A 56,396-nucleotide genomic window follows, 5' to 3' on the forward strand; every position below is an offset into this window, starting at 1 on the left:
CCCAGCGGCCCACCGCCTCGGTCTCCTCCGGGGAGTACACCGCGCCGGTGGGGTTGGAGGGGGAGACGAACAGCAGGACCTTGGTGCGCTCGGTGCGCACGCTCTCCAGCTGCTCCACGGAGACCTTGTAGCCGGACTCCGGCCCGGCGAAGATCTCCACCGGCACGCCGCCGGCCAACCGGATCGCCTCCGGGTAGGTGGTCCAGAAGGGGGTGGGGACGATCACCTCGTCACCGGGGTCCAGCAGCGTGGCGAAGGTGTTGTAGACGGCCTGCTTGCCGCCGTTGGTGACCAGCACCTGTGATGCCTCGACCTCCAGGCCCCCGTCCCGCAGGGTCTTGGCGGCGATCGCCTCGCGCAGCTCCGGCAGTCCCGCGGCGGGGGAGTAGCGGTGGTTCTTGGGGTCGTGTGCGGCGGCGACAGCGGCCTCCACGATGTAGTCCGGGGTGGGGAAGTCGGGTTCGCCGGCCCCGAAGCCGATCACCGGCCGGCCGGCGGCCTTCAGGGCCTTGGCCTTCGCGTCCACCGCCAGGGTGGCGGACTCGGCGATCGAGCCGATGCGCTGGGAGATGCGACGCTGGGGAGTCTGGGACATGACGGTCCTTCCGGATCAGGGCCGCCGAGCGACGGCCGAGAAGCTCAGTGCTCTCCAGCGTAGTCCTCGCGCCCGGGCCCAGACCGCACGAGACCGGTTCGACGCACTGCGCCAGATGGAGTAGTCTTGATCCCTGGTGTTGTGAAGCACCATCATCGGCTGTGCCCCCTCCGGACCCATTGACGGGGACGAAGGTGTGGAGGCGGTCGAAGGGTAGTGGCGCAATTGGTAGCGCAGCGGTCTCCAAAACCGCAGGTTGCAGGTTCGAGTCCTGTCTGCCCTGCGCAGGGTGGACCCGGAGAGGTCCGGATCCACCGGCAGGAACAGTTGGGCGTCAGTAGGACGCTCAATCCGGCACCCACCTAGTGAGGTTCATGTGACCGAAGCCACCGCGGACCATCGGGGGGACACCCCCGGCGAGCCCCGCAGCCGTGGATTCTTCGGCCGGATCGGCCTGTTCCTCCGTCAGGTGGTGGACGAACTCAAGAAGGTCGTCACCCCCACGCGTGAGGAGCTGGTTAAGCTGACCGGTGTGGTGCTCGCGTTCGTGATCCTGATGATGCTGTTGGTCACCGGTCTGGACTGGGTCTTCGGCCAGATGGCCACCTTCACCTTCGGTGAGGGCACCCCCCAGTAACGGGTCCTGACCGACCCGGCCAGCAGGACGGTCCGCCGGGATGCCCTGCCGGAACATCGTCGACCGCGTGTAGAAAGCAGGAACCCGTGTCCGAGCAGGAACTCGAACAGCAGAACGTCCCGGAGACCGAGGGCGCCGACCTGGAGCAGCAGGTCGCCGACACCGAGGTGGCCGAGGACTCCGCTGTGCCCGCAGAGTCCGCCGAGACTGCCGAGACTGCCGACGCCGAGTCGGTCGAGTCCACCGAGGCCGACACCGCTGAGACCGACGACGTCGAGTCCGCAGAGTCCCCTGCGACCGAGACCGCAGAGGCCCAGGACGCCGAGACCGAGCAGTCTGCAGAGGCCGCAGCGTCAGAGTCCGCCGAGGAGCCCGAGGTCGACCCGGCCGAGGAGCTCAAGGCCCGACTGCGCCGCCAGCCCGGCGACTGGTACGTCATCCACACCTACGCCGGCTACGAGAAGCGGGTGAAGACCAACCTGGAGACGCGTATCCAGACCCAGGACATGGAGGACTTCATCTACGAGATCGACGTCCCCATGGAGGAGGTCGTCGAGATCCGCAACACCACCCGCAAGGTGGTCAACCGGGTGCGCATCCCCGGCTACGTGCTGGTCCGCATGGACCTGACCGACGCCTCCTGGGGCGTTGTGCGGCACACCCCGGGTGTCACCGGCTTCGTCGGCAACGCCCACGATCCGTTCCCGCTCTCGCTGGACGAGGTCTACTCCATGCTGGCCCCCTCCGTCATCCAGGAGGCCACCAAGACGGCCCAGTCGGAGGGCCGCCCGGTTCCGGCCAGCGCCCAGGACGCACCCCAGCAGATCGCCGTGGACTTCGAGGTCGGCGAGTCGGTCACCGTCAACGACGGTCCGTTCGAGACTCTCCCGGCCACGATCTCCGAGATCAAGCCCGAGTCCCAGCAGATGGTCGTGCTGGTCACCATCTTCGAGCGCGAGACCCCGGTCACGCTCTCCTTCAACCAGGTCACCAAGATCCGCTGATCCTGACCTGCTGAACCCAGTCTTCGTCCGTGCCGGGGAGCTTTGCCCCGGTGCCGGACGGACCGGCCGCCGCGCCACGGCGGCCACACCCCCGGAGGCACGCTCCGTGTCCCGGGGACCGCTAGTGAAAAGGACCCAACATGGCCCCCAAGAAGAAGGTCTCCGGTCTGATCAAGCTGCAGATCCAGGCAGGCGCCGCCAACCCGGCACCTCCGATCGGCCCCGCGCTCGGTCAGCACGGCGTGAACATCATGGAGTTCTGCAAGGCGTACAACGCCGCCACGGAATCCCAGCGCGGCAACGTCGTGCCGGTGGAGATCACCGTCTACGAGGATCGCTCCTTCACCTTCATCACCAAGACGCCTCCGGCTGCAGAGCTGATCAAGAAGGCCGCCGGTGTGAAGAAGGGCTCCGCCACCCCGCACACGGACAAGGTCGGCAAGCTGACCCAGGCCCAGTGCGAGGAGATCGCCTCCACCAAGATGGAGGACCTCAACGCCAACGACGTCAAGGCCGCGGCCAAGATCATCGCCGGCACCGCCCGCTCCATGGGCATCACGGTCGAGGGCTGACCCTCACCATCCGCCTCATCTGAGGCACCCCCTAAGTTCCCGACGACGGCCGGCGGCTTCCAGCCTCCCCGTACGTCACAGTGGCAGGGCCGCGCGCGGCCCGCAGACCACGACTGCACAAGGAGAACACGCAGATGGCACAGCGCAGCAAAGCATACAAGGCCGCTCAGGCCGCCATTGAGGACCGCCTGTACGGTCCGGCCGAGGCGATCGCCCTGGCCAAGGAGACCAACCCCTCCAAGACCGACGCCACCGTGGAGGTCGCCTTCCGCCTGGGCGTCGACCCCCGCAAGGCCGACCAGATGGTGCGCGGCACCGTCAACCTGCCCAACGGCACCGGCAAGACCGCTCGCGTGGTCGTCTTCGCCACCGGTGACAAGGCCGCAGCCGCTGAGGCCGCCGGTGCTGACTTCGTCGGCTCCGACGACCTGATCGCCAAGATCGCTGACGGCTGGGTGGACTTCGACGCCGCCGTGGCCTCCCCGGAGCTCATGGGCAAGGTCGGACGTCTGGGCAAGGTCCTGGGCCCGCGCAATCTGATGCCGAACCCCAAGACCGGCACCGTGACCCCGGACGTGGCCAAGGCCGTGACCGACATCAAGGGCGGCAAGATCGACTTCCGCGTCGACAAGCACGCCAACCTGCACTTCATCATCGGCAAGACCAGCTTCGACGCACAGAAGCTGATCGAGAACTACGCCGCCGCTCTGGAGGAGGTGCTGCGCCTGAAGCCGTCCTCGTCCAAGGGCCGGTACATCTCCAAGGCCACCGTCTCCACCACCTTCGGCCCGGGCATCCCCGTGGATCCGAACGTGACCAAGGTCGAGGCTGAGGCCTGATCGTTCCACTCGATCTGAGCTGATCGCATCCAGCGGCCGGTCGTCTCCTCTGGGAGGCGGCCGGCCGCTGTGCTGTCTGCATCGGAGCGCAACCGGGCCCGGGTGTGCCGTGATGTGCTCGGGCCCCAACTGCGGTTGAATGTCCCCATGACCGATCAGCAGGGCAGCAGCATCCCCTCCTCCGAGTCCGGCGTCGCAGCGGGCGAGCGGCAGTCGGACTCCTGGTGGGAGTTCTCCGCGTCCTCCGACCCGTCCTGGGTCGGCGGCGAGGCCCCGCTGCAGGTGACCGGTCGCACGCTGCGCGAAGCGCAGGGAGGTGCACCCCACGGTGACTCTGTGGAGGTGCGCCTGGCCTGGCTGGAGCTGCCGGAGCGCCTGGAGCAGCATCGGCTCCCCATGCCCCCGGCCACGGCTGACTTCCTCCAGGTGGCCCAGCTGGGCAATATGATCACCTCCCTGTTCTGGGGGAACAACGACTTCTATGAGTCTCCGGCCGAGAAGCTGGCCGGAGCCCAGCCCCGAGCCGACCTGATCACGCGGTACGTCATCGCCCTGATGCAGAACGCGGACTCCTCGGACTTCGATGCCGACGGACGGATCATCGGGTACGGCGTGCTGAGACTGCCGCAGGACGCGGGCGCCGTGACCGCTCAGGCCTGGGTGGGAGTGCATCCGGGGTTCCGCCGGCACGGTGTGGGAACGGCCTTGGCGGCCGCTGTGGAGGAGGCCGCCCGGGAGGCCGGCCGCACCGTGATCCAGTCCTGGACCGACCACCAGCTCCTGGATCCGGAGGCGGTCGGGTCCAGGCCCGTCTACGTCCGCGGACACGAAGCACAGGACGAGGACTCGCCCGCCGCCGCACCGATGCCCCAGGGCGGGGGGCCGGAATCCGTGGACACCGGCGCCCCGGCGCTGGAGCTGGACCCCACTCGTGCGGATGCCTCCTTCGCTCGGGCCTGCGGATTCGCCGCTGCGCAGCTGGAGCTGGTCTCGGTCCTGGACCTCTCCACAGCTCTCGGTGCTGCGCAGCAGGTGGCCGCTCGCCCCGACCCGGCAGGATCCACCGCCCTGGACCAGTACGAGCTGATCGGCTGGACGGGGGCCTGCCCCGAGGAGCACGCGGAGGCCTTCGCGCAGCTGTGGGGCCGGATGAGCCAGGATGCTCCCTCCGGGGAGATGACCGTGGACCCGGAGCAGTGGGACGTGGATCGGCTGCGTCGGATGGAGGCCGCCCGCGAGGCCGAAGGACTCGTGGTGATCACCGCCGCTGCGCTGCACCGGCCCACGGGCCGGATCGTGGGGCACTCCGACATCGAGAGCTATGAGTATCTGCCGCAGGCCGCGTTCCAGGCCAACACCCTGGTGCATCCGGATCACCGGGGACACCGGCTCTCCCTGCTGCTCAAGGCACGCAACATCCCGCAGCTGCTGCAGATCCGGCCGGAGGCTGAGCGCCTCTACACCTGGAACGCCACGGAGAACGCCTCGATCCTGCGAGCGAACAGCCGGCTGGGATTCGTCCCCGCCGCGCTGATGGCCGCCTGGGAGAAGTCCGTCTGACCACGGGCCCGCCGATTTGGCAGACGTCGGCCGGGACGAGTACGATGAGTCCACCACAGACCGCCGGTCGTTGACGTCCTGTGCCCACTTGGCGGTGAGCACACTCGGGACCCAACCGTAAAGATCTCCACACGGAGACGGCCTGCGCAGGTGAACTGAGCCACGCACTCCTGAACCACAGGATCCGACATGCATCACGCATGAGGTGAGATCCGTCGTCGGGAACCTGCCACGCCCCGTGCACCTGCACGGGGCGTCTTTCGTGTCAGGGGTCCACCGGCCTCAAGCAATGGAAGGAGTGCCATGGCGACGTCCGAGAAGACAGCCGCAGTGGCGGAGCTGACGGAACTGTTCCGCACCTCCACCGCAGCCGTCCTGACGGAATACCGTGGTCTCACCGTGGCCGAGCTCAAGCAGCTCCGGCGCGCACTCGGTGAGAACGCCCACTACGCCGTGGTGAAGAACACGCTCTCTGAGATCGCGGCCAAGGAAGCCGGCATCGACGCCTTCGCAGGCAAGATGTCCGGACCCTCCGCGATCGCCTTCGTCTCCGGTGACCCGGTGGACGCGGCCAAGGCGATGCGTGACTTTGCCAAGGATCACGAGGCCCTGATCGTCAAGGGTGGCTACATGGATGGCCAGTACCTGGACGACGCGGCCGTCAAGAAGCTCGCGGATCTTGAATCCCGTGAGGTCCTGCTGGCCAAGCTGGCTGGCGCCATGAAGGGCAACCTGTACAAGGCTGCCTACATGTTCCAGGCCCCGCTGTCCCAGGCCGTCCGCACCGTGGACGCCCTGCGTGCGAAGGTCGAGGAGCAGGGTGGCGCTGCGGCTCCGGCTGCAGAGAACACCGAGGCAGCCGCAGAGGCCGCCGCCGAGTGACCCGCCTCCGGGGTCACTCCCGGGAGCACCCGGCTGTCCGCGACACCATGCGGAACGGCCACCAAGATCCGCCGCCCACCGGCAGTGACGCAGTGAAGACTGCACGCCGGTGAGCGAATCACCACACACTGTGAAGGAGCCATCATGGCCAAGCTGTCCACTGAAGAACTTCTCGAGGCTTTCTCCGAGCTGTCCCTGATCGAGCTGTCCGAGTTCGTCAAGGCCTTCGAGGAGAAGTTCGAGGTCACCGCTGCCGCTCCCGTCGCCGCCGCTGCCGCTCCGGCCGCCGGTGGTGCCGGCGCCGAGGCCGCCGCTGAGGAGAAGGACGAGTTCGACGTCGTTCTCGAGGCTGCCGGCGACAAGAAGATCGGCGTCATCAAGGAGGTGCGCGCCCTGACCTCCCTCGGACTGAAGGAGGCCAAGGAGCTCGTCGACGGCGCCCCCAAGCCCGTGCTCGAGGGTGTCAACAAGGAGACCGCCGAGAAGGCCAAGGAGCAGCTCGAGGGCGCCGGCGCCACCGTCACCCTGAAGTGATGACTGCGGCCTGAGCCGCACTCAGCTCTCTGTGACGACCCCGTCTCAGCCACCGTTCGGTGGTCGAGGCGGGGTCGTCTGCGTCTCGGCCTCGGCCCTGCGTCCAGGCAACGTCCAGCCGGCAGTCCTAAGGTCACAGTTTGATCACGAAGCCGACCAGGAGGATCTGCCGGGCATGACCGCCACCCTGACCCAGCCGCGCCGCATCGAGGCGGCGCCGCAGGTGCGCCCTGCGTCCGGCCCTGCCGGAGTGGGGACGCCCTCAGGCGGCCGGGCGCGCCTGGCCCTGCTGGACGTGCTGCGGCTGGTGGCCGCAGTGTCCGTGGTCCTGTTCCACTGGACGGCGTGGCATCACGGCAACTGGGGACGCCATGGCGCCCCGGCGGCCGAGGCCTGGCCCGAGCTCAGCCAGTGGAGCTCCGTCGGAGCCTTGGGCGTGCAGCTGTTCTTCATCATCTCCGGGTTCGTGATCCTGCTCTCCTGCTACGGCAGGGCGCCGGCCCGATTCATCGGATCCCGCATCGGCAGGCTCTACCCGGCCTACTGGGTGGCCGTGCTGGCGGTGGTCGTGCTGCTGTTCGTCCTGTGGCCCGAGCTGGGGGTGAACCGCAGCCCGTCGGAGATCCTGCCCAACCTGACGATGTTCCAGGGCGGGATGGACGGGGTGGGCCATCTGGACGGCGTCTACTGGACGCTGTGGGTGGAGATGAAGTTCTACCTGTGGATCCTGGCGTTCATGCTGGTGGGCATGACCCGAGCGCGCGTGCTCGTCTTCGCAGCGCTGTGGCCCGTGGCCGGCACGGTGCTGCACACCGTCCTGTCCGGCGCCGGACAGAACGTGGCCTGGGTCCAGGTCATGCTGTTCCCCGAGTACTCGGCACTGTTCGCGGGGGGCATGGTGCTGTTCCTGATCCACCGTTTCGGTCACACCTGGACCCGGTGGGGAGTGCTGGCGGTGAACGTGGTCCTGGGCTCGGCCTGGTCCGCGCACATCCAGCGCAGAGAGACCGCAGAGCTCACCGGCTATGACTACCCGCTTCCACTGTTCTGGGCGATCGTCGCCGGGCTGTTCGGGGTGGTGGCCCTGCTGACCCTGACGCGCCTGTCCCGTGTCCAGGTGCCCGGCGCGGCACTGGCCGGATCCCTGACCTACCCGGTCTACCTGGTCCACCAGCTGTGGGGATGGTGGCTGATCATGCTGCTCTCACCGCTGCTGCCGAAGGAGGCCGTGCTGATCTTGACGCTGGGGGCCGTGCTGCTGGCGGCATGGCGCATCCACCGCAGGGTGGAGACCCCGCTGGGACCGCGCCTGCAGCGCACGGTGACGGCCGTCGTCGGGAATCTGCCCGTGGTGGGGCCGTGGCTGGCCCGGCCCCGGGGAGACCGGTCGGCGGCCCACCGTGCCGTCCCGCAGCGCTACCGACTGTCCGTGGAGCCTGCAGCACTGCGCGGATCACCGGTGGTGACCACGATTCCGCCGCACCGGATTCCGATGCGGTGAGCGGGTCCTGCTCCCGCTGGTGGGACGCTGGCGGGCCAGAGTAGCGAGGCCGGCGGGGGAGTGGGGCAGGACACGCCGGGGTCAGTGGACGGATGGAGACCTCCGGGTTATGATGGATCTTTGCGTCTCCCCTAAGTCCACCCCTGAGGTCTCCTCCGGCATGCCCGGTGGACGTCAGCGTGGACCGGGCAACGGACTGGCCTTCATATAGCGGTGGGCCCCGTGGAATGCAGCGACTCCCGGACCCTGATGGTCCCACGGAGCGCCGGGGGAGCGAACGGAAGCACTCAAGGCCTGTGGAAGGAACCCCTTTGGTCGCCTCGAGCACCTCACACGAAACCGCTAACAACCCCGGGGCCGTCTCGCCCCGCTCCGGCGCCAGTGCCGGCCGGATCAGCTTCGCCAAGATCCACGAGCCACTGGACGTCCCGGACCTGCTGGCCCTTCAGACCGAGTCCTTCGACCGGCTGATCGGCAATGAGCGTTGGGCCGCCCGGGTGGCGCATGCCCAGGAGATCGGTGACGACTCCGTGGCCGTGTCCTCCGGCCTGGCCGACATCTTCGAGGAGATCTCCCCGATCGAGGACTTCCAGGGCACCATGTCCCTGTCCTTCACCGAGCCGGAGTTCGCCGACCCCAAGATGCCGGTGGACGAGTGCAAGGAGCGCGACACCACCTACGCGGCTCCGCTGTACGTCAAGGCCGAGTTCATGAACAACAACACCGGCGAGATCAAGCAGCAGACGGTGTTCATGGGCGACTTCCCGCTGATGACGGAGAAGGGCACCTTCGTGGTCAACGGCACCGAGCGTGTCGTGGTCTCCCAGCTGGTCCGCTCCCCGGGCGCCTACTTCGAGAGCACCCCGGACAAGACCAGTGACAAGGACATCTTCACTGCGAAGATCATCCCCTCCCGCGGTGCCTGGTTCGAGCTGGAGGTCGACAAGCGCGATCAGGTCGGCGTGCGTCTGGACCGCAAGCGCAAGCAGCCGGTCACCGTGCTGCTCAAGGCCATGGGCTGGACCGAGTCCCGCATCCTCGAGGAGTTCGGCGAGTACGACTCGATCCGGGCGACCCTGGAGAAGGATCCCACGGCTGACCAGAACGAGGCGCTGCTGGACATCTACCGCAAGCTGCGCCCGGGCGAGCCTGCCGCTGTGGATGCCGCGCAGGCCCTGCTGAACAACCTGTACTTCACCCCGAAGCGCTACGACCTGGCGAAGGTGGGCCGCTACAAGCTCAACCGCAAGCTGGGCGTGGACGCACCCCTGGGCGATCCCGCCTCCTCGGTGCTGACCGAGGACGACGTGGTGCAGATGGTGCGCTTCATCTGCGCCCTGCACGCCGGTGAGAAGACCATCAAGGGCGTCCGTCACGGCGAGGCCGTGGACGTGCGTGTCGAGGTCGACGACATCGACCACTTCGGCAACCGTCGCATCCGCGCCGTGGGCGAGCTGATCGAGAACCAGATCCGCACCGGCCTGTCCCGCATGGAGCGCGTCGTGCGTGAGCGGATGACCACTCAGGACGTCGAGGCGATCACCCCGCAGACCCTGATCAACATCCGCCCCGTGGTGGCCTCGATCAAGGAGTTCTTCGGAACCTCCCAGCTCTCGCAGTTCATGGATCAGAACAACCCGCTGGCGGGCCTGACCCACAAGCGTCGCCTCTCCGCGCTGGGCCCGGGCGGTCTGTCCCGTGACCGTGCCGGCATGGAAGTGCGAGACGTGCACCCCTCGCACTACGGCCGCATGTGCCCCATCGAGACCCCGGAAGGCCCGAACATCGGCCTGATCGGCTCGCTGGCCTCCTACGGTCGGATCAACAACTTCGGCTTCATCGAGACCCCGTACCGCAAGGTCGTGGACGGCAAGGTCACCGACCAGGTCGACTACCTGACCGCCGATGACGAGCTCGAGGCCCAGATCGCCCAGGCCAACGCTCCGCTGAACGATGACGGCACCTTCCAGGAGGAGCTCGTGCTCTGCCGTCAGCGTGGCGGTGGCGGTGAGCCGGTGCTGTCCTCCGTGGACGACATCGACTACATGGACGTCTCCCCGCGCCAGATGGTCTCCGCGGCCACGGCGCTGATTCCGTTCCTCGAGCATGACGATGCCAACCGCGCCCTCATGGGTGCGAACATGCAGCGTCAGGCCGTGCCGCTGCTCCAGTCCGAGGCTCCCTTGGTGGGCACCGGCATGGAGAAGTACGTGGCCGTGGACGCCGGTGACTCCATCACCGCGGACAAGCCCGGCGTGGTCACCGAGGTCGCCGCCGACCTGGTCACCGTGATGAACGACGACGGCACCACTCAGCACTACCCGATCATGAAGTTCGCGCGCTCCAACCAGGGCAACGCGTACAACCAGCGGGTGCGTGTCTCCGAGGGCGACCGCGTGGAGAAGCTGAGCATCATCGCCGACGGCCCGTCCACCGACCACGGCGAGCTGGCACTGGGCAAGAACCTGCTCGTGGCCTTCATGCCCTGGGAGGGCCTGAACTACGAGGACGCGATCATCCTCTCCCAGCGCATGGTCTCCGAGGACGTCCTGACCTCGATCCACATCGAGGAGCACGAGGTCGACGCCCGCGACACCAAGCTGGGCGCCGAGGAGATCACGCGGGACATCCCCAACGTCTCGGACGAGGTCCTGGCGCAGCTCGACGAGCGCGGCATCATCCACATCGGTGCCGAGGTCGAGGCCGGGGACATCCTGGTCGGACGCGTCACCCCCAAGGGTGAGACCGAGCTGACCCCGGAGGAGCGCCTGCTGCGCGCCATCTTCGGCGAGAAGTCCCGTGAGGTCCGCGACACCTCCCTGAAGGTGCCGCACGGCGAGTCCGGCACCGTGATCGGTGTGCGCATCTTCGACCGCGACGAGGACGACGACCTGCCCCCGGGTGTGAACCAGCTGGTGCGCGTCTACGTGGCCCAGAAGCGCAAGATCACCGACGGCGACAAGATGGCTGGCCGCCACGGCAACAAGGGCGTCATCTCCAAGATCCTGCCGGTCGAGGACATGCCGTTCCTGGCCGACGGCACCCCGGTGGACATCATCCTGAACCCGCTGGGCGTTCCGGGTCGTATGAACCTGGGACAGGTCATGGAGCTGCACCTGGGCTGGGCCGCATCCCGCGGCTGGACCATCGAGGGTGAGCCCGAGTGGCTGGCCAAGCTGCCGAACTTCCCCCGCGAGTCCGGTCCGGTCAACGTCGCCACCCCGGTGTTCGACGGTGCTGAGGCCTACGAGATCGAAGGTCTGCTCGGCCACGTCAACCCCACCCGTGACGGCGACCGCCTGATGGGGACCGACGGCAAGGCCCAGCTGTTCGACGGCCGCTCCGGCGAGCCGTTCCCGGACCCGGTCTCGGTCGGCTACATGTACATGCTGAAGCTGCACCACCTGGTGGACGACAAGATCCACGCCCGCTCCACCGGACCGTACTCGATGATCACCCAGCAGCCGCTGGGCGGCAAGGCACAGTTCGGCGGACAGCGCTTCGGCGAGATGGAGGTCTGGGCCCTGGAGGCGTACGGCGCCGCCTACACCCTGCAGGAGCTGCTGACCATCAAGTCCGATGACATCCACGGACGCGTGAAGGTCTACGAGGCGATCGTCAAGGGCGAGAACATCCCCGAGCCGGGCGTCCCCGAGTCCTTCAAGGTGCTCATCAAGGAGATGCAGTCCCTCTGCCTGAACGTGGAGGTCCTGTCCCAGGAGGGCCAGACCATCGAAATGCGTGACTCGGACGATGACGTCTTCCGGGCCGCCGAGGAGCTGGGCATCGACCTGTCCCACGCCGAGCCGAGCTCGGTCGAGGAAGTCTGATCCCGCTCCCCGCCCCCCAGACGTCATCCATCTTCACAACATCAGGAGTTCAACGGACCATGTCCACTGAAAACTCGTTCGGCCTCATGCGTATCGGCCTGGCGACCGCGGAGGAGATCCGCGGTTGGTCGTACGGCGAGGTCAAGAAGCCGGAAACCATCAACTACCGCACCCTGAAGCCCGAGAAGGACGGACTCTTCTGCGAGAAGATCTTCGGCCCCACCCGGGACTGGGAGTGCTACTGCGGCAAGTACAAGCGCGTGCGCTTCAAGGGCATCATCTGTGAGCGCTGCGGCGTCGAGGTGACCCGTTCCAAGGTGCGCCGTGAGCGGATGGGCCACATCGAGCTGGCCGCACCCGTGACCCACATCTGGTACTTCAAGGGCGTCCCCTCGCGCTTGGGCTACCTGCTGGATCTGGCCCCGAAGGACCTGGAGAAGGTCATCTATTTCGCGGCCTACATGATCACCAAGGTCGACGACGAGGCCCGTCACGCCGACCTGCCCAATCTGCAGGCCGAGCACGATCAGGAGACCCGTCACCTCTCCGACCAGCGTGATGCGGACATCGCCGCTGTCGCCGGTGACCTGGAGAAGGACCTGGCCAAGCTGGAGTCTGAGGGCGCCAAGGCGGCCGAGAAGAAGAAGGCCCGCGACGCCGCGGACAAGACCATGGCGCAGATCCGCAAGCGTGCCGACGCCGAGCTGGATCGCATGGAGCAGATCTGGGACCGCTTCAAGAACCTCAAGGTCGCCGACCTGGAGGGTGATGAGGGTCTGTTCCGCGCCATGCGCGACAAGTACGGCCAGTACTTCGAGGGATCGATGGGCGCCGAGGCGATCAAGCAGCGCCTGGACACCTTCGACCTGCAGGCCGAGGCAGAGATGCTGCGCGAGACCATCAAGACCGGCAAGGGCCAGCGCAAGACCCGCGCCCTGAAGCGTCTGAAGGTCGTCAACGCCTTCCTGACCACGGACAACTCGCCGCTGGGCATGGTCCTGGACGCCGTCCCGGTGATCCCGCCGGAGCTGCGCCCGATGGTCCAGCTCGACGGTGGCCGGTTCGCCACCTCGGACCTGAACGACCTCTACCGTCGCGTGATCAACCGCAACAACCGTCTGAAGCGTCTGCTGGACCTGGGTGCCCCCGAGATCATCGTGAACAACGAGAAGCGCATGCTCCAGGAGGCTGTGGACTCCCTGTTCGACAACGGACGTCGTGGACGCCCCGTCACCGGACCGGGCAACCGCCCGCTGAAGTCGCTCTCGGACATGCTCAAGGGCAAGCAGGGACGGTTCCGTCAGAACCTGCTCGGCAAGCGCGTGGACTACTCGGGCCGTTCGGTCATCGTGGTCGGTCCTCAGCTGAAGCTGCACCAGTGCGGTCTGCCCAAGCAGATGGCTCTGGAGCTGTTCAAGCCCTTCGTGATGAAGCGCCTGGTGGATCTGAACCACGCACAGAACATCAAGTCCGCCAAGCGGATGGTCGAGCGCTTCCGTCCTCAGGTCTGGGATGTGCTGGAAGAGGTCATCACCGAGCATCCGGTGCTGCTCAACCGTGCACCCACCCTGCACCGTCTGGGCATCCAGGCCTTCGAGCCGCAGCTGGTGGAGGGCAAGGCCCTGCAGCTGCACCCGCTGGTCTGCTCGGCGTTCAACGCTGACTTCGACGGTGACCAGATGGCCGTGCACCTGCCGCTGAGCCCCGAGGCCCAGGCCGAGGCGCGTCTGCTGATGCTCTCCAGCCACAACATCCTCAAGCCCTCTGACGGCCGCGCTGTGGCCGTTCCGGCTCAGGACATGATCATCGGCCTGAACCACCTGACCACGGTGCGCGAGGACGAGAAGGGCGCGGGACAGCAGTACTCGACCGTCGCGGAGGCCATCATGGCCTTCGACGCCGGTGAGCTGCACCTGAACGCCCCGGCCAAGATCGGTGTGGACGGCTTCGTTCCGTCGGACTCCCACCCGGCCCCTGAGGGCTGGGAGCCGGGTCAGACGATCCTGCTGGACACCACGCTGGGCAAGGTGCTCTTCAACGAGCTGCTGCCCGAGGACTACCCGTGGCTGGACGCCGAGGCGACCAAGGGCTCCCTGGGCCAGCTGGTCAACGACCTGGCCGAGCGCTACCCGATGGTCCAGACCGCCGCGACCCTGGACAACCTCAAGGATGCGGGCTTCCACTGGGGAACCTGGTCCGGTGTCACCGTGGCCATCTCGGACATCACCTCCGACATGGACAAGGAGTCCATCATGGAGGGCTACGAGGAGCAGGCTCGCAAGGTCCAGGCCCAGTACGACAAGGGTCTGATCGCCGACGACGAGCGCCGCTCGGAGCTGATCGACATCTGGAACAAGGCCACCGACGAGGTCGCCGAGGCCATGCGTGCCGGTCTGCCCCGCCTGAACACCATCAACCGCATGGTGTCCTCCGGAGCGCGAGGCAACTGGCTGCAGGTGCGTCAGATCGCCGGCATCCGCGGCCTGGTGGCCAACCCGAAGGGTGAGATCATCCCGCGTCCGATCAAGTCCTCCTACCGCGAGGGCCTGACCGTGCTCGAGTACTTCATCGCGACCCACGGTGCCCGTAAGGGCCTGGCGGACACCGCGCTGAAGACCGCCAACTCGGGTTACCTGACCCGTCGACTGGTGGATGTGTCCCAGGACGTCATCGTCCGCGAGGAGGACTGCGGCACCGAGCGTGGCCTGACCGAGGTCATCGCCGTGGTGAACCACAACGGCGAGCTGGTGCGCCATGAGACCGTGGAGAACTCCTCGTTCGCCCGGACCCTGGCCGTGGACGTCACCTCCGAGGACGGCACCGTCCTGGGTCAGGCCGGCGAGGCCATCGGCGACGTCGCGATCGACGCCTTCATCGAGGCCGGCGTCACCGAGGTCAAGGTGCGCTCCGTGCTCACCTGTGAGTCCGCCGTCGGGACCTGTGCCAAGTGCTACGGCCGTTCCATGGCCACCGGCCAGCTGGTGGACATCGGCGAGGCCGTGGGCATCATCGCCGCACAGTCCATCGGTGAGCCCGGCACGCAGCTGACCATGCGTACCTTCCACACCGGCGGTGTGGCCTCTGCTGATGACATCACGCAGGGTCTGCCCCGCATCCAGGAGCTCTTCGAGGCCCGTACCCCCAAGGGTGTGGCTCCGATCTCCGAGGTCGCTGGCCGCGTGACCATCGAGGACGGGGAGAAGCAGCTGCGGCTGATCCTCACCCCAGACGACGGCTCGGAGGAGATCGCCTACCCGGTGCTGCGCCGTGCGCGTCTGCTGGTGTCCGACGGCGAGCATGTGGAGGTCGGCACGCAGCTGGTCTCCGGCGCCGTGGATCCCAAGCAGGTGCTGCGCGTGCTCGGTCCGCGTGCTGCGCAGAAGTTCCTGGTCCAGGAGGTCCAGGACGTGTACCAGTCGCAGGGTGTGGGCATCCACGACAAGCACGTGGAGGTCATCGTGCGGCAGATGCTGCGCCGGATCACCGTCATCGAGTCCGGCGACACCGACCTGCTGCCCGGCGAGCTGACCGACCGTGGACGCTTCACCGCCGCCAACCGCAAGGCCGTCTCCGAGGGCCGTCAGCCGGCGTCCGGTCGTGACGAGCTGATGGGCATCACCAAGGCCTCGCTGGCCACGGACTCGTGGCTCTCCGCCGCGTCCTTCCAGGAGACCACCCGGGTGCTGACCCAGGCGGCCATGGAGGGCAAGTCGGATCCGCTGCTGGGTCTGAAGGAGAACGTGATCATCGGCAAGCTGATCCCGGCCGGCACCGGCCTGGACCGCTACACCAAGGTCACGGTCGATCCCACCGAGGAGGCCAAAGCCAACCTGTTCACCGGGCCCGCCGGCTACGCGGACTTCGACTACCCGGGGCTGGACCAGTCCCTGACGCCGGAGTTCCACGCCGTGAGCCTGGACGAGTACGGCATGGGCGGAGACTTCCGCGGCTGATCACCTCGGCTGAGCGCTGAGACAGACGACGACACCCTCTGAGTTTCGACTCGGGGGGTGTCGCCGTGTGTCAGGACGGATCCGTGATGGGATGTGCGGACAGAGGATGCATGTCGGCCGAGGCATGCTGGAAGGACGACGAGGTGGCTGGACAGAATCGGTGGAGCATCTCCCGGGCAGCGGTGGTGATCACGGCACTCACCGCGATATCGACGCTGCTGGGATTCGTTCGGGACGTCGTCATCGCGAGCGTGTTCGGTGCCGGCCCAGAGTTGGATGCCTTCCTGGTGGCCCAGGGCCTGATGACGTTGCTCCTGGGTCTGATCGCCACGGCCGTCGCGAAGTCGGTCACCCCGACTGTGGCTCGAGAGGTTGCGGAGGAGCGCACGGACCCTGGACGATGTGTCGGGCACCGCAGCTTCGACACGGCGTTGACCGTGACCCTGGTCGTCCTCGGGGTGAGTGCGATGCTCCTCGGCCTGTTGGCAGGTCCGGTCACCTCAGTGATCGCACCGGGTTTCTCGGATGACCAGGCACAGCTGACCGCCGGGCTCACTCGGGTGATGCTGGTGGCGACCGTGCTGATCGCCGGCACCAACCTCATCGCAGCGCTGGTCCAGGCGCATGGACGATTCGTCTGGTCGGCACTGGAGGGCGTCCCGTTCAATCTTGCGATGATCACGGCAGCCGCGCTCTTCGGTCCGGACCATGGAGTGAAGGCGCTGGCCGTGGGCTTCGTGGTCGGCTCCGCACTCCGTCTGCTGATGCAGCTTCCCCCGGTCCGACGACTCAGGATCGGTCTGCGGGCCCGCCTGGATCTCCGGGACCAGGGGTTCCAGGAGATCGCTCGTCTGGTGCCGGCGATGCTGGTCGGGACGGCCATCGTCAACGTCAACACGATGGTCGACCGCGCTGTGGGTTCCACGGTGGGGGACGGGGCGATCACGGCCTTGTCCTTCGGCTGGCGGTTGATCCATCTCCCAGAGACGCTCATCATCACCGCGCTGCTGGTTCCTCTCTACCCGGCCTTGGGGGCCGCCGTCCGAGCCCAGGATGAGCTCCGCCGTCTGGTGGGCCGAGGACTGGACGTCTCACTCACGGTGCTCACGCCCGTGGCGATCGTGCTGGCGGTGACGGCAGTGCCTCTGGTCACTCTGGTCTTCGGCCGGGGTGCATTCGACGGGCATGCCGTCATGCTGACAGCCACCGCCCTCGCCTGGTACGCACCGGGACTGGTGGCCTTGGGCTGCCGGGCCATCGTGGTGAAGGCCTCATACTCGATCGGGGATCCGAGTGCGCCGATGGTCGTGGCTGTCGTGGCCATGGTCGTCAACGTGGTCGGTGACATCGTCTTGGCACCGATCATGGGGGTGGCGGGGATCGCCTTGGCGACCACAGCATCTCTGGTACTGGCCGCAGTCGTGAATCTGATGCTGCTGCACCGTCGCCACCAGGCGGTCGACATCCGGGCGGTCGGGGGACTGGTGTCCCGCACTGCGGCCCTGGCACTGGTCTCGGGGACGGCCGGGGTCCTCCTGGCGGCATGGACACAGGGGATGGCTCCGGCGGCAGCCATCCTTCTGACGGCCGGTGTGGTGTCCGTCGTCTTCTATGGGGGAGTGATCCTCCTGCGGGGACCGGAACGAGCCGTCCTGAGCGACGTCTGGCGCATAGCACGTCGTCGACGTTGAGCTCAGGGTGATCAGCGGATCCCTGGCCGGAGGCGTTCTCCGACCAGCCGCAAGGTCGGGCCCAGGTCAGTCCAGTCCCAGACGCTGTGCCGTGCGGTCGCGGCCCAGCGCACCGTGTCCGCGGCGTCGCGCAGCAGCCCGCCGCGGCGCTCGACCCAGGCGCGACGGAGATCGGCCGCTGCCCACGAGTACCGATGTCCTGAACGTCCGTCCGCGAGGGTTTCGCTGGAGTGGCCCAGCGTGCGTTGTGCCCAGGAATGGGCGATCCCCGGACGAGCGGTCTCAGCCAGCGCCATCGATCCATAGAATCGCCCGTTGAGGTCGATCAGGTGTGCCGTGCCGCTGGCATCCTGGAGGAACTGAAGCTCGACCAGACCCTCCCACCCCAGGCGCTCAAGCAGTCGCTCTGCGCGAGCGGCGAGCTGGTCGTCGACGGGGACTGTCTCGGCACGTGCTGACACTCCGGTGGGGGTAGGCCAGATCCTAGGGCTGACCTGCTGGACACGGCCGTCCAGTCGACCGTCGTAGAAGAGTCCGATCAGAGCCATCAGCCGACCGTCCACGGGGGCCTGGAGGATGGGTTCGATGCCGTGGGACCGGAGGTGCTCCATGCGTTCCTGAGCGCTCCGGGTGTCCGGGAACCTCCGGGCTTCGATGCGCAGTGGGTGACTCTGGCCCGGTTGCCAGTGCGAGCGTGACTTCACCACGACCGGCCCGTCCCACGACGCGATGACGTCCGCTGTGGCCGGCTCGGTCCGGGGCACATCGAGCCCGACGGCCGATGCTGCGCGGGAGAGGCTGACCTTGTCCAGGGCGGCCACGACGGCATCCCAGGACGGGTGGGCGATCTGGGCATCGAGGTGATCACGGTACAGGGACAGGGCGGCCATCCAATCGTCACCGGCACCGAAGACGACGTCGTAGTTGCCTTCGCTCACTGCCGACCTCACACCGTCGATGAAGGCCAGGCCGTCCCCTCGGGGGCGTTCCACCGCATGGGCCCGGGTGCAGGCCGAGGTCGAGGCGAGCATTCCACGCCCCCCGGGGGTCCCGACGCCTACGGTCCAGCCGGCGCGATGCAGGGCTCGAACTGCGGCCAAGGATCCGCGGTCACGTCCCGTACTGACGACGAGGACTCGGCCTGTCGGTGTGTCGGGCCGGGGCGAAGAAGACGTCGAGGCTGCAGGTCCGCTGGTCATTGCTTCATCGTAGTGACGCGAGATGATGGGTACATGAGAGGCGAGGGCCGTGCAGAGGGCGTGAGGGAGGGACCCGGTTTTCGGGTGGGGGCACATGCTGTTAGACTCAGATCAATTGTTTTGTGTGTGGCACTAGGGACACGGTCCGGGTTGCGGGGTTCTTGCGCAACGAATGCCACACTTTAGCACGCCTACGGTCGTTCACGCCGAACCCCCATGGGTGCGAAGAAACGACCACCAGCAGTCCAGTGCGCGGGACAGACCCGTGAACACGTGCAGATCATGCCTGAGGGCGGACATCGCGCGGGGCTGAGAACATCACCAACGGAAGAGACCAAGAGTGCCTACGATTCAGCAGCTGGTCCGCAAGGGCCGCTCACCGAAGGTCGTCAAGACCAAGGCTCCTGCTCTGCAGGGGAACCCCATGCGTCGTGGCGTGTGCACCCGCGTGTACACCACCACCCCGAAGAAGCCGAACTCCGCTCTGCGCAAGGTCGCCCGTGTCCGCCTGAACGGCGGCATCGAGGTCACCGCGTATATCCCGGGTGAGGGACACAACCTGCAGGAGCACTCGATCGTGCTCGTGCGCGGCGGTCGTGTGAAGGACCTGCCCGGTGTCCGCTACAAGATCGTGCGCGGCGCACTGGACACCCAGGGTGTCAAGGGCCGCGGCCAGGCCCGCAGCCGCTACGGCGCGAAGAAGGAGAAGAAGTAATGCCTCGTAAGGGTCCCGCGCCGAAGCGCCCCCTCGTCGTCGACCCGGTCTACGGGTCACCGCTCGTCACTCAGCTCATCAACAAGGTGCTGATCGACGGCAAGAAGTCCACCGCAGAGCGCATCGTCTACGGTGCCCTCGAGGGTGCCCGCCAGAAGACCGGTTCGGATCCGGTGGCCACGCTCAAGAAGGCCATGGACAACGTGAAGCCGGCCCTCGAGGTCCGCTCCCGTCGCGTCGGCGGCGCCACCTACCAGGTCCCCGTCGAGGTCAAGCCCGGCCGCTCCACCGCCCTGGCCCTCCGCTGGCTGGTGGGCTACTCCAAGGCGCGCCGCGAGAAGACCATGACCGAGCGTCTGATGAACGAGATCCTGGACGCCTCCAACGGTCTGGGCGCTGCGGTCAAGAAGCGCGAGGACACCCACAAGATGGCCGAGTCCAACAAGGCCTTCGCCCACTACCGCTGGTGACGCTGATCGTCCGGGGCCGCGCTCGCGCTGCCGGCCCCGGACGAGGTCAACCACACCGGTCCTGAACGGACCGACGTCAGGGCTCCGCAAGGGGCCACCACCCCTCCAGGACCCACACCACCCAAACCAAGGGAGACACCGTGGCACAGGACGTGCTTACCGACCTCAAGAAGGTCCGCAACATCGGCATCATGGCGCACATCGATGCGGGCAAGACCACCACTACCGAGCGCATCCTGTTCTACACGGGTGTCAACCACAAGCTGGGCGAGACCCACGACGGCGCCTCCACCACTGACTGGATGGAGCAGGAGAAGGAACGCGGCATCACCATCACCTCCGCCGCGGTGACCTGCTTCTGGAACAACAACCAGATCAACATCATCGACACCCCGGGCCACGTGGACTTCACCGTCGAGGTGGAGCGCTCCCTGCGCGTGCTCGACGGCGCTGTCGCCGTGTTCGACGGCAAGGAGGGCGTGGAGCCCCAGTCGGAGACCGTGTGGCGTCAGGCGGACAAGTACAACGTCCCCCGCATCTGCTTCGTCAACAAGATGGACAAGCTGGGCGCTGACTTCTACTTCACCGTGGACACCATCATCAACCGTCTGGGCGCCAAGCCCCTGGTAATGCAGCTGCCGATCGGTGCCGAGAGCGACTTCATCGGTGTCGTGGACCTGCTGTCCATGAAGGCCTTCGTCTGGGAGGGCGACGCCAAGGGCGACGTCACCATGGGCGCCAAGTACGAGATCCGCGACATCCCCGCCGATCTGCAGGAGAAGGCTGAGGAGTACCGCTCCCAGCTGGTCGAGGCCGTGGCCGAGACCTCCGAGGAGCTGATGGAGAAGTACCTCGAGGGCGAGGAGCTCACCGTCGAGGAGATCCAGGCCGGAGTGCGTCAGCTGACCATCAACGCCGAGGCCTACCCGGTGTTCTGCGGCTCGGCCTTCAAGAACCGCGGTGTGCAGCCGATGCTGGACGCCGTGGTCGCCTACCTGCCGAACCCGATGGATGCCGGTGAGGTCCACGGCCACGACGTGAACGACGAGGAGAAGGAGCTCACCCGCGAGCCCTCCAAGGACGCTCCGTTCTCGGCCCTTGCCTTCAAGATCGCCGCTCACCCCTTCTTCGGTCAGCTGACCTTCGTGCGTGCCTACTCCGGCACCCTGAAGCCGGGCGACCAGGTGCTGAACTCCACCAAGGGCAAGAAGGAGCGCATCGGCAAGCTGTTCCAGATGCACGCCAACAAGGAGAACCCGGTCGAGGAGGTCGTGGCAGGGCACATCTACGCCGTGATCGGCCTGAAGGACACCACCACCGGTGACACCCTGTGCTCCATCGCAGACCCGATCATCCTGGAGTCCATGTCCTTCCCGGACCCGGTGATCTCCGTGGCGATCGAGCCGAACTCCAAGAACGACCAGGAGAAGCTCTCCACCGCCATCCAGAAGCTCTCCGCTGAGGACCCCACGTTCACCGTGAACCTCAATGAGGAGACCGGTCAGACCGAGATCGGCGGCATGGGGGAGCTGCACCTGGACATCCTGGTGGACCGCATGCGCCGCGAGTTCAAGGTCGAGGCCAACGTGGGCAAGCCCCAGGTCGCCTACCGCGAGACCATCAAGAAGGCTGTGGAGAAGGTCGACTTCACCCACAAGAAGCAGACCGGCGGTTCCGGCCAGTTCGCCAAGGTGCAGATGAACTTCGAGCCCCTGGACACGGCCGAGGGCGAGACCTACGAGTTCGTCAACGCCGTCACCGGTGGCCGCATCCCGCGCGAGTACATCCCCTCGGTGGACGCCGGCATCCAGGACGCCATGCAGTTCGGCATCCTGGCCGGCTACCCGATGGTGGGCGTGAAGGCCACCCTCGTGGACGGCGCCTACCACGATGTCGACTCCTCTGAGATGGCGTTCAAGATCGCCGGCTCTCAGGTCTTCAAGGAGGGCGTGCGCAAGGCCAACCCTGTGCTGCTCGAGCCGCTGATGGCCGTCGAGGTCCGTACTCCGGAGGAGTACATGGGCGAGGTCATCGGTGACCTGAACTCCCGTCGTGGACAGATCCAGTCCATGGAGGACGCCGCCGGCGTCAAGGTCGTCAAGGCCCTGGTCCCGCTGTCGGAGATGTTCGGCTACATCGGTGACCTGCGCTCCCGCACCCAGGGACGCGCTGTGTACTCGATGACGTTCCACTCGTACGCTGAGGTTCCCAAGGCTGTGGCGGACGAGATCATCCAGAAGAACCGCGGAGAGTGATCTGCCGCCCACGCGGCAGCTGATCTCGAAGCACAACAGACATGTCCGTCACGGGTGGCACTGCACCACGTGGTGCCACCCGGAACGGACACGGTGGACCGGCCGCATCCCGGAGGTCGATCCACCTGCAGGACGGAAGGTCTGGTCCGCCCCTTCAGGCGGCCCGGCTGGCCTGAACCAGGACCGGTCCTGACCGAATCCGGGGATTTCATCAACAGCACATCTGACCAGTAGACTTTCCCAAGTTGTCAGCACGCCACCCGCGGCTGAGAAGTCTTCTGAGATGAACAGTTCTAGGAGGAACCTGTGTCGAAGGCAAAGTTCGAGCGGTCCAAGCCGCACGTCAACGTCGGTACCATCGGCCACGTCGACCACGGCAAGACCACGCTGACCGCCGCTATCTCGAAGGTCCTGTACGACAAGTACCCGGACCTGAACGAGCAGCGCGACTTCGCGACCATTGACTCTGCTCCTGAGGAGCGTCAGCGCGGCATCACCATCAACATCTCCCACGTGGAGTACCAGACCGAGAAGCGTCACTACGCACACGTGGACGCCCCCGGTCACGCTGACTACATCAAGAACATGATCACCGGTGCGGCCCAGATGGACGGCGCCATCCTCGTGGTCGCCGCCACCGACGGCCCCATGGCCCAGACCCGCGAGCACGTGCTCCTGGCCCGCCAGGTCGGCGTGCCGGCACTGCTGGTGGCCCTGAACAAGTCGGACATGGTCGAGGACGAGGAGCTCCTGGAGCTCGTCGAGATGGAGGTCCGCGAGCTGCTGTCCTCCCAGGAGTTCGACGGTGACGAGGCTCCGGTCATCCGCACCTCGGGCCTGAAGGCTCTCGAGGGCGACGCCCAGTGGGTCAAGTCCGTCGAGGACCTGATGGACGCTGTGGACTCCTACATCCCGGATCCGGTCCGCGACAAGGACAAGCCGTTCCTGATGCCGATCGAGGACGTCTTCACCATCACCGGCCGCGGCACCGTGGTCACCGGTCGTGCCGAGCGTGGCACCCTGGCGATCAACTCCGAGGTCGAGATCGTGGGCATCCGCCCCGTGCAGAAGACCACCGTCACCGGCATCGAGATGTTCCACAAGCAGCTCGACGAGGCATGGGCCGGCGAGAACTGTGGCCTGCTGCTGCGCGGTCTGAAGCGTGACGACGTCGAGCGCGGCCAGGTCGTCGTGGCCCCGGGCTCGATCACCCCGCACACCGACTTCGAGGCGAACGTCTACATCCTGTCCAAGGACGAGGGTGGCCGTCACAACCCGTTCTACTCGAACTACCGTCCGCAGTTCTACTTCCGCACCACCGACGTCACCGGCGTCATCACGCTGCCCGAGGGCACCGAGATGGTCATGCCCGGCGACACCACCGAGATGACGGTCGAGCTGATCCAGCCGATCGCCATGGAGGAGGGCCTCGGCTTCGCCATCCGTGAGGGTGGCCGCACCGTGGGCTCCGGCCGCGTCACCAAGATCACCAAGTGATCTGACGGCGGTCTGACACCGTCATAGACAGGACCCCCGCAGCTTCGGCTGCGGGGGTCCTGTCGTCTGTGGACAACTCCTGGGCCCTGTCCCCTCACCAGTAGGCTGGGGGAGCGGACCGGCCCTGGTCGGCGGAGGGGGAGTCCATGGACATCGTCGTCGCGCTGCTGATCGGCGCTCTCGTGGGGTGGCTGATCGGCCGCCGCCGCGCGGCAGCCACGGGGAGCCGGCAGGCCGATCTCGCCCGGGCCTGGCAGGAAGGGTACGACGCCGGCTCCCTCGTCTCCCAGCGTGATGTCACGCTGGCTCAGGAGCAGCAGGGCAGGTCGGGTGGCACGCCTGAGCGGTCACCGGAGCAGCTGCACGCCCCCGGGTCCTGGCCGACCCCACCGAAGCGGTCCCCGTCCGCCGGCGTCTGGTCGCCATCGCCTCCGGCAGATCAGCTCAGCCCAGCAGGGCAGTTGCCCACGGCATCACCGGGAACGTCCCAGCCCGCGCCGCCGGCGTGGCGGCCGGCCACGGATGAGGAACTGGCACAGGAGCGTCGTCGCCGGGACCACCGCAATGTGAACATCACCCTGTACGCCGCCTGCCTGATCCTGGTCGCGGCGGCGTCACTGTTCATCGGCACTGCCCTTCCTGCTTCGGCGAGGATGATCGGACTGGCCGCGGTGACCGGGCTGTTCTATGTGGGGGGTCTGATCGTGCACACCACCAGCCGCAGGGTCCGCCCCGCAGCCGCGGCGTTCACCGGAACCGGTCTCGCACTGGTGCCGATCTCCGGGTTGGCCCTGGACCTGCTCGTCCTGCACCGCCCCGCGCTCTCCTGGTTCATCACCTCTGCTGTCGGCACGGTGCTGATGGTGGTGGCCGCCGCCAGACTGCGCAGCAGGGTCGTGGCCTATCTGGCGGTGCCGTTCCTGCTCTCCACGGTGATCGCCTCCGGAGCCGCCGTGCAGCAGGGGATGGTGTGGGGGCTCACTGCATCGATCGCTCTGGCCACCGTGATGGCCTGGCTCACCGCAGACGAGGCGCGTGTGCGCTGGCTGCCCGAGGAGTTCCGCCGGGCCCTGGGCGATCTGCACCACTGGGTCACCCCGGGCGTGGTGCTGCTGGCCATGGTCGTCGGATCCTGGCTGGAGCCGTTGCACTTCGTGGTGCTGCTGCTGGCCGCTGGCGGCTACTACGTGACCGTGGCGGTGCTGGGGCGCTCAGCCCGTCGCCTGTATGCGGCCTACGGCGCCCGCCTGTGCATCACCGCCGCCGTGGTGGCCTTCGTCTGGATGCTGGACGCCTCGGTGCAGGTGATGGCAGGGGCCCTGGCCATCGCCCTGGGAGTCCAGGTCCTGGTCACCACCCTGGCCCTCTGGCGGGACCGCCGATCTCCAGGGTCGCTGATGCGTGCCGGATTCCTCCCCGCCCACACCGGTGCCCGGGCCGATCAGCTTGCTGGCCTGGGACTGCTGTGGATCCTGGCGCTGGTCGCTCAGGTCACGCTGCAGGACGGTGTGGCGGTGCCGGTCAGTCTGACGTGGGCCCTGCTCGTCCTGCTGACCGCACTGGCCGCGGTCCTGGGGCTGCTGCGGCCGACGACCATCGGTGAGTCTGTCGGATGGCAGGCTGCCTCTGCGGTCGCTCTGGTCCCGGGTGTCCTGTTCCCCGTGGCGCAGGGCCCATGGAGGCTGATCACCGTGGTCGCCGTGGCGGCCTCCCTCCAGCTCCTGTGGGCCGTCCTGCTGCGCCGGTCGGGTCCGAGGACCAGGATCGACGTGAAGCTGGCACCGGACCTGACCGCGGTCCTGGTCCTGATCCTGGTCGGGCTGCTCGTGGACCGCTGGGACGGGACCGGTCCGCAGTCGTGGCCGACCGTCGTCGTGGCGGTGCTGTCCGTGGCCTGGGCCACCGTCCGTGCCTTCCGACCAGGTGAGCCCGAGGACGCCCTTGAGGCCGGCGTGTGGTCAGCGTTCATCCTCGTCGGGCTCGGGGCCACGGTGTTCGCCGTCGCCGAGACGAGGGACTCGTCCGTGGTCCAGACGCTCGTGCTCGTCCTGATGCTGGTGGCCGGTGCCGGGGCCCTGTGGTGGCTGCGGGGGCGTGGGCCAACGGCGGTGGAGGGAACGGCACGCCGGAGCGAGCCGCGTCTATCCGCGCCGCTGGGACTGGTGCTGGGCACGACCTGCTCGGTGATGCTGACCGGCTGGGCGATCTTCGCCGTGAAGGGCTTCGCTGGGCTGGAGGTGACCTCCTTGGTGGTCGTCTCCTGCTGGCTCACACTGCTGGGGCTGCTGAGCACCGGTCGGCTGGGGGAGTCGATCAGGATGACGACGATGATCGCCGGCCAGGCAGTGCTGGCGGTCGCCGTCGCCGCGCTGGTGGACCTGCTCGGTGCCGACGCGGCGGCGTCCCGCGGCGCCGCTGCCCTCACGCTGGCCGGTGGGCTGATGCTCCGGCACCTGCTGCGGCATCGCGGAGCGGTGCTCGGCGGCGGAGCGTGGTCCGCGGTGGTCGTCACCGGAGCGCTGGCGGCGCTGTGGGCGATCGAGGCCGTGGACACCCACGACCGGGCAGCACTGACCGTGATCGCCCTGAGCCTGGGGATGGCCGGTGGTGTGCTCGGCCGGGCCCGTGGAGGTCACTGGGCGCTGTTGACTGCGGTGGTGGTGGGAGTGGCCGGGCTGTCCGACCTGATGCTCCTGCGCCAGGGCGGATGGCTGCCTGAGCCGTTGTTCTCGGCGGGGGCCGCTGCAGCCGTCTTCCTGCTGCTCGTGCTGAAGCTGACCGTGGACGAGGCGCGGCAGGACAGCCGGACCAGTCGACTGTTCCGGCCCGTGGCCTCAGCGGTGCTCTGGTCGGTGGCCCTGCTCTGTGCCCTGGTGCCCGAGACGCAGTGGGCGATCCTGGTGGTCGGGGCAGCAGTGGCGGCGTTGGTCTGCTACGTGCTGGCGCGCAGTCGGAGCGTGGCGCTGCTGGTGCTCGGGACGGTGCTCGCGGTTCCGTCCGCGGTGGCGCTGGTGCTGGCGTGGGGGAGAGCGGAGGCCATCGGATCGCTGGAGGATCGATGGTGGGCAGCGGCGGTGGGTGTGATCACGCTCGGTGTGCTCTGTGGATGGGCGATGCTGGACCGCCGCCGGACGGAGTCGACGGTGCTGTGGGACCGCGCAGCCGTGCTCGAGTACGGGGGACTGGCGGTCCTGCTGGCCGGTGGACTGGTGTCTGCGGCATCACCTGATGTCGCCGTCATGATGACCGGCTGTGCACTGACGGCGCTGGGTCTCTGGATCCCGGTGCTGTGGTGGACGAGGGACGCCGACCCGTTCCCCACGTCCTGGCGCCGACATGCCCTGGACGGTGCCGTGCTGGCCACCGTGATGCTGGGCCTGTACGCCTGGTGGCAGGCGGCTGAGGTCGAGCGCGTCCTTCAGGCCAGCTGGTGGAGCATGCAGCTGGTGGCGCTGACGCTGGCCAGCCTGGCAGGGGGCCATCTGCGCGATCGGGTCACAGCGGCTGTGCGGCGGCGCCGGGCCACCCTCTGGGGCGGCGCGGCGGCCACCGTGATGACGGCGGCGAGTGCACTGGTTCTGGTGGACGGATCCACGCTGATGCAGCTGGTGAGTCTGCTGCTCTTCGCCGCACTGATGGTGGTGGGACTGACCACGCGGACTGCCCTGTTCACCTGGTGGGGAGCTGCCGGGGTCACGCTCGCCGTCCTCTGGTTCCTGCGTGGCTACACGGTGCTGTGGCTCACGTTGCTGGGGGTGGTGCTGATCGGCCTGGCCGTCCGCCAGCTGATGCGCGGCGCGCGGGAGGACTGGAAGGAGCCGAGTCCCACGGACCAGGTGGATCCGCTGGAGCACCGGTAGGCTGGGGGCATGGAGATCGTCATCGCCCTGGTCGTGATCGCCGCCGTCGTGGTCCTGGTGGTCCGTGGCCGCCGCACCTTCAGCTCAGAGATCGAACGCGCCAAGCGCATCCGCAGGGCGAACGAGAACGGTCGATGACCGCCATCGTCGAGCGCTCCAGCGGCACCGTCCTGCCCGGTCCACGCGCTCTGTACCGCGTCTTCGCCACGGCGGAGATGATCACCTGGGCCCTGCTGATCACGGCCATGGTGCTCAAGTACAGCGGGGTGACCGAGGCGCTGATGCCGGTGTTCGGCGGCCTGCACGGCTTCGTCTTCCTCAGCTACTGCGTCATCACGGTGGGCGTGTGGATCAACCAGCGGTGGAGCCCCGCCGCCGGTCTGCTCGCACTGGGATCGGCGGTCGTGCCCTTCGCCACCGTGCCGTTCGAGCGGCACCTGCATCGCCGGGGGGAGCCGGACCGGACCTGGCGCCTGGCGGACGGCCGCAGTGAACCGCGAGGCTTCTGGGAGTCACTCGAGGCCTGGGTCCTGCGCCATGTGGCGCTGGCAACGGTCCTGGCGATGGCCGTCGTCGGGGTGGTCTTCGCCCTCCTGCTGATCGCCGGTCCGCCGTGGGAATGGTTCGCCTGAGCCGCGCTGGATCCCTCCGGCAGGTGTGACCTGCGCCCGGTTGGCGCGAGGGCCGCGGATCTGACATACTAGACAAGTTGCTCAAGTGCCTGGGCGTGCCGTGCGTCCACCGGAGTCGATGATCCATCGGCCGACTGGACCGGAGTCTCAGGACCAAATTCAACACCCTCCCCACCGTAGGACCGTGACCTTCACTGCGAAGCAGTGCGCGACACGCCCGACTGCGTGGGTCGAAGCCCCGGCAGGGCGAGGAACCCGGTTCCACCGGATTCGGCCTGCACGGGTGGATGAACAAGGCGCGACGCCGGCCCCGGCCGGGACTGCGCACACAGGGACAGGTACGGACAACAAGTACGAAAGAGGCATGACGCCATGGCGGGACAGAAAATCCGCATCCGGCTGAAGTCGTATGACCACGAGGTCATTGACGTTTCGGCCCGGAAGATCGTCGATACGGTCACGCGCGCAGGCGCAACGGTAGTGGGCCCCGTGCCGCTGCCGACGGAGAAGAACGTGTACTGCGTGATCCGCTCTCCCCACAAGTACAAGGACAGCCGCGAGCATTTCGAGATGCGCACCCACAAGCGGCTCATCGACATCATCGATCCGACGCCGAAGGCCGTCGATTCGCTCATGCGTCTCGATCTGCCCGCCGACGTCAACATCGAGATCAAGCTCTGAGAGGGAGGTGCTGAGAGACTATGACCATCACCCGTAATGTCAAGGGACTGCTGGGCACGAAGCTCGGCATGACCCAGGTGTGGGATGACGAGAACAAGCTCATCCCCGTCACCGTCGTGCAGGCCGACGCCAACGTCGTCACCCAGCTGCTGACCGAGGATGTGGACGGCTACACCGCCGTGCAGATCGCCTACGGCCAGATCGACCCCCGCAAGGTCACCAAGCCGCTCGCCGGCCACTTCGAGAAGGCCGGGGTCACCCCGCGTCGTCACGTGGTCGAGCTGCGCACCGCAGACGCCGCCGAGTACAGCCTCGGACAGGACCTGACCGTGGAGCTCTTCGAGGCCGGCCAGAAGGTCGACGTCGTGGGCAACACCAAGGGCAAGGGCTTCGCCGGTGCCATGAAGCGCCACGGCTTCGCCGGTGTGGGCGCGTCCCACGGCCAGCACAAGAACCACCGTAAGCCCGGCTCGGTCGGCGGTGCCTCCACCCCCGGTCGCGTCTTCAAGGGCCAGCGGATGCCCGGTCGGATGGGCAACGTCCGTCAGACCACCCAGAACCTGACCCTCCACGCCATCGACGTGGAGAAGAACCTGCTGCTGATCAAGGGCGCAGTGCCCGGCCCCAAGGGCCAGGTCGTGCTCGTCCGCACCGCAGTGAAGGGAGCATGAGCCAGATGGCAACCCCCTCGAACACCGCTGTGAAGACCGTCAAGGTCGACCTGCCCGCCGAGATCTTCGATGTCCAGGCCAACGTGCCGCTGATGCACCAGGTCGTGGTGGCCCAGCTGGCCGCCGCTCGCCAGGGCACCCACAAGGTCAAGCGTCGCGGAGAGGTCTCCGGCGCCGGCCGCAAGCCGTTCAAGCAGAAGGGCACCGGCCGCGCTCGTCAGGGCTCGATCCGCGCTCCTCAGATGACCGGCGGCGGCGTCGTCCACGGCCCCGAGCCGCGTGACTACTCCCAGCGCACCCCCAAGAAGATGAAGGCCGCCGCACTGCGCGGTGCCCTGTCTGACCGGGCTCGCCACGGCCGCGTGCACGTGATCGAGCAGCTGGTCTCCGGGACCCCGTCCACCAAGGCAGCCAAGGCCGTCTTCGCTGAGCTGGGTCAGGGCCGCAGGAACTTCCTGATGGTCATCGACCGCTCCGACGACGCCGCAGCGCTCAGCGCCCGCAACCTGCCGTCGGTGCACACCCTGTACGTCGACCAGCTGAACACGTACGACGTGCTGGTCAGTGAAGACGTGGTCTTCACCTCCGTGGCCTACGACGCCTTCGTGTCGGCCGCCACGAAGAAGGACCAGAAGGAGGATGCCCAGTGAGCGGCAGCATCAACAAGGATCCCCGTGACGTGGTCATCGCACCGGTCGTCTCGGAGAAGAGCTACGGACTGATCGACGAGGGCAAGTACACCTTCCTCGTGGACCCCCGCTCGAACAAGGCTGAGATCAAGCTGGCGGTGGAGCGCATCTTCTCCGTCAAGGTGGCCTCGGTCAACACCATCAACCGTGCCGGGAAGCGCAAGCGCACCCGCTTCGGCTGGGGGGCTCGCAAGAACACCAAGCGCGCCATCATCACGCTGAAGGATGGCACGATCGACATCTTCGGAGGTCCGCTCGCCTGAGGCGACGCGGAGACCACTTAATCGAGGAATAGGTAATGGCAATCCGTAAATACAAGCCGACCACCCCGGGCCTGCGTGGCTCGTCCGTGGCCGACTTCGCAGAAATCACCCGGTCCACCCCGGAGAAGTCGCTGCTGCGCCCGCTGTCCAAGACCGGCGGCCGCAACAACTCCGGCAAGATCACCACCCGTCACAAGGGTGGTGGACACAAGCGTCAGTACCGTCTGATCGACTTCCGTCGCCACGACAAGGATGGTGTGCCCGCCACGGTGGCGCACATCGAGTACGACCCCAACCGCACCGCCCGCATTGCGCTGCTCCACTACGTGGACGGCACCAAGCGCTACATCCTGGCTCCGGCCAAGCTGCAGCAGGGCGATGCCGTCGAGGCCGGCGCCAATGCTGACATCAAGCCCGGCAACAACCTGCCGCTGCGCAACATCCCCCTGGGCACCGTGATCCACGCTGTGGAGCTGCGTCCCGGCGGCGGTGCCAAGCTGGCACGCTCTGCTGGTGCCTCCGTCCAGCTGGTGGCCCGTGAGGGTCGCTACGCTCAGCTGCGTCTGCCCTCGGGCGAGATCCGCAACGTGGACGTGCGCTGCCGCGCCACCATCGGCGAGGTCGGCAACGCCGAGCAGTCGAACATCAACTGGGGCAAGGCCGGCCGCATGCGGTGGAAGGGCGTCCGCCCGACCGTCCGCGGTGTCGTGATGAACCCCGTCGACCACCCGCACGGCGGTGGTGAGGGCAAGACCTCCGGTGGTCGCCACCCGGTCAACCCCAACGGCAAGCCCGAGGGCCGCACCCGCCGCCCGAACAAGGAAAGCGACAAGCTCATCGTGCGCCGTCGCCGTACCGGCAAGAACAAGCGATAGGAGCCTGGAGACATGCCACGCAGCCTGAAGAAGGGCCCCTTCGTTGATCAGCACCTGTACCTGAAGGTCGTCGCTGAGAACGAAAAGGGCACCAAGAACGTCATCAAGACCTGGTCCCGCCGGTCCATGATCATCCCCGACATGCTGGGCCACACCATTGCGGTGCACGACGGTCGCAAGCACATCCCGGTGTTCGTCACCGAGTCGATGGTCGGGCACAAGCTGGGCGAGTTCGCCCCGACGCGGACCTACCGCGGCCATGTGAAGGACGACAAGAAGGGCAAGCGTCGCTGACCAGCGCGCTGCACTTCGACAGATTCGAAAGAAGGAAAGCAATGGAAGCCAAGGCAGTTGCGCGCCACCTGCGCGTCACGCCGATGAAGGCCCGGCGCGTCGTCGACCTGGTCCGTGGCAAGCAGACCGGTGAGGCACTGGCCATCCTGAAGTTCGCCCAGCAGGGCGCTTCGGAGCCGGTGTACAAGCTCGTCGCCTCCGCGGTGGCCAACGCACGGGTCAAGGCAGACCGTGAAGGGGTCGCCTTCAACGAGGACGCGCTGTTCATCAGCGAGGCCTACGTGGACGAGGGACCGACCATGAAGCGGTTCCAGCCGCGAGCCCAGGGCCGCGCGTTCCGCATCAACAAGCGCACCAGCCACGTCACCGTGGTCGTTGCAACCGAGGACAAGAAGGAGGCGAAGAAGTAAATGGGTCAGAAAGTCAACCCCCACGGATTCCGCCTCGGCATCACGACCGACCACGTCTCGCACTGGTTCGCCGACTCCAACAAGGAGGGCCAGCGGTACAAGGACTTCCTCAAGGAGGACGTCAAGATCCGCGAGCTGATGACCGACGGCATGGAGCGCGCAGGCATCTCCAAGGTCGAGATCGAGCGCACCCGTGACCGCGTCCGCGTGGACATCCACACCGCTCGTCCGGGCATCGTCATCGGTCGCCGTGGCGCCGAAGCCGATCGCATTCGCGGCGAGCTGGAGAAGCTCACCGGCAAGCAGATCCAGCTGAACATCCTCGAGGTCAAGAACCCCGAGGTCGACGCTCAGCTGGTCGCCCAGGGTGTCGCCGAGCAGCTCACCTCTCGTGTGGCCTTCCGCCGCGCGATGAAGAAGGCCATGCAGTCGGCCATGCGTGCAGGTGCCGAAGGCATCCGCATCCAGTGCGCCGGCCGTCTGGGCGGTGCCGAGATGTCCCGTTCGGAGTTCTACCGCGAGGGTCGCGTGCCGCTGCACACCCTGCGTGCGAACATCGACTTCGGCAAGTTCGAGGCCAAGACCACCTTCGGCCGCATCGGCGTGAAGGTCTGGATCTACAAGGGCGACCTGACCGCCAAGGAGCTTGCCGCCAAGGAGGCCGCTGCACCGTCCGGCCGTGGACGTGGTGGAGACCGCCGCGGTCCCGGCGGCGGCGAGCGTCGTCGTCGCAATGACCGTGCCGAGCGTGCTCCGCGCGAGCAGGGCGCCGGCGGTCAGCAGTCCGGTGCCGCCCAGGAGCAGCCTGCCGGCGCCCCTGAAGGAGGCAACGCCTGATGTTGATCCCACGTCGAGTCAAGTACCGCAAGCAGCACCACCCGAAGCGCTCCGGCAACGCCTCCGGCGGCACCGCAGTGACCTTCGGTGAGTGGGGCATCCAGGCGATGACCCCGGCCTATGTGACCAACCGTCAGATCGAGGCCGCTCGTATCGCCATGACCCGCTACATCAAGCGTGGCGGCAAGGTGTGGATCAACATCTACCCCGACCGTCCGCTGACGAAGAAGCCGGCCGAGACCCGCATGGGTTCCGGTAAGGGTTCTCCCGAGTGGTGGGTGGCCAATGTCAAGCCGGGACGCGTCATGTTCGAGCTGTCCGGTGTCTCCGAAGAGGTCGCCCGCGAGGCCCTGCGCCTGGCGATCCACAAGCTGCCGATGAAGGCACGTATCGTCCGCCGAGAGGGTGGTGAGTGATCATGGCCACCGGTTCCAAGGAACTGAACGTCGAGGCCCTGGACGGCTTTGACAACGTCCGCCTGGCCGAGGAGCTCAAGCGCTCCAAGGAGGAGCTGTTCAACCTCCGCTTCCAGTCGGCCACCGGTCAGCTGGACAACCATGGCCGGCTGAAGACCGTCAAGCGCGACATCGCCCGGATCTACACGATCCTGCGCGAGCGTGAGCTGGGCATCCGCGAGGATGTGGCTCCGGTCGAGGAGGCCCCCGCGGCCACCACCAAGAAGAAGAAGGCTGAGGAGGCGAAGTGACCGAGTCCGTGAACACCGAGGCCACCCAGGCTGAGCAGAAGAGCACCGAGCGCGGGTACCGCAAGTCGCTGCGCGGCATCGTCGTCTCCGACAAGATGGACAAGACCATCGTCGTCGAGGTCGAGGACCGCAAGAAGCACGCGCTGTACGGCAAGGTGCTGCGCACCACCAAGCGGATCAAGGCCCACGACGAGGAGAACACCGCCGGCATCGGCGACCGTGTTCGCATCGCCGAGACCCGTCCGCTGTCCGCCACCAAGAACTGGCGCCTGGTGGAGATCGTCGAGAAGGCGAAGTGATCCCCTCTCTCGGGATCCACCGACCGGTTCGCTGAGTCCGGTTCTCGAGAGCACCACGTAGGCCCCGGCCGCTGATCCTCTGGATTGGCGGACCGGGGCCTTCGTGCGTTAGACTGAATGGTCTGTGCGCCCTTGTTGGCGGGACTATCCACCCCGCGGGCCAAGGGTTTCGCGCAGACTCCCGACCAGCAGCCTCGGCCTTGCCCTGCGGACTGTCGATCTGGAAGCGCCGTCACCCGTCTGAATGGGGGAGTCGGAAGGCACCAGAGCGACAGGATCGCCACCAGGGGCAGGGGTAAGCAGCCCGGGATGACCACATATCCGTTCCGCAAGGCTCGCCCGGCTACGGGGGAGAACCAGCGCGACGATGAGGAGTATCGAGTGATTCAGCAGGAGTCGCGGCTGAAGGTCGCCGACAACACCGGTGCCAAGGAGATCCTGGCCATCCGTGTTCTCGGCGGTTCAGGACGCCGCTACGCAGGCATCGGCGACGTGATCGTCGCCACCGTCAAGGACGCCATCCCCGGCGGCAACGTCAAGAAGGGCGATGTCGTCAAGGCCGTCATCGTGCGCACCCGCAAGGAGCGCCGTCGTCCGGATGGTTCCTACATCAAGTTCGACGAGAACGCAGCCGTCATCCTCAAGACTGACGGCGAACCGCGCGGCACCCGCATCTTCGGCCCCGTGGGCCGTGAGCTGCGCGACAAGCGCTTCATGAAGATCGTGTCGCTGGCACCGGAGGTGATCTGACCACATGGCAAAGATCAAGAAGGACGATCTCGTCCAGGTCATCGCCGGCAAGGACAAGGGCAAGCAGGGCAAGGTCCTGCGCGTGTTCCCGTCCGCTGACCGCGTGCTCGTGGAAGGCGTGAACCGCGTCTCCAAGCACCTGCGTGCCGGCCAGAACAACAACGGCTCCACCGAGGGTGGCATCCAGGTCGTCGAGGCTCCGGTGCACATCTCCAACGTGGCCGTCGTCGACCCCGAGACCAAGAAGCCGACCCGTGTGGGCTACCGCTTCGAGACCGTGGAGAAGAACGGCGAGAGCAAGACCGTCAAGGTCCGCTTCGCCAAGGCCTCCGGAAAGGAGCTGTGATGACTGAGGTGCAGACCGAGCAGACCGCAGCCCCCAAGGTCACCCCGCGCCTGAAGACGAAGTACCGCGAGGAGATCCGCGCCTCCCTCCAGGAGGAGTTCACCTACGGCAACGTCATGCAGGTCCCCGGCCTGGTCAAGGTCGTGGTGAACATGGGTGTGGGCGAGGCCGCCAAGGACTCGAAGATCATCGACGGCGCCATCGCCGACCTGACCCTGATCACCGGCCAGAAGCCGCAGGTGACCAAGGCCCGCAAGTCGATCGCCCAGTTCAAGCTCCGTGAGGGCATGCCCATCGGTGCGCACACCACCCTGCGTGGTGACCGCATGTGGGAGTTCCTGGATCGTCTGGTCACGCTGGCGCTTCCGCGCATCCGTGACTTCCGCGGCCTGAGCCCGAAGCAGTTCGACGGCAACGGCAACTACACCTTCGGCCTGTCCGAGCAGTCGGTCTTCCACGAGATCGACCAGGACAAGATCGACCGTGTGCGCGGCATGGACATCACTGTGGTGACCACCGCCAAGAACGACGACGAAGGCCGGGCTCTGCTCAAGGCCCTCGGCTTCCCGTTCAAGACTGACCAGTAACTCCTCTACGCTGCAGGTCCCTCTCCCGCCGGCTCCGGCAGGGGATCGGGAAACCGCATCGAGAAAGGGCCAGGAGCCCACATGACCATGACCGATCCCGTCGCAGACATGCTGACCCGTCTGCGCAACGCCAACTCGGCCTACCACGACACCGTGGAGATGCCCTCTTCGAAGCTGAAGACGCGCGTGGCCGACATCCTCAAGTCCGAGGGCTACATCGCTGACTGGAAGGAGGAGGACGCTGAGGTGGGCAAGAAGCTCGTCATCGAGCTGAAGTTCGGCCCCCAGCGTGAGCGCGCCATCGCCGGTCTGCGCCGCATCTCCAAGCCGGGTCTGCGCGTGTACGCCAAGTCCACCAACCTGCCGCACGTGCTGGGCGGACTGGGCATTGCGATCCTGTCCACCTCCTCCGGTCTGCTGACCGACCGGCAGGCCGCCAAGAAGGGTGTGGGTGGGGAAGTCCTCGCCTACGTCTGGTAACGGCGACTCGGAAGAAAGGTAGAAAACATGTCACGTATTGGACGTCTTCCGATCACCGTGCCCGCTGGCGTCGATGTCACCATCGACGGCGCAACCGTCTCCGTCAAGGGCCCCAAGGGCCAGCTGACCCACGAGGTGGCGCAGCCCATCGCCGTGGCTCTCGAGGACGGCACGCTCACCGTGTCCCGTCCTGATGACGAGCGTGAGTCCCGGTCTCTGCACGGCCTGACCCGCACCCTGATCAGCAACATGATCCTGGGGGTGACCGACGGCTACGAGAAGCAGCTGGAGGTCGTGGGCACCGGCTACCGTGTGCAGGCCAAGGGCCAGGACCTGGAGTTCGCTCTGGGTTACTCCCATCCCGTTCCGGTGAAGTGCCCCGAGGGCATCACCTTCAAGGTCGAGGGCAACAAGGTCACCGTCTCCGGAATCGACAAGCAGCAGGTCGGAGAGATCGCTGCGAACATCCGCAAGCTGCGTCGTCCTGACCCGTACAAGGGCAAGGGCGTTCGCTACGCCGGCGAGCAGATCCGCCGCAAGGCCGGAAAGGCAGGTAAGTGATGTCCACGCTGAAAGTGAAGGGCAAGGGCAAGTTCGCTGCCCGCACCCGCCGGCACCTGCGTGTGCGCAAGCGCATCAACGGGTCTGCTGTCCGTCCCCGTCTGGTGGTCAACCGCTCTGCACGGCACATGTTCGTGCAGCTGGTGGACGACACCCGCGGTGTGACGCTGGCATCGGCCTCCACCATGGAGGCGGATGTGCGCGCACTCGAGGGTGACAAGACCGCCAAGGCCACCAAGGTCGGCGAGCTGATCGCTGAGCGTGCCAAGGCAGCCGGCATCGAGGCCGTGGTCTTCGACCGCGGCGGCAACAAGTACCACGGTCGCGTGGCCGCCGTCGCCGACGGCGCCCGGGAAGGTGGGCTGAAGCTGTGAGCGAGACCCCGAACAACGAGAAGAGCACTGTGACGGATTCTGTGACTGAGACCGCACCGAAGGCTGAGACCGCCGCGTCCGAGACCTCTGCCGGTTCGGCCAGCCAGACCACCGATCGTGGTGGCCGTGGTGGCCGCGACGACCGCGGTGGCCGTGGTGGCCGCGACGATCGTGGTGGACGTGGCCGCGATGACCGCGGCCGTGGTGGACGTGACGAGGACAAGGACAAGTTCCTCGAGCGCGTCGTCGCCATCAACCGTGTGTCCAAGGTCGTCAAGGGCGGGCGCCGGTTCTCCTTCACCGCACTGGTGGTCGTCGGAGACGGCGACGGCATGGTTGGTGTCGGCTACGGCAAGGCCAAGGAGGTCCCCGCCGCGATCTCCAAGGGCGTGGAGGAGGCCAAGAAGTCTCTGTTCCGCGTGCCGCGCGTCGGCTCGACCATCCCGCACCTGGTGCAGGGCGAGGACGCTGCTGGCGTCGTGCTCCTGCGTCCTGCTGCACCGGGTACCGGCGTGATCGCCGGTGGTCCGGTCCGCGCCGTGCTGGACTGCGCCGGCATCCACGATGTGCTGTCCAAGTCCATGGGCTCCGTGAACGCGATCAACATCGTGCGCGGCACCATCGACGCCCTGAAGCGCCTCGAGGAGCCGGCCGCTGTGGCCGCCCGTCGTGGCAAGTCCCTCGACGAGGTCGCCCCCCATGCGATGCTTCGCACCATGGAGGAAGACCGCGCCAAGAAGAGTGCAGAGAAGGCAGGTGTGTCGAATGGCTGAGATCGCTCGTCAGACCACCCGTAAGAACGTCGCCGTCTCGGACGCCACCCTGGAGATCACCCAGGTCAAGTCCCTGGTCGGCGCCAAGAAGAACCACCGGGACACCGTGCGTTCGCTGGGCCTGAAGCGGATCGGTCACACCGTGACCCGCCAGGCCGACAACGTGACGGTGGGCATGGTCAACACCGTGCCTCACCTGGTCAAGGTTGAGGAGATCACCAATGGCTGACAAGGCTGACAAGGCACAGGCCGCAGATCAGGCCGAGGGCGTCTCGGCGCTCCGCGTCCACGATCTGCGTCCGGCCCCGGGGTCCAAGACCGCCAAGACCCGTGTGGGTCGTGGCCACGGATCCAAGGGCAAGACCGCAGGCCGCGGCACCAAGGGCACCAAGGCCCGTTACCAGGTGCGTGCAGGCTTCGAAGGCGGCCAGCTGCCGCTGCAGATGCGTCTGCCGAAGCTGCGCGGCTTCAAGAACCCGTTCCGCGTGGAGTACCAGGTCGTGAACCTGGACAAGCTGAACGAGACCTTCACCCAGGGCGGCGACGTCACCGTCGACGACCTGGTGGCCCGCGGACTGGTCCGCAAGAACCAGCCGGTCAAGGTCCTGGGCACCGGTGAGATCACCGTCGCCCTGAACGTGAAGGCCAACGCCTTCTCGGCCTCGGCTCAGGAGAAGATCTCGGCAGCCGGCGGCTCCACCGAGACTGTCTGATCCACAGTGACATCGGCCCCCGTGCCGCAGTCCGTTCGCGGACCTGCGGCACGGGGGCCGATTCGCTTCCGGTAGACTCACCCAGTGGCCCGCGGCCGTGACCCGGGACACCCCTTCATCCATCCCTCCAGGAGGACGTTTGTTCAGCGCGATAGCCCGTGTCTTCCGGACACCCGATCTGCAGCGCAAGATCTGGTTCACCCTCGGCATTGTGGCCATCTACCGACTGGGAGCATTCGTCCCCGCTCCAGGTGTGGACTACGGCAATGTGCAGATGTGTCTGGCCCAGGGCAACACCAGCGGCGGACTCTATTCGTTCGTGAACATGTTCTCGGGCGGGGCCATGCTCCAGGTCTCGGTCTTCGCCTTGGGCATCATGCCGTACATCACGGCCTCGATCATCGTGCAGCTGCTGCGGGTGGTCATCCCGCACTTCGAGGCGCTGCACCGTGAAGGCGCTCAGGGCCAGGCCAAGATGACCCAGTACACGCGCTACCTGACCATCGCGTTGGGCGTGCTCAACGCCACCACCCTGGTCTCCCTGGCTCGGACCGGCGCCCTGCTGAACTGCAACCTGCCGATCGTCCCGAACGACTCCCTGTGGACCATCCTGCTGATGATCATCACCCTCACCGCAGGCACTGGCCTGATCATGTGGCTGGGCGAGCAGATCACCGAGCGGGGCGTGGGCAACGGCATGTCGCTGTTGATCTTCGTCTCCATCGCCGCCGGGTTCCCCGCCGGCATGGCCCAGATCTTCACGACCCAGGGGTGGCGCACCGCCTTCATCGTCCTGCTGGTCGGCATCCTGACGATCGCCCTCGTGGTGTTCGTGGAGGAGTCGCAACGGCGTGTGCCGGTGCAGTACGCCAAGCGTCAGATCGGGCGGCGCACGGTCGGCGGCACCACGACCTACATCCCCATCAAGGTCAACATGGCCGGCGTCATCCCGGTCATCTTCGCCTCCTCGATCCTCATGCTTCCGGGCATCCTGATCCAGTTCAACACTCCTCAGGACGGCACGCCACCGCCGGACTGGGTCGTCTTCCTCTCGCAGTACTTCGGCGACGGAGCGCATCCCGTCTACATGGCCGCGTACTTCCTGATGACCATCTTCTTCACCTACTTCTACGTCACGATCACCTTCAACCCAGAGGAGATCAGCGACAACATGAAGAAGTACGGCGGCTTCATCCCCGGCGTCCGCGCAGGCCGGCCGACCGAGCAGTACCTGCAGTATGTGATCAGCCGCATCACCTTCGTGGGCGCGCTCTACCTGGGCATGCTGGCCATGATCCCACTGGTGGCCTTCGTGCTGATCAACGCCAACCAGAACTTCCCGTTCGGCGGCACCTCGATCCTGATCATGGTGGGCGTGGCCCTGCAGACCCTCAAGCAGATCAACGCCCAGATGGAGCAACGCAACTATGAGGGGCTTCTGCGCTAGTCCAGGTAGCCTCAGCAACAGACCTCGTCCCACCCCGTGGCACCGGCAGGATCGCGCCGGATCCGAGAGTAAGGAGCAACTATGACCCGCATGCTGATGATGGGCCCTCCCGGGTCCGGCAAGGGCACCCAGGCCTCCCGTATCGCCGACAAGCTGGGCATCGTGGCCATCTCGACCGGCGACATCTTCCGGTACAACGTCAAGGAGATGACACCCCTGGGCCGTGAGGCCAAGCAGTACATGGACAACGGTGACTTCGTTCCCGACGACGTCACCAACAGGATGGTGGCCGACCGCCTCTCCCAGCCCGACGCCGAGGGCGGCTTCCTGCTGGACGGCTATCCGCGCACCGCAGGGCAGGTCGAGGCGCTGGACCAGATGCTCAAGGACGCCGGCCAGGAGCTCTCCGTGGTCGTGGAGCTGACGGTTCCGGACGAGGAGCTGGTCACTCGTCTGCTCAAGCGTGCTGAGACCGAGGGACGCGCGGACGACACCCAGGACGTCATCCAGCACCGCCTGGACCTGTACCACGAGCAGACCGCAGCCGTCATCGAGTCCTACGCCCCGCGCGGCATCGTGGCCAGCGTGGACGGCACCGGCCAGATCGACGACGTCACCGAGCGACTGCTCCAGGCCGTCTACGGTGTGCGTGAGCGCACCGGCAGCCTGAAGGTCGTGAACCCGGACGCCCCTCAGGCCTGATCGACCCCATGGCATTCTCCCGGCAGCAGCTCGAGTTCAAGACCGTGCCCCAGATGCAGCTCATGCACCAGGCCGGGCTGATCCTGAGCCGAGCCCTCGACGCCGCTGTGGAGGCTGCAGTCCCCGGGGTGACCACCGCTGACGTCGACGCGGTGTTCGCCCAGGTGCTCCAGGAGGCCGGTGCCACGCCGAACTTCCTCGGGTACTACGGCTACCCGGCCACCATCTGCGCATCGGTGAACGAGGAGGTCGTGCACGGCATCCCCGGTGACCGGGTCCTGCAGGTGGGAGACGTGCTGAAGATCGACGGTGGCTGCATCGTCGAGGGCTGGCACTCCGACTCCGCGCGCACCGTGATCCTGGGATCCTCGGCGGAGGGCACGGCTGATCCCGAGGACGAGCGTCTCAGCGAGATCACCCGCCAGGCCCTGTGGCATGGCATCGCAGCCTTCGCCACCGCCAAGCACGTCGGGGAGATCGGCGATGCCATCGACGACTTCGTCTCCTCCCAGCCGGGAGCCCCGCTGGGAATCCTGCAGGACTACGTCGGCCACGGCATCGGCTCGGCCATGCACCTGCCGCCGGACGTGCTGAACTACCGCACCGGCCACCGCGGGCCCAAGGTGCGCTCCGGGCTCTGCCTGGCCATCGAGCCGATGCTGGTGCGTGGCGGACTGGCGACCGAGGTCCTGGACGATGAGTGGACCGTGGTCACCCGTGATGGAGCCCGGGCCAGCCAGTGGGAGCACTCCGTGGCTCGCCATGACGGCGGGATCTGGGTGCTGACGGCCCCTGACGGCGGTGTCGCAGAGCTGGCTCCGCTCGGGATCGTCCCCGTCCCGCTCGGTTCCTGACCCGTCGCCGACGCCGCTCCTCCGCGGCGTGATCGGGCGATTTCTCTTTGCGGGGCGAAAAGAGTAGCATGGAGTGCTGGTTGTCTCTACCGGCGCGCCCACGGGTGCCCGAGTCCGACATCCAGGCAACATCCCGCCTCGTCTGCGGAACCCATCTCGACCAGGTCTCGGTGCCTTCTGGTGCCACATGTCTGGCCGGATCGGAGCCGTGGTGAGGCCCAACGTTAGCGGAGGATATGGCTAAGAAGGAAGGTGTCATCGAGGTCGAGGGCACGGTGACCGAAGCATTGCCGAACGCGATGTTCCGGGTCCGCCTGTCGAGCAACGACCATGTCGTTCTCGCCACGATCTCGGGGAAGATGCGTCAGCACTACATCCGAATCCTCCCGGAGGATCGGGTCGTCGTGGAGCTGAGCCCCTACGACCTCAACCGGGGCCGGATCGTCTACCGCTACAAGTAAACCCACCCACTCACCCAGCAGCGCTAGAGGAGGAACCATGAAGGTTCAGCCGAGCGTGAAGCGGATCTGCGACAAGTGCAAGGTGATTCGGCGTAACGGCCGGGTCATGGTGATCTGCGACAACCCACGCCACAAGCAGCGCCAGGGCTGACACCCGTTCCAACGGGTCAGCACACGCGCTCCAGCACCACCACCGGTCCGACCTGGACCACCAGCAGCACAGCCGACGGGGCAACCCCTGACGCAACCCCCGGGCCGCAGAGGCCGGGGACCCGAACCGCGATCACGGACAGCGGATGACCTCCGGAACTTCCCCGGAGCCGCACCGACCGGATCGCAGGACCGGACCGTCCACACGGACTGACCGGACCAGGGGAGGGGACGTGCTGATGCAGACCTCTGCTGCAGAAGGAACAAGGAGGACGGCCATATGGCACGTCTGGCAGGCGTTGACATCCCGCGCGAGAAGCGCGTGATCATCGCGCTCACGTACATCTTCGGCGTGGGCAAGACCCGTGCAGAGCAGACCATCGCGGCGACCGGGGTCAATCCGGACACCCGCGTGAAGGACCTCTCTGACGCTGAGCTCGTGCAGCTGCGCGACTACATCGAGGGCAACTTCAAGGTCGAGGGCGACCTGCGGCGCGAGGTCGCCGCAGACATCCGCCGCAAGGTGGAGATCGGCAGCTACGAGGGCCTGCGGCACCGCCGTGGACTCCCCGTCCGCGGCCAGCGCACCAAGACCAACGCCCGTACCCGCAAGGGCCCGAAGAAGACGGTTGCCGGCAAGAAGAAGTGATTCTTCTTCCCCGCATCACACCGACTTCAGTCCCGCACAGCATCAGCTTTTCGTAGGAGAATCACATGCCCCCCAAGACTCGCGCTGCGGTACGCAAGCCGCGCCGCAAGGACAAGAAGAACATCACCGTGGGCCAGGCCCACATCAAGAGCACCTTCAACAACACCATCGTGTCCATCACGGACACCACCGGTGCCGTCATCTCCTGGGCCTCGTCCGGTGAGGTGGGCTTCAAGGGCTCCCGCAAGTCCACTCCGTATGCCGCACAGATGGCCGCCGAGCAGGCAGCCAAGCGCGCACAGGAGCACGGACTGCGCAAGGTCGACGTGTTCGTGAAGGGTCCCGGCTCCGGCCGCGAGACCGCGATCCGCTCGCTGCAGGCCGCCGGCCTCGAGGTGGGGTCCATCCAGGACGTCACCCCCTCGGCCCACAACGGCTGCCGTCCGGCCAAGCGCCGCCGCGTCTGACCCAGTGCCCAGCGCACGTCCCCCAGCACCCCGCTGAGGGGACGTGCGCAGCGGTGCCTCTGCGCCGCACCACCTGTCCCATGATTCGTTTCCACCCATCGTGTGCGTCATATGGCGGACGCTCGCCGAAAGGAAATGTCAGTGCTCATTGCCCAGCGCCCCACGCTGACTGAAGAGACCGTTGCCGAGAACCGCTCCCGGTTCATTATCGAACCGCTGGAGCCCGGCTTCGGCTACACCCTTGGAAACTCCCTCCGCCGGACCCTGCTGTCCTCGATCCCGGGCGCTGCTGTCACCAGCATCCGCGTGGACGGCGTGCTGCATGAGTTCAGCACCGTTACAGGTGTCAAGGAGGACGTCACCGAGGTCATCCTGAACATCAAGAAGCTCTCCGTCTCCTCCGAGCACGACGAGCCCGTGGTCGCCTACCTGCGCAAGCAGGGCCCCGGCACCGTGACCGCGGCCGACATCACCGCTCCGGCAGGTGTCGAGATCCACAACCCGGACCTGCACATCGCCACCCTGAACGGCAAGGGCAAGTTCGACATGGAGCTGACGGTGGAGCGCGGCCGTGGCTACGTCACCGCAGCCCAGAACAAGACTCCGGAGGCTGAGATCGGTCGCATCCCGGTCGACTCCATCTACTCCCCGGTCCTGAAGGTCACCTTCAAGGTCGAGGCGACCCGCGTGGAGCAGCGCACGGACTTCGACCGTCTGATCCTGGACGTGGAGACCAAGGAGTCCATGGCTCCCCGTGACGCCGTCGCCTCCGCTGGCAGCACCCTGGTGGAGCTGTTCGGCCTGGCTCGCGAGCTGAACGTGGATGCCGAGGGCATCGAGGTGGGGCAGCCGACCGGCTCGCCGAACGTCGACGTCAACTTCAACCAGCCGATCGAGGACCTGGAGCTGACGGTCCGGTCCTACAACTGCCTCAAGCGTGAGGGCATCCACACCGTGGGTGAGCTGGTGGCCCGGTCTGAGGCCGACCTGATGGACATCCGCAACTTCGGTGCCAAGTCCATCGACGAGGTCAAGGACAAGCTGGCTGAGATGGACCTGTCCCTGAAGGACTCCCCGGTCGGGTACGACCCGTCGATGCACTCCCAGGAGTCCGACGAGGAGTACACCGAGTACTGAGCATGACCCGGACTGCGGTCCGGACCATGCCGACCACCAACGTTCGCCCTGCCGGCGCCGCCTGAGCAGGGAACATCTGAGGAGAAACACCAATGCCTACCCCCACCAAGGGACCGCGCCTGGGCGGCGGCCCTGCCCACGAGCGCATCATGCTGGCGAACCTGTCCGCCAACCTGTTCGAGCACAAGTCGATCACCACGACCGTGACCAAGGCCAAGCGCCTGCGTCCGTTCGCTGAGCGCCTGATCACCCACGCCAAGAAGGGCGATCTGGCCTCGCGCCGCAAGGTGCAGGGCATCATCAGCGCCAAGAACCGCACCAACAAGTCGATCGTGCACGAGCTGTTCACCGTGATCGCCCCGGCCATGGCCAACCGCGAGGGCGGCTACACCCGCATCACCAAGATCGGCAACCGTCAGGGCGACAACGCGCCCATGGCCGTGATCGAGCTCGTGATGGAGCCCGTGTCTCCGAAGCAGGCTGTGGTCAAGGAGGCCGAGAAGGCCACCGAGACCGCCGCTCCCGCAGCTCCGGCTGAGCAGACCCAGGAGACCGCTGAGACTCCCGTGACCGAGACCCCGGCCACCGAGGCCGAGACCCCGGCCACCGAGGCCGAGACCCCGGAGCAGGCCGCTGAGGCTCAGGCCGCGGAGGACACCGCTGCCGAGGCCGCTGACGCCCAGGCTCCGAACGTGGAGACCACGGAGAACCAGAACAAGTGATCTGACCCGGCCCTGACCGTCCGGTCATCGCCCTCAGGCCCGCTCCCTGCCCTGCGCAGGTGGCGGGCCTGAGTCGTCTGCGGCTCAGATCAGACCGGACGCGAGCAGGAAGATCGCCACGCCGTGGGTGACGGTGGCACCGAGCACGCCGTGCCGCAGAGCGATCACGGCACACACCAGCCCTTCCCAGAGGGTGAACAGCACGATCGGCCATCCCAGCCCGGTCACGGTGAATGCCAGGAACAGATGGGCGCAGCCGAAGGCCAGGGAGGAGACGAGCACCGCCCGCCACCGGGCACCACGTCCGGAGAGCTCGTCCTCCACCTGACTCTGCAGGAACCCGCGGAAGAGCACCTCCTCCACCAGGTTCCCGCACAGGGCGAACAGCAGCAGCACCGGCAGCAGGGACAACGCCACCGTCCCGCCGCGGTCGGACACCGGGATTCCGGCGCCGGTCAGTCCGCGCAGTGCGTCGTTGACCGGGGAGAACCATTCACCCATCGGTCCATAGAGCACCACGAGAGGCGCCACCACGACGACGGCCCCGACCAGTCCCAGCACCACGGAGACGAACCAGTTCGCTCCGGTCCACATCACCGACCGGATGCGGTCGCGGCAGGCCAGCAGCACCCCCCCGGCCAGCGCGAGCGAGGCGAGGGCCATCACCAGCAGCGCCACCGGGTCATCGGTGAACCGCAGCCACAGCACCGGCAGCTCGGCCAGCACGCCGGGGCCACCGGAGCGCTGTTCCGTCCCGAACTCCCAGAGTCCGTGCCGGGTCATGCTGTCGCGGGCGAGGATGAAGCCCAGGATCAACGTCATGATGCGCAGGCCGTGCGACCGGCGCGGGAGCAGCATGACCAGGACGGCCACGAGCAGGAGAGCTGGTGTCACGGCGGTGAGGTACTGCATACACGGGGCCATCCGTCCATTCTGCCGTCGCCTGGCGGCAGGGCCGGGGAGGCCGTGCCCCCGGACTGCCTAGGATGGAGCCATGCCAGAGCACCATCCCCACGCCGGGCCTGTCCCGGGACTCGGCGGGACCGTCCGGGCTGGACAGGAGGAGCCGGCACTGATCCGGGTCCGTCTGGATCTGGCCTATGACGGCACCGACTTCCATGGGTGGGCGGCGCAGCCGGGCCTCCGCACCGTCCAGGGCGTGCTGGAGGAGGCGCTCGAGAGGATCATCAGACGTCCGGTCCGCACCGTGGTGGCCGGCCGGACCGATGCCGGTGTGCATGCCCGCGGACAGGTGGTGCACCTGGACCTGACGCAGCGGGAGTGGATCGGGCTGGCCCGTGGCCGCGAGGACCTGGATCCGGCCTCCTCGCTGGTGCGGCGTCTGGGCGGCGTGTTGGGCCGTGACGGGCGCGACGTGATGGTCCACGGGGCCCAGCTGGCCCCGGACGGATTCGACGCCCGGTTCTCCGCCCTGTGGCGCTCCTACAGCTATGCCATCAGCGACAGCACCCTCACGCGTGATCCGCTGAACCGTCGCTCGACTAACTGGCACGGGGCGCCCCTGGACGTGGAGCTGATGGACGCCGAAGCCCGCAGCGTGCTGGGCCTGCACGACTTCCTGTCCTACTGCAAGCCGCGGGAAGGTGCCACCACGATCCGCGAGCTGCAGCAGTTCAGCATCCATCGGGACGAGCGCGGTCTGATCGTCGCCCGTCTGCGTGCAGATGCGTTCTGCCACAACATGGTGCGTGCCCTGGTCGCTTCGGCCCTGCAGGTGGGGGAGGGGCGTCAGAAGCCCGGCTGGATGGCCCACCGGCTGTCCGCACAGGTCCGCGACTCCCAGACGCGACTGGCTCCGCCCCATGCCCTGGTGCTGGAGCAGGTGGAGTATCCCGACGACGGCCGGTCACCGGGGGCCTTGGCGGCCCGGGCCGCAGGGACCCGGGCCAGACGGAGCAGCACGGAGCACTGACCGGCGGCTGGCATCACGACCCGCCGTGGCGGCCGGCCCAGCCGCAGATCACCGCGTGGACTGCTGGGCCTCCCAGGCGGCCTCGAGTGCCTGAAGCTCCTGCAGGCCGGCCAGCACACGTTCGGTGTGGGGGCTGCGCAGCTGGGCCACGGCCCGGTGGACGGCAGAGGGATTGACGCCCTCAGCGGCAGCCCGCCGCAGGTTCTTCGTGGAGTCCAGGTGCATGGCCAGCACCTGGTCGGCCTGAGCACGCAGGGCTGCATCCGTGACACCGGTGCCGTCAGCGGCAGTGGATGTGTCCAGGTCCATGGACTGGTGGCCCGGAGACGCGGACGTCGGCCCGGCCGAGGTCTTCGTCATCCCGGCCAGGGTCGCGAGCGAGGACACCGGGCTGACGCCGAGTCCTGCTGTCACCGCGCCGGCGTATCCCTGGTTGCCCGCCCGGTTGGGGTGGTAGGACTCCTCGACCGGCATGGACAGGCCGTTGATCCACTCGGACGAGTCGCACCAGGCGTGGCCGGTGAACGTGGAGCGGACGTCCACGAAGCGGTGTCCGGCAGCGGAAGCGCGGTGGCTGACCAGGCTGTTGAGTTCGTGCGTGCTGGCATTGAGCTGGCGCATCTCCTCGGCGGAGAAGAAGGTGGCCAGGCTGCAGTCGGTCCCGTTGAACAGCAGCGGGTACCCGGCCACCGCCACGGTCGCCTGCGGTGCGCGTGTCCGGATCCCGCCGTAGACCGAGTCCAGGCGAGCCGCCAGTTCGCTGCGCAGGACGGTCTGTGCGGTGGAGAGCTTGCCGAAGCAGTCGCCCATCCACCCGGGCAGCGCGCAGGCGGTGATCACGGAGGCGAAGCCCACGTCGTTGCCGCCGATCGTCACGCTCACGTAGTCCGTCTCCGCGGTCACGGCACCGATCTGCCGGCTCAGCAGGTCAGCGGTGGTGGCTCCGGAGCAGGCCTGATAGTCCAGCGAGAGTCCAGCAGCGTCGGCGACCAGCCTCGGGTAGCCGTAGGGGGAGCGGTAGCAGTCTCCGGTGGAGGCACGGGTTCCGGTGCCGGAGGAATAGGAGTCTCCCAGTGCGACGTAGGAGCTGGCCGACGCCGTGGACGTCGTCGACGCAACCGGGACCGGTGCGGTGTCGACTCCGGACGCGGAGGCGGCGGTCAGGGTCAGGGCGGTGAGGGTGGCGGCCACGGAGGACGCGGCGGAAGTGAGGCGCATCACACCATTCCACCTCAGGGAGGGGCTGTGGGGGAAGATCCTCTTTTGCCCCGTCGCCTCCGGGTCGGGTAGCATGGTGAGTCGTTGTGCGTGTCCTTTCCCGGATTCGTCGCGCCCGCGGGTGGCCTGTTGCATGGTCGCTAGGCCCGGGGTGCCACTGGGAATCTCACGGACCCGGTCTCCTCACCAGTCCTCACCTGGTGTGCCGGCAGCGCACCGAAGACCTCAGCGGCTCTCCACTGGACTCACGACCCGGTTGGCAGTGCGCTGTAACCGAACCGAACATGAAGGCAGACAACGTGCGTACGTACTCTCCGAAGCCCGGCGACGCCGACCGCCAGTGGCATGTCATCGACGCCACCGACGTGGTGCTGGGGCGTCTTGCCAGCCAGACTGCGACCCTGCTGCGCGGCAAGCACAAGCCGACGTTCGCCCCCCACATGGACATGGGCGACTTCGTCATCATCATCAACGCCGAGAAGGTGGCCCTGACCGGCGCCAAGCTCGAGAAGAAGAAGGCCTACCGCCACTCCGGCTTCCCGGGTGGACTGAAGTCCGTCTCCTACGCAGAGCTGCTGGAGAAGAACCCGGTCCGCGCCGTGGAGAAGGCCATCAAGGGCATGCTCCCGAAGAACAAGCTGGCTGATCAGCAGATGGCCAAGCTGAAGGTCTACGCCGGTGCTGAGCACCCGCACTCGGCCCAGAAGCCGCAGACCTTCGAGATCACTCAGGTTGCCCAGTAACGGGTCAGCCCCACCAGAAACCTTTCAAGGAGAACCATGACTCTCAATGAGACTGAGTCCCCGGAGGATGTGGAGCTGACCAGCTACACCTCCGAGTCCACCGACGCCCCGGCGTCCGCTCCCGCCGCTGAGCGCCCGGCCCTCACCGTGGCCGGTGCCGCCGTGGGCCGCCGCAAGGAGGCCATCGCCCGCGTCCGCGTGATCCCCGGTTCGGGCAACTGGACCATCAACGGCCGCACCCTGGAGAACTACTTCCCCAACAAGCTGCACCAGCAGGAGGTGAACGATCCGTTCAAGCTCCTCGAGCTCGAGGGCGCCTACGACGTGATCGCGCGCATCTCCGGCGGTGGCCCCTCCGGCCAGTCCGGCGCCCTGCGCCTGGGCATCGCCCGCGCCCTGAACGAGATCGACCGGGACAACAACCGTCCGGCGCTCAAGAAGGCCGGCTTCCTGACCCGCGACGCCCGCATCATCGAGCGCAAGAAGGCCGGTCTGAAGAAGGCCCGCAAGGCCCCTCAGTACTCGAAGCGCTGATCCTTCCCGACGACGGACGCTCACCGGGCGCTTCCTCGTCACCTGCAGCGCCCCGCGCGCTGCCTCCACGGAACCCCGCGGCCGCTCCTGCACAGGAGTGGGCCGCGGGGTTCCGTGCTGTGTCCATCTGGTGAGACGGCCCTGGTGACCTGCGTCACATCCTCTACTCTGGTTAAGAGTTGTTAACTGGGGGAGGAATGGGATGGACGCGAGCAGCACGGTTGATCAGCACGGGGTGCCGGGGGATGCGGGGAGACTGTCCCTGTCCCACGATGCAGGGTCAGTGGAGGTGCCCCTGCTCCAGACCACGATCGGGGAGAGCCTGCGCCGCACGGCGGACCGGTTCCCGGACCGGGATGCGCTGGTGGACGTGGCGGCCGGGCGCCGCTGGACCTATGCGCAGTTCCGGGCAGACGTGCGCCGACTCGCCACGGGCCTGCACCGGGCTGGCATCCGCACCGGTGACCGCGTGGGCATCTGGAGCCCGAACCGGTGGGAGTGGTCGCTCACGCAGTATGCCACCGCCGAGCTCGGGGCGGTCCTGGTCACCATCAACCCCTCGTATCGCCAGCATGAACTGGAGTTCGTGCTGCGTCAGTCCGGCATCACGGCGGTGATCGCCTCGCCGGCCGTGAAGAACCTGGACTATCCGGCCATGCTGGACCGGGCCGAGGCCTCGTGGGGCCCGCTGGCGCTGAAGGTGATCATGGGCACCCCGGCGTGGGACGTCGTCGGGAAGGTGGAACCGGATGAGGCGCTGCTGGATCGGATCGCGGCAGGCCTCTCCCCGGAGGACCCCATCAACATCCAGTACACCTCCGGCACCACCGGGTTCCCCAAGGGAGCCACCCTGAGCCACCGCAACATGCTGAACAACGGGTTCTTCGTGGGCGAGGTGTGCCGGTACACGGAGCAGGACCGGATCTGCGTGCCGGTGCCGTTCTACCACTGCTTCGGCATGGTGATGGGGAACCTGGCGGCCACCACGCACGGTGCGGCCGTGGTGATCCCGGCGCCCAGCTTCGATCCGCGTGCCACGCTGGAGGCGGCCCAGCAGGAGCGGTGCACCAGCCTGTACGGGGTGCCCACCATGTTCATCGCCCTGCTCGCTCGGGAGGATCTGGCCACCTTCGACCTCGCCACGCTGCGGACCGGGATCATGGCCGGTTCGCCGTGTCCGGAGAAGATCATGCGGAAGGTGATCACCACGCTGAACATGGAGGAGGTGACCATCTGCTACGGCATGACCGAGACCTCACCGGTGTCCCTGCAGACCCGCCCGGACGACTCGCTGGAGCGCCGGGTGAGCACCGTGGGTCGGGCGGCGGCGCACGCCGAGGTGAAGATCGTGGACCCGGCCACCGGTCAGACCGTTCCGGTGGGCGCGGACGGGGAGCTGTGCACGCGCGGCTACCTGGTGATGACCGGCTACTGGGATCAGCCGGAGAAGACCGCCGAGGCGATCGACGCCCAGGGGTGGATGCACACCGGAGACCTGGGGCGGATGGATGCCGAGGGCTATGTGCAGGTCACCGGGCGGATCAAGGACATGGTCATCCGTGGGGGAGAGAACATCTACCCGCGCGAGATCGAGGAGTTCCTCTACACGCATCCGGACATCGCCGACGCCCAGGTGATCGGAGTCCCGGACGAGAGGTACCGCGAGGAGCTGATGGCCTGCGTGCGGATGCGTGGGGGAGCTGAGCCGCTGACGGCCGTGGGACTGCGGGACTTCTGCGCAGGGCGGCTGGCCCGCTACAAGATCCCCCGGTATGTGCGCGTGGTGGAGGAGTTCCCCACCACCGTCACCGGCAAGGTGCGCAAGGTCGAGATGCGCGCGGAGGCGGTGGACCTGCTGGCGGTGCCCGGCGCGGTGGACGACCTGCGGGCCGCTGTGGAGGGCTAGGGCAGGGCAGCCGGGCTCGGCGCACGCTCTCACCCCCTTCTCGGGACAGCTCGGTGACCTGTCCGGGCGAAGAGTGTCTCGAGAAGGGGGTGGCCGCGATTCAGACGAACTCCGGGGGCCACTGGATGGTGTTCCGCAGATGGGTGTCCATCCAGATCTGGAGGCTGCCTGCTAGGCGGGCCAGAGTGGGGGCGGCATAGTGCCCGGCATCCGGCGCGCCGGATCCTACGCTCCGGTAGAATTCAAGTCCGGGGCACCGTGGCCTCGGAGCAGGTCAGATCGCGTTCGAGACCTCCGCAGAGGTCGGCGGCCGAACCTGCGCCGCACCATCATGAGGAGCTTGCCGATGGCAGCCACCAAGGACTCCAGCTCGAAGAGCAGCGCCGCGTCGAACGCGTTCAGGAACGGGCAGGGCACCGCCAAGTCCGCGACGAAGACCGCCGCGAAGCCTGCTGCGAAGACCCCCGCCAAGTCCACCGCGAAGGCCGCCACCAAGAGCGCCCCGAAGACCGAGGCCGCAACCGCCCCCGTCTCCTCGGTCGCCGCCTCGGATCTGACTCCGGAGGAGGTCCTGGAGGGCCTGCACCAGATGGACATCCGCCCGGACGACGAGCCGTTCGCCGTGGCCGATGACTACGCAGACGAGGTGGACGAGATCGCGGAGCTGCAGCGCAAGCTGGCCGGCTCCAAGAAGCTCGCCTCCCCGGACCCGGAGGCCTGGAAGGAGGGCTACCCGTATGAGGCCAAGATCTCCCGCCGGATCTACGAGCGCCGCAAGCGCGAGCTGCAGATCGAGCTGCTAAAGATGCAGCTGTGGGTCAAGGAGACGGGCCAGAAGGTGCTGATCATCTTCGAGGGCCGTGACGCCGCCGGCAAGGGCGGTGCCATCAAGCGCTTCAACGAACATCTCAATCCCCGCGGCGCCCGCACCGTCGCCCTGGAGAAGCCCACCGACGCCGAGGCCTCGCAGTGGTACTTCCAGCGCTACATCCAGCACCTGCCCTCCGGCGGGGAGATCGTGATGATGGACCGCTCCTGGTACAACCGGGCCGGTGTGGAGCGGGTGATGGGCTACTGCTCGCCGCAGCAGTACCTGGAGTTCATGCGGGAGACCCCGGAGCTGGAGCGCATGCTGGTGAACTCGGGCATCCACCTGATCAAGTTCTGGTTCTCCGTCTCCCAGCGCGAGCAGCTCAACCGCTTCGCCACGCGGGAGACCGACCCGGTGCGTCGCTGGAAGCTCTCGCCCACGGACCTGGCCTCGTTGGACAAGTGGGACGACTACACCACCGCCAAGGAGGCGATGTTCTTCTACACGGACACCGCCGACGCCCCGTGGACCGTGGTGAAGTCCAATGACAAGAAGCGCGCCCGGCTGGAGGCCATGCGCCACGTGCTGCACACCCTGCCATACCCGGGCAAGGACACCCGGATCGTGCACCAGCCAGATCCGCTGGTCTGTGGCCCGGCCACCGAGCTCTCGGAGTTCGGAGAGCACGACGGCGGCGCCTTCCCCCGGGTGCGCTAGTCGCCTCGGTCGGTGCTGGGGGAGGGCAGACACTACACGACGGGCGGGCCCGCGGCGCAGGTCAGCGTCACGGGAAGACACGTGGGGGTCTAAATGGACCTGAGGGTCTGCACCGCCCCTGGCATTTTGGTACTGTCATGTCGTCGATCGAGCGTCGGGGCGCGCGATCGGACCGTCTCAGGGGGGCTCTTGAAGCCCGCCCAGCCGCCTTGTCGGCCCACACCCTGAGGTTTGCCTGCCATGAAGGTCCTGCACGTCGTCGACCGCCATGACGATCTCGCCGAACGCACCGTGGCCTCCTTCTCCGAGGCCGCATCCTTCGCTCAGCACGAGGTGCTGACCGCACCGCCGCTCCCGGTCCCCGGCCGTCTCCATCCGGCGGCCGAGCACTCGTTCCGCACCTCCGTGCGGCTCATGGCCACCGAGACCCCCGCCCTGGTGCGGGCCGTCCGCGCCCTGCAGCCCGACGTCATCCACGCCCACTCGGCGCCGATCGGCTTCGCCATGCGCGTGGGCCGCCGGCTGGTGCCGGAGCTCGGGCGCCCCGGCATGGTGTTCACGCCGCACGGCTTCGGCCTGGTCGAGCAGCCGCTGAACCCCGATCAGGTGCGCCGGATCGAGCGCGTCGAGAGGCGGCTGTGCTGCTTCTCGGACATGGTGGCCACCACCACGTCCGCCGATCACCGGTTCGCGCACCGGCTCTGCGGCGGCCGCACGCCCATCCACCTGGTGCCTCCGGCCCCCTACCGGCTGGAGGGGACCTGGAACGACCTGCCCGCACAGCAGAGGGCGGTCGTGGCCGCCGGGGCGGTCACCGGGCCCGCGGAGTACCAGCAGGCCTTCGCGCAGTTCTCGGAGCGGCTGCGGCGGATCCGCCGGCCGCAGGAGACCCGCTTCGCCTGGGTGGACGGCGAGCGCCTGGACCCGCGGCATCTGCCCTCTGCCTCGGCCGATCGGGCGGTGCGGTCCGTCCAGCCGGACCAGCGCCACCAGGAGCTGCTCGGAGCCTCGCTGTACGTCAGCGCCACCGCCTCGGGCAGCGTGCCGCCCACGGTGGTGGCCGCCGCGGCGGCGGGCATGCCCGCGGTCTTCCGCCTCGCTCCGGGCGCGGCGGACGCGGGGGACCCGATCGCCATGGTCACCTCCCTCGGCGACCTGGTGGAGCTCTCGGCGGCCCTGCTGGCCCGGGAGGACCTGCGTGCGCGCAATCGGGCCTTCTGGAGCCAGGCCCTGCGTCTGCACTACTGTCCCGAGAGCCGGCGGGACCGGCTGGAGTGGGTCTATGCCGAGGCTTCCTCGGACGGGTCGCTGCGGGGCGAACCGGGCGGCACGGCTTAGAATCAGGCGTGATGTCACGACTATTCGGAACCGACGGCGTCCGTGGCCTGGCCAACGAGACCCTGACCGTCGAACTCGCCCTGAAGCTCGCCCAGGCCGCCGCGGTGGTCCTGGGGCACCAGACCGTCCCCGAGGGGAAGCGTCCGGTGGCCGTCGTCGCGCGGGATCCGCGCATCTCCGGGGAGTTCATCAACTCCGCCGTGCGAGCGGGCCTGGCCAGCTCCGGTGTGGACGTGCTGGACGCCGGGGTGCTGCCCACTCCGGCCGCCGCGTTCCTGGTGGATGACCAGGATGCCGACTTCGGCGTGATGATCTCCGCCTCGCACAACCCGGCCCCGGACAACGGGATCAAGTTCCTGGCCCGCGGCGGTGAGAAACTCACCGACGAGCAGGAGGACGCCATCCAGCGTCAGATGGAGCTGGAGCCGCTGCGTCCGCTCGGCGCCGAGGTGGGCCGGATCGACCGCTTCGCCGACGCCGAAGACCGCTACGTGGTGCACCTGCTCAAGTCCCTGCCGCACCGCCTGGACGGGCTGAAGGTGGTCCTGGACTGCGCGCACGGCGCTGCGGCCGGATGCTCCCCGCAGGCCTTCACCGACGCCGGTGCCGAGGTGGTGGTGATCGGCGCGGATCCGGACGGACTGAACATCAACGACGGCGTGGGGTCCACCCACCTGGAGCCCCTGCAGGCCGCCGTGCTGGAGCACGGTGCGGACTTCGGGATCGCCCATGACGGGGACGCCGACCGCTGCCTGGCCGTGGATGCGAACGGCACCGTGGTGGACGGCGACCAGATCATGGGGATCATGGCGCTGGCCCTGAAGGACGCCGGGCGGCTGCGTGATGACACCCTGGTGGTCACCGTGATGAGCAACCTGGGCCTGAAGCTGGCCATGCAGCGCGAGGGCGTGCAGCTGGTGGAGACCAAGGTGGGGGACCGCTACGTGCTGGCCGGCATGAAGTACGGCGACTACTCCCTGGGTGGGGAGCAGTCCGGCCACGTGATCTTCTCCGACTTCGCCACCACCGGGGACGGCGTGCTCACCGGACTGCAGATCGGTGCGCGCATGGCCGCCACCGGCAAGTCCCTGGCCGAGCTGGCCGCAGTGATGGAGCGCCTCCCGCAGGTGCTGATCAACGTCAAGGGTGTGGACAAGTCCCGTGCCGCCACCGACCCTGAGCTGCATGCCGCTGTGGAGGCCGCCGAGCAGCGCCTGGGCGAGACCGGCCGGGTGCTGCTGCGCCCCTCCGGCACGGAGCCGGTGGTGCGCGTGATGGTCGAGGCCGCCGATGAGTCGGTGGCCCGCCGTGAGGCCGAGGACCTGGCCGCCGTGGTCCAGCGCGAACTGGCCCTGGCCTGAGCCCCCTGGCGTGAAGTCCAAGGTGGCCCTCTTCGTGGGCCTGGTGCTGGCCGTCGTCGTGCTGATGGGCGTGGCCTGGCTGGCCATTCAGGCACCGAACTGCGAGCAGCCGCCGAACTCCTGGGCACCCTGCATCGAGCTGGACCGCTGACGCTGACCGCCGCCGAAGGCACGTTCCGTAGAGTGGGTCGATGACCACCCCAGGATCCCTGCACGAGTTCACCGCCCCCACCCCCACCGGTGAGGACCGCCCACTGTCCGAGTACGCCGGTCAGGTGGCCGTGGTGGTGAACACCGCCAGCAGGTGCGGTCTGACTCCGCAGTTCACCGGCCTGCAGGAGCTCTACGAGCAGTACCGGGACCAGGGGCTGGTGGTGCTGGGCTTCCCCTGCAACCAGTTCGCGAACCAGGAGCCGGGCACCGACACCGAGGCCAGCCAGTTCTGCCAGCTCAACTACGGCGTGGACTTCCCCATGTTCGCCAAGGTGGACGTCAACGGTTCTGACGCGCACCCGCTGTGGCAGTGGCTGCGCGGGCAGCGCTCGGGGATGCTCGGCGATGCCATCAAGTGGAACTTCACCAAATTCTTGGTCGGCCGGGACGGGCAGGTCATCGAGCGCTTCGCCCCCACCACCTCACCGGCCACGATGCGGGAGGCCGTGGAGACGGCGCTGCAGCAGTAGCCACAGCGCCCACACTGCCTACGCCGTC

General features: G+C 67.4%; 60 protein-coding genes and 1 tRNA gene (1 of these 61 cut by a window edge). 57 read left to right on the top strand and 4 right to left on the bottom strand.

The window, feature by feature from the left end; all coding sequences use genetic code 11:
• A protein-coding gene (locus BM355_RS00540; RefSeq protein WP_091692808.1) for a pyridoxal phosphate-dependent aminotransferase crosses the window boundary here: on the bottom strand, positions 1-595 show its 5' end (the start). The gene continues 614 nt to the left of window position 1, outside the view; 595 of the gene's 1,209 nt are visible here — the first part of the coding sequence; its start codon is at positions 593-595; its stop codon lies off the left edge, out of view.
• A 210-nt stretch (positions 596-805) separates the two neighbouring features.
• Here BM355_RS00540 and BM355_RS00545 point away from each other — a divergent pair.
• The 12 genes from BM355_RS00545 (at position 806) to murJ (ending at position 17,598) form a co-directional block, all read left to right on the top strand.
• Positions 806-878: transfer RNA gene (locus tag BM355_RS00545), tRNA-Trp, on the top strand.
• Between the two features lie 93 nt (positions 879-971).
• Positions 972-1,232 carry a preprotein translocase subunit SecE gene (gene secE / locus BM355_RS00550; RefSeq protein ID WP_091692811.1) on the top strand — a complete coding sequence of 87 codons (261 nt, stop codon included), beginning with the start codon at positions 972-974 and terminating at the stop codon, positions 1,230-1,232.
• A gap of 86 nt (positions 1,233-1,318) precedes the next feature.
• Positions 1,319-2,236 (top strand): transcription termination/antitermination protein NusG, encoded by a 918-nt coding sequence (nusG, locus tag BM355_RS00555; RefSeq protein WP_177227779.1) that lies wholly within the window; start codon positions 1,319-1,321, stop codon positions 2,234-2,236.
• 140 nt (positions 2,237-2,376) lie between these two features.
• Complete coding sequence (gene rplK / locus BM355_RS00560; RefSeq protein WP_091692813.1) at positions 2,377-2,808, top strand: 50S ribosomal protein L11; 432 nt, start codon at positions 2,377-2,379, stop codon at positions 2,806-2,808.
• A gap of 134 nt (positions 2,809-2,942) precedes the next feature.
• Complete coding sequence (gene rplA, locus BM355_RS00565; RefSeq protein ID WP_091692816.1) at positions 2,943-3,647, top strand: 50S ribosomal protein L1; 705 nt, start codon at positions 2,943-2,945, stop codon at positions 3,645-3,647.
• A gap of 147 nt (positions 3,648-3,794) precedes the next feature.
• Complete coding sequence (locus tag BM355_RS00570) at positions 3,795-5,207, top strand: GNAT family N-acetyltransferase (protein WP_091692818.1); 1,413 nt, start codon at positions 3,795-3,797, stop codon at positions 5,205-5,207.
• A 303-nt stretch (positions 5,208-5,510) separates the two neighbouring features.
• Complete coding sequence (rplJ, locus tag BM355_RS00575; RefSeq protein ID WP_091692821.1) at positions 5,511-6,089, top strand: 50S ribosomal protein L10; 579 nt, start codon at positions 5,511-5,513, stop codon at positions 6,087-6,089.
• Positions 6,090-6,233: 144 nt separating this feature from the next.
• Positions 6,234-6,623 carry a 50S ribosomal protein L7/L12 gene (gene rplL / locus BM355_RS00580; protein WP_091692823.1) on the top strand — a complete coding sequence of 130 codons (390 nt, stop codon included), beginning with the start codon at positions 6,234-6,236 and terminating at the stop codon, positions 6,621-6,623.
• A gap of 175 nt (positions 6,624-6,798) precedes the next feature.
• Positions 6,799-8,124 carry an acyltransferase family protein gene (locus BM355_RS00585; protein WP_091692824.1) on the top strand — a complete coding sequence of 442 codons (1,326 nt, stop codon included), beginning with the start codon at positions 6,799-6,801 and terminating at the stop codon, positions 8,122-8,124.
• 311 nt (positions 8,125-8,435) lie between these two features.
• A complete protein-coding gene (gene rpoB, locus BM355_RS00590; protein ID WP_091692827.1) occupies positions 8,436-11,954 on the top strand; it encodes a DNA-directed RNA polymerase subunit beta in 3,519 nt (1,172 codons plus the stop codon).
• Between the two features lie 59 nt (positions 11,955-12,013).
• Positions 12,014-15,907, top strand: a complete 3,894-nt coding sequence (locus BM355_RS00595) for a DNA-directed RNA polymerase subunit beta' (protein ID WP_091692830.1) — start codon at positions 12,014-12,016, stop codon at positions 15,905-15,907.
• Between the two features lie 143 nt (positions 15,908-16,050).
• Positions 16,051-17,598 (top strand): murein biosynthesis integral membrane protein MurJ, encoded by a 1,548-nt coding sequence (gene murJ / locus BM355_RS00600; RefSeq protein WP_245760497.1) that lies wholly within the window; start codon positions 16,051-16,053, stop codon positions 17,596-17,598.
• Positions 17,599-17,609: 11 nt separating this feature from the next.
• Here murJ and BM355_RS00605 read toward each other — a convergent pair whose 3' ends face one another.
• Positions 17,610-18,629 carry an ATP-grasp domain-containing protein gene (locus BM355_RS00605; RefSeq protein WP_245760498.1) on the bottom strand — a complete coding sequence of 340 codons (1,020 nt, stop codon included), beginning with the start codon at positions 18,627-18,629 and terminating at the stop codon, positions 17,610-17,612.
• A gap of 508 nt (positions 18,630-19,137) precedes the next feature.
• Here BM355_RS00605 and rpsL point away from each other — a divergent pair.
• From rpsL to rplQ, 36 genes are all read left to right on the top strand, one after another.
• Positions 19,138-19,512: a 30S ribosomal protein S12 gene (rpsL, locus tag BM355_RS00610; protein WP_091692838.1), complete on the top strand. Its 375-nt coding sequence runs from the start codon at positions 19,138-19,140 to the stop codon at positions 19,510-19,512.
• Positions 19,512-19,982 (top strand): 30S ribosomal protein S7, encoded by a 471-nt coding sequence (gene rpsG, locus BM355_RS00615; RefSeq protein ID WP_091692840.1) that lies wholly within the window; start codon positions 19,512-19,514, stop codon positions 19,980-19,982. Before rpsL ends, rpsG begins: the two co-directional genes overlap by 1 nt.
• A 140-nt stretch (positions 19,983-20,122) precedes the next feature.
• Positions 20,123-22,237, top strand: a complete 2,115-nt coding sequence (gene fusA / locus BM355_RS00620; RefSeq protein ID WP_091692843.1) for an elongation factor G — start codon at positions 20,123-20,125, stop codon at positions 22,235-22,237.
• A gap of 306 nt (positions 22,238-22,543) precedes the next feature.
• Positions 22,544-23,734 carry an elongation factor Tu gene (tuf, locus tag BM355_RS00625; RefSeq protein ID WP_091692845.1) on the top strand — a complete coding sequence of 397 codons (1,191 nt, stop codon included), beginning with the start codon at positions 22,544-22,546 and terminating at the stop codon, positions 23,732-23,734.
• Between the two features lie 146 nt (positions 23,735-23,880).
• Positions 23,881-27,594, top strand: a complete 3,714-nt coding sequence (locus tag BM355_RS00630) for a hypothetical protein (RefSeq protein WP_091692848.1) — start codon at positions 23,881-23,883, stop codon at positions 27,592-27,594.
• Between the two features lie 9 nt (positions 27,595-27,603).
• Positions 27,604-27,732 carry a hypothetical protein gene (locus BM355_RS14755; RefSeq protein ID WP_260060503.1) on the top strand — a complete coding sequence of 43 codons (129 nt, stop codon included), beginning with the start codon at positions 27,604-27,606 and terminating at the stop codon, positions 27,730-27,732.
• The gene (locus BM355_RS00635) at positions 27,729-28,226 is read left to right on the top strand and encodes a DUF3817 domain-containing protein (RefSeq protein ID WP_091692851.1); all 498 of its coding nucleotides are present in this window, start codon (positions 27,729-27,731) and stop codon (positions 28,224-28,226) included. Before BM355_RS14755 ends, BM355_RS00635 begins: the two co-directional genes overlap by 4 nt.
• Before the next feature lie 372 nt (positions 28,227-28,598).
• Complete coding sequence (rpsJ, locus tag BM355_RS00640) at positions 28,599-28,907, top strand: 30S ribosomal protein S10 (RefSeq protein WP_002857463.1); 309 nt, start codon at positions 28,599-28,601, stop codon at positions 28,905-28,907.
• 20 nt (positions 28,908-28,927) lie between these two features.
• Positions 28,928-29,578: a 50S ribosomal protein L3 gene (rplC, locus tag BM355_RS00645; protein ID WP_091692853.1), complete on the top strand. Its 651-nt coding sequence runs from the start codon at positions 28,928-28,930 to the stop codon at positions 29,576-29,578.
• On the top strand, positions 29,575-30,228 hold the full coding sequence (gene rplD / locus BM355_RS00650) for a 50S ribosomal protein L4 (protein ID WP_177227780.1): 654 nt from the start codon (positions 29,575-29,577) through the stop codon (positions 30,226-30,228). The genes rplC and rplD overlap by 4 nt, the downstream gene beginning before the upstream one ends.
• A complete protein-coding gene (rplW, locus tag BM355_RS00655) occupies positions 30,225-30,530 on the top strand; it encodes a 50S ribosomal protein L23 (RefSeq protein ID WP_091692858.1) in 306 nt (101 codons plus the stop codon). Before rplD ends, rplW begins: the two co-directional genes overlap by 4 nt.
• 35 nt (positions 30,531-30,565) lie before the next feature.
• A complete protein-coding gene (rplB, locus tag BM355_RS00660) occupies positions 30,566-31,405 on the top strand; it encodes a 50S ribosomal protein L2 (protein WP_091692860.1) in 840 nt (279 codons plus the stop codon).
• A 12-nt stretch (positions 31,406-31,417) separates the two neighbouring features.
• The gene (rpsS, locus tag BM355_RS00665; RefSeq protein WP_091692862.1) at positions 31,418-31,699 is read left to right on the top strand and encodes a 30S ribosomal protein S19; all 282 of its coding nucleotides are present in this window, start codon (positions 31,418-31,420) and stop codon (positions 31,697-31,699) included.
• Between the two features lie 41 nt (positions 31,700-31,740).
• Positions 31,741-32,109, top strand: coding sequence for a 50S ribosomal protein L22 (rplV, locus tag BM355_RS00670; protein ID WP_091692864.1), 369 nt, complete (start codon positions 31,741-31,743; stop codon positions 32,107-32,109).
• Complete coding sequence (gene rpsC / locus BM355_RS00675) at positions 32,110-32,946, top strand: 30S ribosomal protein S3 (protein WP_091692866.1); 837 nt, start codon at positions 32,110-32,112, stop codon at positions 32,944-32,946. It abuts the gene before it with no gap.
• The gene (rplP, locus tag BM355_RS00680; RefSeq protein WP_091692868.1) at positions 32,946-33,362 is read left to right on the top strand and encodes a 50S ribosomal protein L16; all 417 of its coding nucleotides are present in this window, start codon (positions 32,946-32,948) and stop codon (positions 33,360-33,362) included. Before rpsC ends, rplP begins: the two co-directional genes overlap by 1 nt.
• A gap of 2 nt (positions 33,363-33,364) precedes the next feature.
• Positions 33,365-33,652 (top strand): 50S ribosomal protein L29, encoded by a 288-nt coding sequence (rpmC, locus tag BM355_RS00685; protein ID WP_091693779.1) that lies wholly within the window; start codon positions 33,365-33,367, stop codon positions 33,650-33,652.
• A complete protein-coding gene (rpsQ, locus tag BM355_RS00690; RefSeq protein ID WP_091692870.1) occupies positions 33,649-33,951 on the top strand; it encodes a 30S ribosomal protein S17 in 303 nt (100 codons plus the stop codon). The genes rpmC and rpsQ overlap by 4 nt, the downstream gene beginning before the upstream one ends.
• A gap of 381 nt (positions 33,952-34,332) precedes the next feature.
• Positions 34,333-34,701 (top strand): 50S ribosomal protein L14, encoded by a 369-nt coding sequence (rplN, locus tag BM355_RS00695; protein ID WP_091693783.1) that lies wholly within the window; start codon positions 34,333-34,335, stop codon positions 34,699-34,701.
• Positions 34,702-34,705: 4 nt separating this feature from the next.
• Positions 34,706-35,047 (top strand): 50S ribosomal protein L24, encoded by a 342-nt coding sequence (gene rplX / locus BM355_RS00700; RefSeq protein WP_091692872.1) that lies wholly within the window; start codon positions 34,706-34,708, stop codon positions 35,045-35,047.
• Positions 35,047-35,634 carry a 50S ribosomal protein L5 gene (gene rplE / locus BM355_RS00705; RefSeq protein ID WP_091692874.1) on the top strand — a complete coding sequence of 196 codons (588 nt, stop codon included), beginning with the start codon at positions 35,047-35,049 and terminating at the stop codon, positions 35,632-35,634. Before rplX ends, rplE begins: the two co-directional genes overlap by 1 nt.
• 81 nt (positions 35,635-35,715) lie before the next feature.
• Positions 35,716-36,114 carry a 30S ribosomal protein S8 gene (gene rpsH, locus BM355_RS00710; RefSeq protein WP_091692876.1) on the top strand — a complete coding sequence of 133 codons (399 nt, stop codon included), beginning with the start codon at positions 35,716-35,718 and terminating at the stop codon, positions 36,112-36,114.
• Between the two features lie 27 nt (positions 36,115-36,141).
• Complete coding sequence (rplF, locus tag BM355_RS00715) at positions 36,142-36,675, top strand: 50S ribosomal protein L6 (protein ID WP_091692879.1); 534 nt, start codon at positions 36,142-36,144, stop codon at positions 36,673-36,675.
• On the top strand, positions 36,675-37,049 hold the full coding sequence (rplR, locus tag BM355_RS00720) for a 50S ribosomal protein L18 (protein ID WP_091692881.1): 375 nt from the start codon (positions 36,675-36,677) through the stop codon (positions 37,047-37,049). Before rplF ends, rplR begins: the two co-directional genes overlap by 1 nt.
• A gap of 41 nt (positions 37,050-37,090) precedes the next feature.
• On the top strand, positions 37,091-37,822 hold the full coding sequence (gene rpsE, locus BM355_RS00725) for a 30S ribosomal protein S5 (RefSeq protein ID WP_425435582.1): 732 nt from the start codon (positions 37,091-37,093) through the stop codon (positions 37,820-37,822).
• Positions 37,815-38,051, top strand: a complete 237-nt coding sequence (rpmD, locus tag BM355_RS00730) for a 50S ribosomal protein L30 (protein ID WP_091692886.1) — start codon at positions 37,815-37,817, stop codon at positions 38,049-38,051. Before rpsE ends, rpmD begins: the two co-directional genes overlap by 8 nt.
• Positions 38,044-38,535 (top strand): 50S ribosomal protein L15, encoded by a 492-nt coding sequence (gene rplO / locus BM355_RS00735; protein WP_091692888.1) that lies wholly within the window; start codon positions 38,044-38,046, stop codon positions 38,533-38,535. Before rpmD ends, rplO begins: the two co-directional genes overlap by 8 nt.
• A gap of 139 nt (positions 38,536-38,674) precedes the next feature.
• A complete protein-coding gene (gene secY, locus BM355_RS00740) occupies positions 38,675-39,982 on the top strand; it encodes a preprotein translocase subunit SecY (RefSeq protein ID WP_091692891.1) in 1,308 nt (435 codons plus the stop codon).
• Between the two features lie 81 nt (positions 39,983-40,063).
• On the top strand, positions 40,064-40,684 hold the full coding sequence (locus BM355_RS00745; protein WP_091692893.1) for an adenylate kinase: 621 nt from the start codon (positions 40,064-40,066) through the stop codon (positions 40,682-40,684).
• Positions 40,685-40,692: 8 nt separating this feature from the next.
• Entirely contained in the window at positions 40,693-41,538 is an 846-nt protein-coding gene (gene map, locus BM355_RS00750) for a type I methionyl aminopeptidase (protein WP_091692895.1), read from the top strand.
• A 236-nt stretch (positions 41,539-41,774) separates the two neighbouring features.
• Positions 41,775-41,999, top strand: a complete 225-nt coding sequence (gene infA, locus BM355_RS00755) for a translation initiation factor IF-1 (RefSeq protein ID WP_091692897.1) — start codon at positions 41,775-41,777, stop codon at positions 41,997-41,999.
• A gap of 37 nt (positions 42,000-42,036) precedes the next feature.
• The gene (gene rpmJ, locus BM355_RS00760) at positions 42,037-42,150 is read left to right on the top strand and encodes a 50S ribosomal protein L36 (RefSeq protein WP_091692900.1); all 114 of its coding nucleotides are present in this window, start codon (positions 42,037-42,039) and stop codon (positions 42,148-42,150) included.
• A gap of 279 nt (positions 42,151-42,429) precedes the next feature.
• The gene (rpsM, locus tag BM355_RS00765) at positions 42,430-42,798 is read left to right on the top strand and encodes a 30S ribosomal protein S13 (RefSeq protein WP_091692902.1); all 369 of its coding nucleotides are present in this window, start codon (positions 42,430-42,432) and stop codon (positions 42,796-42,798) included.
• Positions 42,799-42,863: 65 nt separating this feature from the next.
• Positions 42,864-43,265 carry a 30S ribosomal protein S11 gene (gene rpsK, locus BM355_RS00770; protein ID WP_091692904.1) on the top strand — a complete coding sequence of 134 codons (402 nt, stop codon included), beginning with the start codon at positions 42,864-42,866 and terminating at the stop codon, positions 43,263-43,265.
• Positions 43,266-43,406: 141 nt separating this feature from the next.
• Positions 43,407-44,402 (top strand): DNA-directed RNA polymerase subunit alpha, encoded by a 996-nt coding sequence (locus tag BM355_RS00775; RefSeq protein WP_091693787.1) that lies wholly within the window; start codon positions 43,407-43,409, stop codon positions 44,400-44,402.
• Positions 44,403-44,494: 92 nt separating this feature from the next.
• The gene (rplQ, locus tag BM355_RS00780) at positions 44,495-45,124 is read left to right on the top strand and encodes a 50S ribosomal protein L17 (protein ID WP_091692906.1); all 630 of its coding nucleotides are present in this window, start codon (positions 44,495-44,497) and stop codon (positions 45,122-45,124) included.
• Positions 45,125-45,208: 84 nt separating this feature from the next.
• Here rplQ and BM355_RS00785 read toward each other — a convergent pair whose 3' ends face one another.
• On the bottom strand, positions 45,209-46,048 hold the full coding sequence (locus BM355_RS00785; RefSeq protein ID WP_091692908.1) for a CPBP family intramembrane glutamic endopeptidase: 840 nt from the start codon (positions 46,046-46,048) through the stop codon (positions 45,209-45,211).
• 70 nt (positions 46,049-46,118) lie between these two features.
• Here BM355_RS00785 and truA point away from each other — a divergent pair, with 70 nt between their 5' ends.
• The gene (gene truA, locus BM355_RS00790; protein ID WP_091692911.1) at positions 46,119-47,057 is read left to right on the top strand and encodes a tRNA pseudouridine(38-40) synthase TruA; all 939 of its coding nucleotides are present in this window, start codon (positions 46,119-46,121) and stop codon (positions 47,055-47,057) included.
• 48 nt (positions 47,058-47,105) lie between these two features.
• On the opposite strand, the gene BM355_RS00795 is transcribed toward truA, so the two are convergent.
• Positions 47,106-48,275 (bottom strand): SGNH/GDSL hydrolase family protein, encoded by a 1,170-nt coding sequence (locus BM355_RS00795; protein ID WP_091692913.1) that lies wholly within the window; start codon positions 48,273-48,275, stop codon positions 47,106-47,108.
• Between the two features lie 299 nt (positions 48,276-48,574).
• On the opposite strand from BM355_RS00795, the gene rplM reads away from it, so the two are divergent.
• The 8 genes from rplM (at position 48,575) to BM355_RS00830 (ending at position 56,368) form a co-directional block, all read left to right on the top strand.
• On the top strand, positions 48,575-49,018 hold the full coding sequence (gene rplM / locus BM355_RS00800; RefSeq protein WP_091693791.1) for a 50S ribosomal protein L13: 444 nt from the start codon (positions 48,575-48,577) through the stop codon (positions 49,016-49,018).
• A gap of 36 nt (positions 49,019-49,054) precedes the next feature.
• Positions 49,055-49,552 carry a 30S ribosomal protein S9 gene (gene rpsI / locus BM355_RS00805; protein WP_091692916.1) on the top strand — a complete coding sequence of 166 codons (498 nt, stop codon included), beginning with the start codon at positions 49,055-49,057 and terminating at the stop codon, positions 49,550-49,552.
• A 202-nt stretch (positions 49,553-49,754) separates the two neighbouring features.
• Complete coding sequence (locus BM355_RS00810; protein ID WP_091692919.1) at positions 49,755-51,458, top strand: AMP-binding protein; 1,704 nt, start codon at positions 49,755-49,757, stop codon at positions 51,456-51,458.
• Between the two features lie 589 nt (positions 51,459-52,047).
• Positions 52,048-52,986 carry a polyphosphate kinase 2 gene (gene ppk2 / locus BM355_RS00815; protein WP_091693794.1) on the top strand — a complete coding sequence of 313 codons (939 nt, stop codon included), beginning with the start codon at positions 52,048-52,050 and terminating at the stop codon, positions 52,984-52,986.
• 240 nt (positions 52,987-53,226) lie between these two features.
• A complete protein-coding gene (locus BM355_RS00820) occupies positions 53,227-54,324 on the top strand; it encodes a glycosyltransferase family 4 protein (RefSeq protein ID WP_091692922.1) in 1,098 nt (365 codons plus the stop codon).
• Positions 54,325-54,335: 11 nt separating this feature from the next.
• Positions 54,336-55,685, top strand: coding sequence for a phosphoglucosamine mutase (gene glmM / locus BM355_RS00825; protein WP_091692923.1), 1,350 nt, complete (start codon positions 54,336-54,338; stop codon positions 55,683-55,685).
• Between the two features lie 10 nt (positions 55,686-55,695).
• Positions 55,696-55,836: a hypothetical protein gene (locus tag BM355_RS14285; protein ID WP_177227781.1), complete on the top strand. Its 141-nt coding sequence runs from the start codon at positions 55,696-55,698 to the stop codon at positions 55,834-55,836.
• 40 nt (positions 55,837-55,876) lie between these two features.
• A complete protein-coding gene (locus tag BM355_RS00830; protein ID WP_091692924.1) occupies positions 55,877-56,368 on the top strand; it encodes a glutathione peroxidase in 492 nt (163 codons plus the stop codon).
• Positions 56,369-56,396: the final 28 nt, after the last annotated feature.

It is taken from the genome of Micrococcus terreus (assembly GCF_900116905.1).
Taxonomy (GTDB): Bacteria; Actinomycetota; Actinomycetes; order Actinomycetales; family Micrococcaceae; genus Citricoccus; species Citricoccus terreus.

Excerpts from the sequence above, each read along its gene's own strand:
- rplK (WP_091692813.1), top strand. The coding sequence starts at position 2,377 with ATGGCCCCCAAGAAGAAGGTCTCCGGTCTGATCAAGCTGCAGATCCAG.
- rplA (WP_091692816.1), top strand. The coding sequence starts at position 2,943 with ATGGCACAGCGCAGCAAAGCATACAAGGCCGCTCAGGCCGCCATTGAG.
- BM355_RS00570 (WP_091692818.1), top strand. The coding sequence starts at position 3,795 with ATGACCGATCAGCAGGGCAGCAGCATCCCCTCCTCCGAGTCCGGCGTC.
- rplJ (WP_091692821.1), top strand. The coding sequence starts at position 5,511 with ATGGCGACGTCCGAGAAGACAGCCGCAGTGGCGGAGCTGACGGAACTG.
- rplL (WP_091692823.1), top strand. The coding sequence starts at position 6,234 with ATGGCCAAGCTGTCCACTGAAGAACTTCTCGAGGCTTTCTCCGAGCTG.
- BM355_RS00585 (WP_091692824.1), top strand. The coding sequence starts at position 6,799 with ATGACCGCCACCCTGACCCAGCCGCGCCGCATCGAGGCGGCGCCGCAG.
- BM355_RS00595 (WP_091692830.1), top strand. The coding sequence starts at position 12,014 with ATGTCCACTGAAAACTCGTTCGGCCTCATGCGTATCGGCCTGGCGACC.
- BM355_RS00605 (WP_245760498.1), bottom strand. The coding sequence starts at position 18,629 with ATGCTCGCCTCGACCTCGGCCTGCACCCGGGCCCATGCGGTGGAACGC.
- rpsG (WP_091692840.1), top strand. The coding sequence starts at position 19,512 with ATGCCTCGTAAGGGTCCCGCGCCGAAGCGCCCCCTCGTCGTCGACCCG.
- BM355_RS00630 (WP_091692848.1), top strand. The coding sequence starts at position 23,881 with ATGGACATCGTCGTCGCGCTGCTGATCGGCGCTCTCGTGGGGTGGCTG.
- BM355_RS14755 (WP_260060503.1), top strand. The coding sequence starts at position 27,604 with ATGGAGATCGTCATCGCCCTGGTCGTGATCGCCGCCGTCGTGGTCCTG.
- BM355_RS00635 (WP_091692851.1), top strand. The coding sequence starts at position 27,729 with ATGACCGCCATCGTCGAGCGCTCCAGCGGCACCGTCCTGCCCGGTCCA.
- rpsJ (WP_002857463.1), top strand. The coding sequence starts at position 28,599 with ATGGCGGGACAGAAAATCCGCATCCGGCTGAAGTCGTATGACCACGAG.
- rplC (WP_091692853.1), top strand. The coding sequence starts at position 28,928 with ATGACCATCACCCGTAATGTCAAGGGACTGCTGGGCACGAAGCTCGGC.
- rplD (WP_177227780.1), top strand. The coding sequence starts at position 29,575 with ATGAGCCAGATGGCAACCCCCTCGAACACCGCTGTGAAGACCGTCAAG.
- rplB (WP_091692860.1), top strand. The coding sequence starts at position 30,566 with ATGGCAATCCGTAAATACAAGCCGACCACCCCGGGCCTGCGTGGCTCG.
- rpsS (WP_091692862.1), top strand. The coding sequence starts at position 31,418 with ATGCCACGCAGCCTGAAGAAGGGCCCCTTCGTTGATCAGCACCTGTAC.
- rplV (WP_091692864.1), top strand. The coding sequence starts at position 31,741 with ATGGAAGCCAAGGCAGTTGCGCGCCACCTGCGCGTCACGCCGATGAAG.
- rpsC (WP_091692866.1), top strand. The coding sequence starts at position 32,110 with ATGGGTCAGAAAGTCAACCCCCACGGATTCCGCCTCGGCATCACGACC.
- rplP (WP_091692868.1), top strand. The coding sequence starts at position 32,946 with ATGTTGATCCCACGTCGAGTCAAGTACCGCAAGCAGCACCACCCGAAG.
- rpmC (WP_091693779.1), top strand. The coding sequence starts at position 33,365 with ATGGCCACCGGTTCCAAGGAACTGAACGTCGAGGCCCTGGACGGCTTT.
- rplX (WP_091692872.1), top strand. The coding sequence starts at position 34,706 with ATGGCAAAGATCAAGAAGGACGATCTCGTCCAGGTCATCGCCGGCAAG.
- rplE (WP_091692874.1), top strand. The coding sequence starts at position 35,047 with ATGACTGAGGTGCAGACCGAGCAGACCGCAGCCCCCAAGGTCACCCCG.
- rpsH (WP_091692876.1), top strand. The coding sequence starts at position 35,716 with ATGACCATGACCGATCCCGTCGCAGACATGCTGACCCGTCTGCGCAAC.
- rplF (WP_091692879.1), top strand. The coding sequence starts at position 36,142 with ATGTCACGTATTGGACGTCTTCCGATCACCGTGCCCGCTGGCGTCGAT.
- rplR (WP_091692881.1), top strand. The coding sequence starts at position 36,675 with ATGTCCACGCTGAAAGTGAAGGGCAAGGGCAAGTTCGCTGCCCGCACC.
- rpmD (WP_091692886.1), top strand. The coding sequence starts at position 37,815 with ATGGCTGAGATCGCTCGTCAGACCACCCGTAAGAACGTCGCCGTCTCG.
- rplO (WP_091692888.1), top strand. The coding sequence starts at position 38,044 with ATGGCTGACAAGGCTGACAAGGCACAGGCCGCAGATCAGGCCGAGGGC.
- BM355_RS00745 (WP_091692893.1), top strand. The coding sequence starts at position 40,064 with ATGACCCGCATGCTGATGATGGGCCCTCCCGGGTCCGGCAAGGGCACC.
- map (WP_091692895.1), top strand. The coding sequence starts at position 40,693 with ATGGCATTCTCCCGGCAGCAGCTCGAGTTCAAGACCGTGCCCCAGATG.
- infA (WP_091692897.1), top strand. The coding sequence starts at position 41,775 with ATGGCTAAGAAGGAAGGTGTCATCGAGGTCGAGGGCACGGTGACCGAA.
- rpmJ (WP_091692900.1), top strand. The coding sequence starts at position 42,037 with ATGAAGGTTCAGCCGAGCGTGAAGCGGATCTGCGACAAGTGCAAGGTG.
- rpsM (WP_091692902.1), top strand. The coding sequence starts at position 42,430 with ATGGCACGTCTGGCAGGCGTTGACATCCCGCGCGAGAAGCGCGTGATC.
- rpsK (WP_091692904.1), top strand. The coding sequence starts at position 42,864 with ATGCCCCCCAAGACTCGCGCTGCGGTACGCAAGCCGCGCCGCAAGGAC.
- rplQ (WP_091692906.1), top strand. The coding sequence starts at position 44,495 with ATGCCTACCCCCACCAAGGGACCGCGCCTGGGCGGCGGCCCTGCCCAC.
- BM355_RS00785 (WP_091692908.1), bottom strand. The coding sequence starts at position 46,048 with ATGGCCCCGTGTATGCAGTACCTCACCGCCGTGACACCAGCTCTCCTG.
- truA (WP_091692911.1), top strand. The coding sequence starts at position 46,119 with ATGCCAGAGCACCATCCCCACGCCGGGCCTGTCCCGGGACTCGGCGGG.
- BM355_RS00795 (WP_091692913.1), bottom strand. The coding sequence starts at position 48,275 with ATGCGCCTCACTTCCGCCGCGTCCTCCGTGGCCGCCACCCTCACCGCC.
- rpsI (WP_091692916.1), top strand. The coding sequence starts at position 49,055 with ATGACTCTCAATGAGACTGAGTCCCCGGAGGATGTGGAGCTGACCAGC.
- BM355_RS00810 (WP_091692919.1), top strand. The coding sequence starts at position 49,755 with ATGGACGCGAGCAGCACGGTTGATCAGCACGGGGTGCCGGGGGATGCG.
- ppk2 (WP_091693794.1), top strand. The coding sequence starts at position 52,048 with ATGGACATCCGCCCGGACGACGAGCCGTTCGCCGTGGCCGATGACTAC.
- BM355_RS00820 (WP_091692922.1), top strand. The coding sequence starts at position 53,227 with ATGAAGGTCCTGCACGTCGTCGACCGCCATGACGATCTCGCCGAACGC.
- glmM (WP_091692923.1), top strand. The coding sequence starts at position 54,336 with ATGTCACGACTATTCGGAACCGACGGCGTCCGTGGCCTGGCCAACGAG.
- BM355_RS00830 (WP_091692924.1), top strand. The coding sequence starts at position 55,877 with ATGACCACCCCAGGATCCCTGCACGAGTTCACCGCCCCCACCCCCACC.